Origin of the sequence: Aequorivita aurantiaca, from assembly GCF_030410135.1 — a bacterium.
GTDB classification, from domain to species: domain Bacteria; phylum Bacteroidota; class Bacteroidia; order Flavobacteriales; family Flavobacteriaceae; genus Aequorivita; species Aequorivita aurantiaca.
On the sequence record NZ_JAUGQQ010000003.1, the window covers coordinates 1 to 57,671 of the forward strand.

Sequence of the window (57,671 nt, forward strand, 5' to 3'; positions counted from 1 at the left end):
TCTCGGATTCTCACTTAGTTTAGTTTTCTAATGTTGACCACCATCTTTTCAAATGGCAATCTACGCTGTCAATTTCAATATCTCAATGAACTTTTCTTTATCAAAAATAAAGATTCAATTGCTGGTGGAACGGAGTTGAACCGTTGCTGTTATTTCCTTTTCACCGTTTTTAAGACCGCGCCTATCTCTCTAAGCGGGTGCAAATATACAACCTCTTTTTTAAATGAACCAAATTAAAATTGATATTTTTTTAAAGTTTTCTATCGATTATTTTTAACCGATTGATAATTACCGAATTATCCTTCAAAAAAAATTAAATTCAATGTCTTCACATTAAAAATAGTGATAAAGTAATATAATCTACCTTCACCAATTCGCCTATGATTCATATTTTACAAAGAACGGACTGCAAAAGTATAGCCTTTAAAAATTCTGTGCAAATGGTATTCATTTATTAACAGTTTTATTATTCCAATAATCCACTAAGTCCAGATAATCAATGGCAAATGCGGGTGGTTGTCGTTCAAGTATACCGTCTCGAAAAGACCTTTCGAGAATATCTTCAATTAAAAAGTCTTCATTTTCCTCAAATGGCCGGTATTCCTCCTTTAGGGAAATTTCGAATAGGTTGGCAGTAGTGTTGTACCAAAACGCTCTCCAGCCCGTACGCAATTCCTTTACCAGATCATAAGCTGTACGTCCGGTTTGCCTGTGGATGAGTTTTACCAATATCTGTCCTTCACTATGTGTCAATTTCTTCAGTTTATCTGAAAATTCCCCTTCAATATAATTTTGTACTAGTCGGGTATATTTTTTCCTATCACTTTTTTTTTCGATTGTCTTCAACCTATCGGTCATTGTAATGAGTCGCTCGGCAGCAAGTTTGGCATAGGGATATACTTTTCGTGTTTTTCGGCGAAGGATTAAATAGCGGCGCCTATCCTTCTCTGACATAAATTTTACTTTTTTCAGAAGATACACTTCTTCAAGGTTTATCATTTCACGGGCTATGGTATCTCCTTCAATTATATAGTACATAATCTCTGTGGAATCATTTTGTTTTTCCAGCGAGCTTGTATCTACCTGCGCATACAGTTTTATGTTACTGCACAAAAATAATAGACATATATATATAGGTATGTAAATTTTCATTTAAATAAATTATTTCGATCAGCTAGTTGCTATCTAAAAACGTTCCAAAAATAAGCAAATTGCCTTGTTGGTCTTTATAAGAAATGACTAATTTTGCCGAACCAAATTTTACAGAAATATTTATGACTACTTCCATACTGAATGAACAATCGCTTCAATTTCTTGAAAAATATTTAAACAACGCTTCTCCTACGGGCTATGAATGGGACGGTCAAAAATTATGGATGGAATATCTGAACCCGTATGTGCATAAATTCATCACCGATACTTACGGGACTGCCGTAGGTGTAATAAATCCCGACGCCAAATTTAAGGTGGTTATTGAGGGGCATGCCGATGAAATTTCTTGGTACGTCAATTATATCTGCGACAGCGGACTTTTATACGTGATCAGAAATGGCGGAAGTGACCATCAAATAGCACCTTCAAAAATCGTGGACATCCATACAAAAAACGGCATCATAAAAGGGGTTTTCGGGTGGCCAGCCATTCATACCCGCGACAAGGCTAAGGAGGAGGCGCCAAAACCTGAGAATATTTTTATAGATGTAGGCGCAAAAGATAAGGAAGAGGTTGAAAGAATGGGTATCCACGTGGGTTGTGTGATTACGTATCCGGATCAATTCCATATATTAAACAACGATAAATTCGTGTGTCGCGCACTGGATAATAGAATGGGCGGATTTATGATTGCAGAAGTTGCCAGATTGTTGCACCAAAACAATCAAATACTTCCATTTGGGCTTTACATAACCAATTCGGTACAGGAAGAAATAGGTTTGCGTGGCGCGGAAATGATTGCAGCTAGAATTAAGCCCAATATTGCAATTGTAACAGATGTAACCCACGACACCACCACCCCAATGATCGACAGAAAAAAGCAGGGGTTGGCGGAAATCGGTTGCGGTCCTGTCATTGCATATGCCCCAGCAGTGCAGCAGAAACTTAGGGATTTAATTGTTGATACGGCCGAAAAAAACCTGATTCCCTTTCAACGCGCTGCGCTTTCAAGAGCCACCGGAACAGACACCGATGCCTTTGCCTATAGCAATGGCGGCGTAGCAAGCGCCCTTATTTCCCTGCCTTTGCGATATATGCACACTACCGTTGAAATGGTTCACCGAAATGATGTTGAAAACGTTATAAAACTCATTTATGAAACGCTTTTAAATATTAAAGATGGAGACACCTTTAGTTATTTCGATTGAGTTGAAATATTTTTAAATAAAGAATAAAACAAGTTAATAAGCCGCTGCGAATGAACATTTTCAGCGGTTTATTTTTTTTATATTTACTGCAAAATCAACCAGCCCTTGCTCTTCAGCTCCTTTTCATTTGGAATGTTTCTTCCCATTACGCTGGTGCTATATTGGGCTATTGGATACAAAAGAATAAAAGCACAAAACGCTCTTTTGCTTGTTGCCAGCTATTTATTTTATGGACTTTGGGATTGGCGTTTTCTTTTTCTTATTGTCGCCAGCTCACTGGTTGATTATATTGCTGCGCTGGCGATTAAAGGTTCAGAAGAAAAAATCAAAAAGAAATTATATCTATACGGGAGTATTCTTTGGAATTTAGGGGTTCTTTTTCTCTTTAAATATTTTAATTTCTTTATCGATGAATTTTCGCTGCTTTTTAACTTGAAAGATGGCGAATATGCCTTCACTACTTTGAATATTATCCTGCCAGTAGGTCTCAGTTTCTATACTTTCCAAACTATGAGCTACACCATTGATGTTTATAAAAGTCGAATTCCTCCTACCCGAAACCTGTTGAACTTCCTATGCTTTGTAAGTTTTTTTCCGCAGCTGGTTGCGGGACCAATTGAAAAAGCGGCTGATTTATTGCCGCAATTCAACACCCGTCGGAAATTCAATGCACAAGAGGTTAAAGAAGGCTTACGCCAAATTTTATGGGGACTATTCAAAAAAATGGTCATTGCAGACAATGCGGCCAGAATTGTGAATATGGTTTATGCCAGCCACGAAGAATACGGCAGCTTCTCCCTTCTTTATGCATCGGTACTTTTCTTTTTCCAGATTTATGGCGATTTTTCAGGCTATTCCGATATTGCAATTGGAACGGCAAAACTTTTTGGGTTCAGACTGAACAAAAACTTCAACCTACCCTATTTGGCAAAAAGCGTCACCGATTTTTGGCAGCGTTGGCACATCACACTCACGCGATGGTTTACGGATTACGTTTACTTTCCGATTATCCAGAAAAACTTGCGCAGCGGGACACGTAGAAATATCGCCGTGTTTATTACAATGGGATTGATTGGGCTGTGGCATGGAGCGGATTGGACCTTCGTAGTGTTCGGTGCATTTCAAGGGTTTTTGATCATTCTGGAACGTACGCCCATTTCCCAGAACCGCAAATCCAGTTTATATCATCGCTCAAGAATTCCTTCGCTTTTGTTCCCTGTGTTCAGTTTTATTTTCATCACAATATCCTGCATTCTTTTCCGAAGCCAGAATATTGAGGAAGCTGGTATTATTTTGAAAAGGATATTTTTACTCATTCCAAGCTCAGAATGGAGCAGTTTGATATCAAAAACTTTTTTGGTTTGCGCTGCCATCTTGCTGTCAGTGGAAATTTCCACAAGAACCAAAAATTTTCCACTAACAAGGATTGACCTCTATATCAGTCGGCCCTTTCGCTGGGTTATTTATTATATTTTCATATTATTAATTTTTAGATATGCCGGTCCCACGGAGGATTTTATTTATTTCCAATTTTAGCGGGTCACAACTTCGCTTCTTAAAATATTGCCTGTTGTTTTTTACACCGGTGGTCGTTGCCTTTGTAATAATGGAATTGCTGGTTTTGAATTTGCCCATAAACTATAAATATTATGGCCAACAATTAAATTCGCATTCACAAGAAATTGAGTTAATGGGGTTGGGTTCCTCACAAATGAAATGTGCTTTCAATCCAGACTTTGCCGATGTTGATGCAATCAATCTGAGTTCCACCTCACAGCATCACAAAGAAGATTTTCACATTTTGAAAGGAACCCGAAAACGGCTTCCAAATTTAAAGTTCCTTCTGTTGGAGGTATCTTTTAATCATTTAGAACTTCCGCACCATCCCGATGATTATTGGAAAAATTCGGTCTATTTAAAATATTATGACGTTAATGCCTTCAACAGGTCCATCTGGTTTAAGGATCGATTACTTATTCTTTCAAACAACCGTTTTTATTCTCGAAAATTATTGGAACATTATTTCTTTAATTCTTCAACCGAAAAGTTCAATAGCTATGGTTTCGATACCAATAATTTCTATGGAACTTTTAAGGAATTGGATTATGACACATCCAAAATAAACACCAATAATTTCAGAATTATAAGCCGTGAAGACTTAAGCATTTTTAAGAAAAATACCGACTTTCTTTATGAAATGTTGGAATATGCAAAGGCCGAAAACATCAACGTAATTTTGTGCACGCTCCCTCTTTACAAAACTTATTTAAAAAAAAGGAACCCCTCCGTTGTTCGACGTCGTGACAGTGTGCTACAAATGGTACAAAAGCAATACAGCAATGTGATCCTGCTAAACCGGGAAACCGATACTATCCACTTTAATGAGAAGGATTTTCTGAACGAAAATCATTTGAATCCGAATGGGGCAAAAAAATTTACCGCTCTGTTAAACCAAAAAATCAATGGCTTCGACTAAGGATTTTTAAGGTTTTCAAAATAAATCTTTGCCTCTTTAATAACCTTGGGCGCAAGAATTATAGTAGCAGTCATCGTGGGAATTGCCATCAATGCGAAAAAAGTATCAATTAAATTTATCATTAAACTTAAGGAGGTGGTTGCTCCCACTAAAATACTGGCAATATATATAAAATTGTAGATGCCCTTATTTTTAGCCCCAAAAAGAAAGGACATACACTTGCCACCATAATAGGAATATGAAAATAATGAGGAAATACTGAAGATTGCAATGCAAGCAAGCAACCCAAATTTTCCGAAGTAGGGAATACTTTCTTCAAAAGCAGAAGCCGTCAAGCTAACGCCGTTGGCATTGCTGCTCTGCCACACACCAGTTACCAAAATTGCAAGAGCAGTGAGGGTGCAGATTATCAAAGTATCTATGGCCGGGCCCAACATAGCCACCAAACCTTCGCGAATTGGCTGATTGGTTTTTGCCGCGCCGTGGGCCATTGGTGCCGTACCAATACCTGCTTCATTAGAAAATGCGCCACGCCGGATGCCCAAAAGAATGATTCCCCCTACCACTCCGCCCAAAAAAGCATCACCTTTATAAAAATTTGCCGAAAATGCATCAATAAAAATTAGGGAAAAATATTTCGGTACCACATCAATATGCACAAAAAGTATTATCAGCACCAACAAAAAGTATAGTCCTACCATTGCCGGCACCATTTTGGAAGCAGTTTTGCTGATTCGGGATAGGCCTCCAAAAATGACGATTGCCGTAATTGTCGCTAAAATTAATCCTATAATCAAATCAGTCCGAAAGCCGCTGTATAGCCCTGCAGGTTTTAGAAGTATGTCATTAATGGCTTGCGTCAATTGGTTTACATTGAAAACTGGCAGAGCCCCAACCAGCCCAGCAATACTGAACATAATTGCCAATGGCATCCATTTTTTTCCCAAACCTTCAGTAATAAAATACATTGGGCCTCCTTGAATCTTTCCTTCACTATCCACTCCCCGATAAAGAATGGCGAGTGTAGCGGTGAAGAATTTAGTAGACATTCCAATAACTGCGCTCACCCACATCCAAAAAACAGCACCTGGTCCACCAATTGCGATAGCCACAGCCACACCCGCAATATTTCCCATTCCCACCGTGGCCGAAAGTGCAGTCGTCAATGCCTGAAAATGCGTTAGTTCGCCAGCATCATTTTCACTATCATACTTTCCTCGAAGTATGGCAATGGCGTGAGACAAATAGCGAAATGGCAAAAATTTGATTCGAATTAAAAGGTACAATCCGCCGCCAATCAATATAATCAAAAGAGGCAAGCCCCAAGCTATGGAAGCTATTTCGGAAATAAATTGATCAACGTTTTTCAAGACTGCGAATTAAATATTGTAACTAATGTAGCATTAAAATTTTTAAAATTAACTGGGAAATTGTTACTTGCAGCGCCAAATGAAAAAACAACTAACCTTTTTTCTCCTTTTTTCAACACTTATTGGTGTGGCCCAAACAGGGGACCATTGGAAGAAAAGTGCGTTATCCATCACTCCGGAAATACTTATGGGAAGGACCATGGAATCCAATGATGGCTTTCCCGAAACAAAGTTGCAGAAACAGGCCATTTTAAGTTTTGGCCGAAATCATCAAAATGACCCGCAGCAATGGGCGCAAAGATTGAAGAAACCAAAAACCGGACTTTCCATAGGAATTACCGATTTTGGAAATCTCGACAGTTTGGGATTGGCATTTACGGCGATGCCATTCATAGAATTTAGAGCTTTTGGCAATGATAGATGGAAAATTCATACGGGCATGGGCGCATCTTATTTCACAAAAAAATTCGATACCGAAACAAATCCCTCAAACCAAGCTGTAACAACTGACATCACCTGGGCTTTCCGACTCTATCTATTCTATCAATTTCTTTCCACCAAAAATATTGATTGGCGCACCGGCATTGGCTATTCGCACCATTCCAACGGCCATACCCGATTGTTGAACCAAGGATATAATTCCTTTTTGGTGAGTTTGTCAGCCGATATCAAAAATCCTTTAAAACGTTCCGAATTTATTCCTTCCGAAAATATTCCGCAATATAAAAAGACGGTTTATGATTATGTCGCAGTGCGTGCGGGTTTGGGACGAAATGTTTTTGCGCTGGCTTTCAACGATAAAAAAAATGTTTACACCATTGCTGGCGAATATGGCAAGGTTTACAATAATACTTTCAAGATTGGTGTGGGATTTTATTACCGGTTTTATCAGCATTATTATGATTATATAGAAGGAAATGAATCGCTCGTACAGCCCGGACGGGAGTTTGATTATTTTAGAAGTAATCCATGGTATTACGCCACCAATTTGGGTTTGAGCTTGCATGGGGAAGTATTCCTCAACCATGTGGGCATTGATCTTCAATTGGGGATTAATTTTCATAAACCGGCCTATAAAATGGAATGGCGCATTAATGAAGGCTGGGACAATACACCCCGTGATATTCCGACAACTTGGGTGTTGGGAGAACTCGATGGCAGCTATAAAAAGAAAAACCGAATCTCCTCGAGATTGGGACTAAAGTATTATTTTATTGGAATGGAGAAAGCGCCACAAAATAATTTTTATTTGGGCGCAAGCCTAAATGCCAATCTCGGCCAGGCCGATTTTTCGGAATTCAGTCTTGGTTATGTACATAGTTTCAATTTTAGGGAACGAAAATAAAAATCAATAATAGATTGAAGTTGAAAATTGAGAAATAATCATTCAACATTCGTGAAGTCTACAGCCTTGAAAAATATTTTTCAACGTTGTAAATAATACGTTGGTGAATATTTGAAACGTCAGCTTTTTGGAATTTTTCGCCGGTAATATTTTCATAAAGCTCGATATATCTTTCAGAAACCGATTCAATATAATTATCGCTCATAAACGGCACCTGCTGCCCTTCCAATCCCTGAAAGCCATTTTGGATGAGCCATTGACGAACAAATTCTTTGGAAAGTTGTTTTTGCGGTTCGTCATTTTTTTGGCGCTCCTCATAGCCTTCTGCATAAAAATATCGGGAAGAATCTGGCGTATGTATTTCGTCAATCAAAACAATTTTTCCCTCTTTCGTTTTTCCGAATTCATATTTCGTATCCACCAAAATTAAACCTCTTTTAGCTGCAATTTCGCTTCCACGTTTAAAAAGTTTGCGGGTGTAATCTTCCAATTGAAGATAATCTTCTTCCGAAACAATTCCTCTTCTCAAAATATCTTCGCGTGAAATATCTTCATCGTGAGCGCCCATTTCGGCTTTTGTTGCCGGCGTAATTATGGGCTGTGGAAATTTATCGTTTTCTTTCATTCCTTCCGGCATACCAACCCCACACAGCATTCTTTTCCCGGCTTTATATTCTCGGGCAGCGTGCCCGCTCATATAACCGCGTATTACCATTTCAACCTTAAAAGGTTCGCAGGCCTCACCAATTGCAACATTTGGATCGGGCGTTGCAATTAGCCAATTTGGCACCAAATCTTCTGTCTCCCGCATCATTTTTGTAGCAATCTGGTTAAGGATTTGGCCTTTATACGGAATTCCTTTTGGCATCACAACGTCAAACGCGCTAAGTCTGTCCGTTGCTACCATCAAAAGTTTGTTGTCTTCCAAAGTATAGACTTCGCGTACCTTCCCGTGGTAAACGCTTTTCTGTCCGGGAAAGTTGAAATCTGTTGCAATTATCGTATTACTCATTTTGATTTTCGATTTGCGATTTAAAAATAAAAAACTGCGACCGCCAATTGAATCGGCAAACTTTAATTAATCCACGTTTTCAATATTCTTATAAGCCGCAATTACTTCCTTCACCAATCGGTGGCGGATTACATCCTTATCGTCCAAATAGATCATCCCGACTCCTTTCACGTCCTTCAATACCAGCAAAGCTTCTTTTAGTCCTGAAATAACGCGACGTGGTAAATCTATTTGCCCCGGATCGCCCGTAATCATGAATTTTGCGTTTTTTCCCATACGGGTCAAAAACATTTTCATTTGGGCGTGTGTGGTGTTTTGTGCTTCATCCAAAATCACAAAAGCATTGTCCAATGTTCGTCCGCGCATAAATGCTAACGGCGCAATTTGAATTACCCCAGTTTCAATATGCGAAGCTAATTTTTCCGCAGGAATCATATCGCGAAGCGCATCGTACAACGGTTGCATGTAAGGGTCAAGTTTTTCTTTTAAATCGCCCGGAAGAAAGCCTAAATTTTCGCCGGCTTCTACCGCAGGTCTTGTTAATATAATACGTTTCACCTCTTTGTCCTTCAGCGCTTTAACCGCAAGCGCAACCCCGGTATATGTTTTGCCCGTACCCGCTGGCCCCACTGCAAAAACCATATCGTTTTTGCTCATCAATGCTACAAGTTTTCGTTGGTTTGCGGTCTGAGGCCGGACCGGTTTTCCACTCACTCCGTGTACGATCACATCGCCACTGCCAACGGGAGCTTCGTATTCTTCTTTATTTCTGCTTAAGAGCACCCGCTCAATAACATTTTCATCAAGCCTATTGTATTTGGCGTATTGCTCCAAAAGCATGGTGATGCGGCGGTCAAATTCTTCGAGCACGTCATCATCGCCGTAGGCTTTAATTTTATTGCCACGGGCAACGATTTTAAGTTTTGGAAAATATTTTTTTAGAAGGTCTATATTAGCATTTTCAAGGCCGAAGAATTCCCTTGGGCTAATTTCTGTAAGTTCAATTATAAGTTCGTTCAAAAGGCGTGCTTTTTATATTTGGAATATGCAAAAAATAGTTTTGCCTCTAACAAAAGTAACCTATTTTTGTGGTTAATCTTTTAAGAAAATATCAACAATCCATTTATGCCGATTATAACGCTTACTACCGACTTTGGAGAGAAAGATCACTTTGTTGGAGCAGTAAAAGGAGCTATTTTCACCGAAATGGAAGATGCCAAAGTTGTTGATATCTCGCACTCCATTTCGCCTTTTCACCTTCAGGAAGCAGCCTATATTATTCAAAATGCATATAAAAGTTTTCCCTTGGGGAGTATCCACATTATCGGGGTCGATTCCGAACTTAACCCTGAGAATAAACATATTGCGGTTTTTATGGATGGCCATTATTTTGTGTGTGCGGACAATGGAATAATTTCTATGTTGACTTCCGAAATTCGGCCCGAGAAAATTGTGGAAATAAATATCCATGATCGCATTATCAGTAATTTTCCCGTTTTGGATGTTTTTGTAAAAGTGGCCAGCCATATTGCTCGCGGTGGCACACTAGAGGTTATCGGCAAAACCATTACTGAAATAAAGGAACTTACCGGCATTCGTCCCGCTGTAAGCAATAGTATGGATCAAATTAATGGAACTATAATCTATATAGACAATTATGGCAACGTAATTAGTAATATAACTAAAAAATTATTTGAGGAAGTAGGGCGTGGCCGAAATTTTGTTATTAGTGCCCGCACCATTAACCTCAATAAAATCCATTCCCATTACAGTGACGCCATCAATTTTGACAATCCGCCGGGAAAACGGGAGGAGGACGGAAAAAAACTGGCGCTTTGGAATTCATCAAACTATTTGGAACTTGCAATTTATAAAAGTAGCTCCAAAACCGTGGGCAGTGCTTCCTCACTTTTTGGCTTGGATTACAGGGATGCGGTGATGGTTAATTTCATTTCTTAATGCTGTAATGGCCGTTATAACTTAAAAAATACGCCCATCTTAAGGGCAATTATAAAAATGGTACTATGTTTACACGAATCGTAAAAATGCAGTTTGAAGCGAAGAATACGCCGGTCTTTCTTAATAATTTTGAAGGTGTAAAAGAGGAGATACGCAATTTTCCGGGCTGTACATTTTTGGAACTTTACCGCGATAAAACCGATAAAACAATCTTTTTCACTTATAGCCGTTGGAATGCTGAATCAGATTTAGAAAATTATAGGAAAAGCGACCTTTTCAAAAATGTATGGAGCCAAACAAAAGCCTTGTTCAAGACAAGGGCCGAAGCATGGAGCGTTGATACTCTTCACAGTTTAAAATAACAGCACTGAATGATTACAATAATTAAAAGAGAAATAAATTCCTTTTTTTCCAGCACCATCGGTTATTTGGTAATTGCCGTTTTCTTGGTTCTCAATGGTTTGTTTCTTTGGGTTTTCAGCGGCAGTTTTAACATCTTGGATTCCGGTTTTGCAGACCTTGCCCCCTATTTTGAACTTGCGCCGTGGGTGCTTCTTTTTTTAATTCCTGCGGTTTGTATGCGTGCTTTTAGTGACGAAATGAAAATGGGCACGTTGGAACTTTTACTCACCAAACCAATTTCACTGAATAAGATTGTGCTCGGAAAATATTTTGGAGCTGTCATCCTTATCCTTATTGCAATGGTTCCCACGCTAATGTATGTTTTTACAATTTCACAATTGGGCAATCCATCCGGCAATTTTGATGTCGGCAGCACCATTGGTTCTTTTATTGGCTTACTTTTTTTAGTAATGTCCTATACTTCCATTGGAATATTTGCCTCCACTCTTTCCCAGAACCAAATTGTGGCTTTTATCATTGCGGTTTTTCTCTGTTTTTCGCTCTATTATGGCTTTGAGGGGTTTTCTTCCTCCGCTTTCAATATTTCTGAATTGGGAATGAAAGCGCATTTCGATAGTGTGGCGCGCGGGGTTTTAGACTCGAAGGATTTAATTTATTTCTTTAGCGTTGCAATATTTTTTATCGCGATTACGGTTTTAAAATTGAAATAATTATAAATGAAAGCCTCAATTAAAAAGAACATTATTACAATAGCCATTCTGGTTGTTGGCTTGGCTCTTTTCAATATTCTCGGCAATTATTTTTCCATACGGCTGGATCTAACCCAGGACAAGCGCTTCACCCTTTCAAAAGAAGCAAAGGAAATTATTGAACCGATTGATTCTCCCGTGATTGTCGATGTTTTTCTAAAAGGAAATTTTCCGGCTGAATTTAAAAGGCTTCAAAAGGAAACCGAGCAGCTTTTAGAGGAATTTTCGGCCTATAATTCCAATATCAAATATAAATTTATTAATCCGACTGCGAAGGAAAATGAAGCGTTTCAGGCTCAATTCGAAAAATTTGGATTGACCCCCGCACAAGTTTCTGTAATGGAAAACGGAAAGCAAAGCACTGAATATATCTATCCTTGGGCCCTGGCTCATCACGATGGCAAATCGGTGAAAATTGGATTGCTCAGAAACCAATTGGGCGCCACTTCCGAAGAAAGAGTCAACAGTTCGCTCCAAAATTTGCAATACGCCTTTGCCGACGGTTTCAAAAAATTGGCAACTGAAAAGACCAAAAAAGTTGCTGTTTTAAAAGGCAACGGCGAATTTGACGACCGGTATATTGCTGATTTCTTTTCAACTTTAAGGGAATATTATTTTATCGCCCCATTCACTTTGGATTCGGTGGCTGCAAATCCAGAAAAAACCTTAAAGGCCCTCAATGATTTTGATTTGATTGTAGCCGCCCAACCCACTGAAGCCTTTAGCGATGCAGAAAAATATGTGCTGGATCAGTTTGTTATGGCGGGTGGAAAATCGCTTTGGTTGATGGACGCAACCCAAATGCATTTGGACACCGTCAGCGGAAATACTTTTGCTTTTGGAAAGGATTTGAACTTAAATGATTTCTTTTTCAAATACGGAATTCGTATTAATCCTAATTTGGTAAAGGATGTGTATTCCGCTCCCATTGTTTTGGCCAGTGGCGATGAACGGGAAGCACAGTATAACCGATACCCGTGGTTTTTTAGTCCGTTGAGCAGTAGCGCGAATAACCATCCAATTGTTTCCAATATTGAAGCTGTTAAGTTTGAGTATGCCAGCGCGATGGATACGCTTCCCAATGGCATAGAAAAAACGGTTTTGCTTTCTACCTCGCCAATTTCAAAAATTGTTGGCCTGCCCTATCCAATTGATTTTGACGTGGAAATCCCAGATAACCTGCAAGTGGTGAACGAAGGCCCAAACCCAAATGAATATAATGGTGGGGAAATTCCCTTGGCCGTTTTGTTGGAAGGAAACTTTTCGTCAGTTTTCAAAAATCGGGTAAAACCGATAATTTGGGGAAACCATTTGGATGATGGGAAGCCTTCAAAAATGGTAGTTATAAGCGATGGCGACGTTATCAAAAACCAAATGCAAGGCAATCGTCCGCTAGAACTTGGGTTTGATAAAACCACAAATGCCTTCTATGGAAATAAGGAATTTCTGCTTAATACTGTTAATTACCTTCTCGACGATAGTGGACTTATAAACATTCGCACACGCCAAATTGCGGTGCCATTTTTGGATCAACAAAAAACTGCGGAACAAAGAACTCTTTGGCAAATGCTCAATATATTGTTACCCTTGGGATTACTACTGCTTTTTGCTATTCTTTTCGCCTTCTATCGCAAACGAAAATACACCCGTTGAATGTTGATAAGTTTGTTTTAACAAACCCATCAATTGAAATATATTTGTGGGTATGCTAAAAACAAGGCATTTACCATTATTCAGATAAAAATAAATATTCAATGAAATTCATCGTATCGAGTTCGTATTTATTAAAGCAACTACAAGTTTTGGGCGGCATTATCAACAACAACAACACCTTGCCCATTTTAGATAATTTTCTTTTCAGTTTAGATCAAAAATCATTAACGGTCTCCGCGTCAGATTTGGAAACCACCATTTCAAGCAAGCTGGAAGTGGAAAGCACAGAAACAGGAATGATTTGCGTTCCCGCCCGATTGTTGCTGGAAACCTTGAAAACATTCCCAGAACAGCCTTTAACGTTCACAGTTGAGGATAACCATACAATTGAAATCAGTTCAAATCACGGAAAGTATGCCTTGGCATATGCAAATGGGGAAGAATTTCCAAACGCCGTGGAGCTGAAGGATCCATCTTCAACGGTGGTTCAGGGTGACGTACTCGCCACGGCAATTAGCAAGACCATTTTTGCTTCAGGCAATGATGATTTGCGACCTGTGATGAGCGGGGTTTTCTTCCAGTTTTCATCAGATAATTTGGTGTTCGTGGCAACGGATGCGCACAAATTGGTAAAATATACCCGCGATGATATTAGTGCCTCCCAAACCGCGGAATTTATAATGCCGAAAAAACCACTGAACCTTTTAAAAAGTATCCTTGCAGGAAGCGAAGAAGATGTTATTATTGAATATAACGACAGTAACGCCAAGTTCATTTTTGAAAATACCGAGTTGATCTGTCGCTTGATCGATGGAAAATATCCAAATTATGAAGCCGTAATTCCAAAGGAAAATCCGAATAAATTGGTGATTGACAGAAACCAATTCCTAAATTCGGTACGAAGAGTTTCTATTTTCTCCAGCAAGACAACCCATCAAATTCGCTTGAAAATTGCAGGAGCCGAATTGAACATTTCTGCCGAGGATATTGATTACAGTAACAAGGCAGAGGAACGGTTAACCTGCGATTATCAGGGCGACGATATGCAGATTGGTTTCAATAGCCGTTTTTTGACCGAAATGTTGAACAACCTAACCAGCGACGAAGTTTCATTGGAAATGAGCCTTCCCAACAGAGCAGGCATTCTAACTCCAGTTGATGGCTTGGATGAAGGGGAAACAGTCACTATGCTTGTAATGCCGGTTATGTTGAACAACTAATCTTACCGCCTACTTTTTCAAAAAATTAAAAATCTATCATTTTTTATATCCGCCTCTTAAGGCGGATTTTTTTTGGAGAAATCTGATGATAACTCAATTTAGATATCCAGGTACCGAAACCGGTAGATTGATTTCTGGAAATTTCAACGTTATCGCCACTTCCGGCGCTGTTCCATCGATTACAATGAATGGCAGTTATAGCGACATTGCATACTAAAAAACCATTCAAAAATTAATAAATAGTAGGGGCTGCATTTTTATAGCCCTTAATTTTTTCCACTATCACAGTACACTATAGGTTTGCCAAAGAATCTTACCTTTGCAGCCAATGACACATCAAGACACAATAGTGGCCATGGCAACCCCTGCGGGGGCGGGAGCGATTGCCGTATTAAGGCTTTCGGGACCCGACGCAATATCAATAGCATCAACAATATTTTTTCCAGTTTCCGGAAAGAATATTTCCGAACAAAAAACCCATACCGTCCATTTGGGAACTATTAAGAATGATGAACGGATTATTGATGAAGTGCTTGCCACCATCTTTAAAAACCCCAACAGTTATACGGGGGAAGATGTTGTCGAAATATCCTGCCACGGGAGCATTTTCATACAACAGGAAATTCTGCAGCTATGCTTGCAGAAAGGTTGCAGGATGGCACAAGCTGGGGAATTCACTTTACGGGCATTTTTGAACGGAAAAATGGACTTAAGTCAAGCCGAAGCAGTGGCAGATCTTATAGCCAGTGACAGTGCTGCAAGCCATCAATTGGCAATCCAACAAATGCGAGGCGGATTTTCTTCCGAAATAAAACAGCTTCGGGAGGAACTCTTAAATTTTGCTTCTCTCATTGAACTGGAACTGGATTTTGCTGAGGAAGATGTAGAATTTGCGAACCGGGACGAATTCCAAAAACTGATTTCTAGAATTACCCAAGTGCTTAAGCGGCTGTTGGATTCATTCGCCACGGGCAATGTTTTAAAAAATGGAATTCCCGTAGCAATTGTGGGCGAACCAAACGTTGGAAAATCAACATTACTAAACGCATTATTGAATGAGGAAAGGGCCATTGTAAGTGATATTGCCGGCACCACCCGCGATAGCATTGAAGATGAAATAATAATAGGCGGTATTAGTTTTCGCTTTATCGATACTGCAGGCATTCGCGAAACTGATGATATAATCGAAGGTTTGGGAATTCAAAAGACCTTTCAGAAAATTGAACAGGCTCAAGTTGTTATTTATTTGTTCGATGCGCAGAAATTCGGATTACAGGATTCAAAATTCACGGTTGAGATTCAAACCATAAAAAATAAATATCCGTTAAAAAACCTTTTAATTGTTGCCAATAAAGTAGACCAACTTTCCAAAGAAGCACTGGAACAACTCAAACAAACCCTTAGCACCATAACCGGATCCTTTCATTTATCACTATCTGCAAAAACAGGGCAAGGGGTTGAAGAACTTCAAAACACACTACTCAATTTTGTTAATACTGGGGCGCTGCGCAATAATGAAACTATTGTGACCAATAGCCGCCATTATGATGCTATGCTTAAGGCATTGGATGAAATAACAAGAGTTCAGAAAGGCATGGACCAAGACTTGAGCGGAGACCTGTTGGCTATAGACATTCGGCAGGCGCTTCATTATTTTGGAGAAATAACGGGAGAGATCAGTAATGACGAACTTTTGGGAAATATTTTCGCCAATTTCTGTATTGGGAAGTAATTACATTTCCCTTGCTACCCTAAACACTTCTTTTTCTTACTATTAGACGGTTTTTCTTTCCTTTATTTGTTGCTAATTTTCCTTTTTATTGCTTATATTTGTTTCTAATCTGTTGCTAACAGCAACAAATCTGTTGCTAACAACAGATTTTTTAGACCGTGGCGAAATGATGTTACATACAGATACATTCTGATATCTCCAGTTATCTACAGTGACAGAAACAAGCCTAAAAAGATTATACAATGAGCAGCAACATCGAAATACGTAAAATTTGTCAAGATTGCGGAAATTCATTTATCGCCCGAACTACCGTCACAAAATTCTGTAGTCACAAATGCGCTTCGAGAAATTACAAAAAACGTAAGCGAGATGAAAAAATCCAGCAAGTGGCTCCAGTAAGTGTTCAACGAATGGAATTCAATCAAGAGCAATTAAAGGACAAGGACTTCTTAAGTATAGATGAAACCTGCAAATTATTAGGTACAAGCCGGATGACGATATATCGTCAGATTAAGAGCGGGAATATTAAAGCAGGGAAGATTGGTAGACGTACCATTATCAAGAGAACGGAAATCGATAAACTTTTTCAATAATGAAGGTAACACTAAGAAAACGCAATCAAGGTGGTAAAACCAGTTTATACTTGGATTATTACCACAAAGGGAAACGCAAAACGGAATACCTTAAGCTCTATCTTGACCCTACGGCCAAAACCAAAGAACAGAAAGAAGTCAATAAAAAAACACTCCAAGTGGCCGAAACCATTCGAGCGCAAAGGCAAATCGAAATTCAAAACGGTGTTTATGGCTTCCGCGATAATGAAAAATTAAAAGGAAGCTTCACCAATTATATTGAGCTACTTACTGAAAAAAGAAAAGACAGTACCGGCAATTACGGCAATTGGGACAGTATGTTAAAGCATTTAAAAGCTTACATTCCTTGGGATATTACCTTTGCCGAAGTAAACAGAGAATTTGTCCAGGGCTTTAAAGAGTTCCTGGATAAGGAAGTAAAAACGAAAGGCAACCAAAGTCTTTCCCAGAACTCCAAATACTCATATTTCAATAAACTTAGAGCGGCATTGAAACAAGCTGTTAAAGACGGCATCATTCCCACCAATCCGGCAGAAGGAATTGATGGTTTTAAGCAAGGCGAACCTCAGCGCGAATTCCTAACCCTTGAAGAACTTCAAGCTGCGGTTAAAGCGGAATGTGAAATTCCACAAATGAAAACAGCTTTCATATTTTCTTGCTTAACTGGATTACGCTGGTCAGACATAAATAAACTACTTTGGTCAGAAGTTCAACACTCCAATGAAATGGGTTATTACATACGTTTCAGACAAAAGAAAACCAAAGGAGCAGAAACACTTCCTATCTCCGCCCAAGCCTTCGGCTTGCTTGGAGAACGTCAAGATAAGGATGAAAGAGTATTCAAAGGGTTAAAATATTCAGCGTGGCATAATCTAAAATTACAGCAGTGGATGATGAAAGCCGGCATTTCCAAAACCATTACCTTTCATTGCGCTCGGCATACATACGCTACTTTACAACTTTCGGCAGGTACCGACATTTATACCGTATCAAAACTTCTTGGCCATAGGGAATTAAGAACCACTCAGATTTACGCCAAGGTCATAGATGCCAAGAAAAAGGAAGCCGCCAACAAAATACATCTCGACTTATGAAACGGGAACAAGACATTTTTAACGACATCCAGAATAAAGGGCTTCGTCCTTGGCTTGATATAAATAGTGTTGATGAGGTTTTTAGTCAAAAGTTTCACAGCCTAAAAGTTTACACCTCAAACCATCATCTTCAGTATCAACTAACCTTTGATAGACCAATTGACTATAAAACCAAATATTATCATCGATTAATCCTCAACACTCTTAAAATGGATTTCGATATAATTTTCAAAACCATTGACGAAGATAGGGATGAAAGTCTCATCCTTTATTGGTTGGATAATATTCTTAACAAACGATTAAAAACACAATTGAGGGACATTGGAACGCTCATAAAACAAAAGGATTTCGCACTCTCATACATCAATCCAAAAAACACGTCTTACCAAATAGATCAGCAACATAAAGCAGACACCTATATAATGCAGTTGCTCAAGCTCGCTTTGATGCAGTTGTATTTAGAAGTGCAGGAAGCTTTCAAAGATTGGGTCGCTGATGAATTAATTGTTGAAGATTTTTACACCCAGCTTCTACTGGAACCTATCCCGGAAAAGCTACCCATCCAAAAAATCCAAATTCTCGAAATTGAGCCGGAACCAGTCAAGAAGCGCAAACCCAAAAAAGAAGTCGAATCCCTCCCTTTCTATTCTTTCTCCTATAAACAATACCCTACTCATCAGGATAAATTAACAGATTTATGGGACAGCCTAAAACTCAACAATTTCATAAGTACAGATACTCCACTACCCACATTCAAAAAGATTTTTTCAGGAACTGAAATCAACAACCCTGTTAAATGGACAGGAAAAATAAGTGAGCTTTATTACTTCATTAAATTAATTTACACAGATTTCAAACTTGTTGAGGACTTGAAACAAGACCAATGGAAGGTTACTTGCAAATGCTTCGTTGATAAAGACGGAAATTCATATATTTTCAGGCAATTCCGCGGGCAGAAACGCCCAAGCCTCACAGGCCATAAAATAGATAAAGCCGTAAACCTACTCAAATAGCGTACTCTACACTTTACACCCCCTATTCTTTTTCAGTTTTTATTTAGCCCTTGTTTTTATCAAACAAGGGTTTTTGCCTTTGTTTGACCACTCTACACTCTACACTCTACACTACACCTTGTGCAAGCACCCTATAACAGCCTGTTTCCCGTCATACTTTAGCCCTGTATTCGGAAATCGAATATGACTTTTGGCCAAGAGTCTTTTACTAATTCTTAAATCCAAAATAAAATGGAAGAGATATTAAAAAGGCTTGAAATTATAGAAAAGCACGTATTAGACCAGAACATCATTCTGAAGAATGTACTCAACTTCAATGAAGCTTGTAAGTACTTGGAACTATCACAGTCGCATTTGTACAAACTTACAAGTGCCGGCAGCATTCCTCACTACAAACCCAACGGTAAAAAATTGTATTTCAACCGTGCCGAATTGGAAGAGTGGTTATTGCGTAACCGCAATACCACACAGGAGGAAATCGACAAGCAAGCAGCTAATTATCTAATCAAAAAAGGGAGGGTAAAGCTATGACAGAGATAATCGATTTACTCTTGGCACTCTCCCAAGAGATTAAGGACCTAAAAACACGTATCGACATTACCAGGGCAACGAGAGTAGAACGCCTAAAAGATACGTGGATTGACAATCAAGATGTAATGCAAATGCTACACATAAGTCAGCGCACCCTGCAAACGCTCCGGACAAATGGTACTATTCCCTTTAGCCGGATACGAGGCAAGTTTTATTACAAGGTAACCGACATTGAGAAGCTTTTGCAAGACCATTATTATAACCCAAATTTCAAATGCGATGGAAATAAGTAAAGAAGCAATTCTAAACAAAACGCATTATGGGTTAAAAATTTATGCCTACATCCTACGGCAGTATTATCCTGAATCAGTCCTTTCCCTAAAGGGAAGGGACTGCGGGATAACCCGAAACCCATTCAATGGCGGAAAGGACACATTACAAATAAATATTGTTGACAATGTTGCCCACCACTATGACACAGAACTAACCGATTTTAAAGGAGATATTTTTGAGTTTGCATCGTATCACTTTAAAACATTGAAAGAACAGGATTTATTGATAAAATTGAATGACGCACTGCATCTGCGTATTGGTCAAAAGAACAGTTTTTACAATAAGGAAGAACTCCAACCTGCGGTTGCGTTTCCCGAAATCGCAACACAGGCTTCGCCCGTGTTCAGCTATTTTCAAAAACCTGTAACCAATATAATCCCAAATCGGCAAGCCTCTTTGGTTGAGGTGTTCCACCTCATCAAAGGAGATGATTTTGCTTTGTGTACAAGTACACTTCGCAAAATTCAAGATGTCAAAAAAGCCCGAAAGTATAAGGCGTTTCATTTCGATTATGTAACCTTTTCCGGATTGTTCTCAAAACGAAATGATAAGGACCTTAAAAAGCATTCGGGACTTTTAACTATTGACTTTGACCACCTCAAAGATATTTCCAATTTAAGGGAAGCTTTGCTCAAAGATGAATACTTTGAAACCGAACTTCTTTTTACATCACCTTCCGGTGATGGCCTAAAGTGGGTTATCCCTATTGAATTAACCAAAGTCAAACACCAAGATTTCTTTAAAGCGGTCGCCAACTACATCCAGCATTCATACAGCTTGGAAGTGGACGCATCGGGCAAAGACATTTCAAGAGCCTGTTTTTTACCACACGACCCTAATGTTTTTATCAATCCAAAATATTTATAAGTTATGCAGAAAAAAACGTTTAATCCGTTGGATTGGATGGAAAACCCAACCCAACAACAGCAACTTACAGAACAGAACCTCCCACCAGTTACAGACAATAATTCAGACGTTGAAAAAATCATCAAAAACATTGAAGCAAATCAAATTGATATTGCCCCAAATTATAACGACTGGATTAACATAGGCTTCGCCTTCGCGGATGAATTTGGAGAAACTGGAAGAAACCTGTTCCACAGGGTCAGCCAATACTATTCCGGCTACAATTCAAAGGAATGCGACAAGCAATTTGACAATTGCCTAAGGTCAAAAGGTCAAGGCGTTTCCCTCAAAAGTTTCTTCTTTCTTGCCAAACAGGCGGGAGTTTCGATTGCTACGCAATCTCACAATCCCCGCCCTTTTTCGCTTGCTAATCGCAAGCAGAAAAATGGAGTTGAGCAAGAAAGTAGCCACCCTGAAGAACAGCCACGGGAAGTTATGCCAACCTTCCCAAAATCAATATATCCTGAACTTCCCGAATTCTTGCAACAGGTCGTTGCTATCGCAACTTCCGATGAAGAAAAAGATATTTTGCTCTTAGGTTCCCTGGTCGCCATCAGTGCCTGTTTACCAAAAGTCTATGGCATTTATGACGGTAAAAAAGTATTCTCCAATCTATTTCTTTTTGTTACAGCCCAAGCTTCAGCAGGTAAGGGCCGGATGGTGCATTGCCGCCAATTGGTAAATCCCATTCACAAGGAATTACGCGAAGAAGCCAAATTACATAAACAACATTACGAACTTGATTTAGCGGAATACAACGCCAAAAAAGGAAAAGAAGAAGGTGTAGAAAAGCCCGCAAGACCTCCTGAGAAAATGCTCTTCATTCCTGCAAACAATAGTTCTACGGGAGCCTATCAGCTTTTAGGCGACAGCGATGGCAAAGGATTGATTTTTGAAACCGAGGGCGATACCTTGGCACACGCTTTTAAAAGCGATTACGGAAATTACAGCGATGGTTTCCGAAAAGCGTTCCACCACGAAACCATTTCCTATTACCGCAGAACCGATCGCGAATTTGTCGACATTGAAAGCCCTTGTCTTTCCACCGTCCTCTCTGGAACGCCAAAACAAGTTTCGGCTTTAATCCCTAATGCCGAAAACGGCCTGTTCAGCCGTTTCATATTCTATTATATGAATGTTAACCCCGTTTGGAAAAACGTTTTTGCAAGTACAACAGACAATGGTCTGGATGATTACTTTGAAGATCTTGGCAACCAGTTCTATGAACTCTATAAGTTGCTTAAAAACAACGGTGAATTCCAATTTCATTTAACCATTGACCAACAAGACCAATTCAACAAGTTTTTTGAAGAAATACAAAGCAAATACATAAACCTTCAAGGCTTGGACTATATGGCAACCATCCGCAGGTTGGGACTTATCGCCTACCGCTTCTGTATGCTGTTTTCGGCTTTGCGCATTTTGGAGACAGGAGATATGACAAACAAACTCGTTTGTGAAGAAAGAGATTTTCAAGCTACGCTTAAAATCATTAAAGTCCTGGTAGTACATTCCGGTAAAGTTTTTAGTGAGTTGCCCGCAGAAGAACAAAAGCCTTCACGCAAAAACAGAAAAGAAAAATTCCTTCAAGCGTTGCCCAAAAACTTCAACAGACAGAAATATTTGGAGGTCGCCAAAACCCTAAAAATCCCTTCAAAAACAGCCGAAGGCTACATCACCAGTTTTATAAAATCCAACCTCATCCACCGTGAGCAACAGGATAATTATATCAATCTATCCATTGAGGAAACTGAGGAAGTTAAGGAAGTCAAGGAAGAATAATCCTTAGCTTCCTCAATATCCTTAAAATCCTTGCTTATTAACATTTCTTTTATTTCTTCTCTTTTTTATATTTTACTTTCCTATATTTGGCATTATCTGTCAAGTACAAAGATGCCACAATGAAGACATTTGCGAATAAATTAAAAAGTTTAAGATTAAAAAAAGAACTGTTGCTCAGGCAGGTTGCGGCCGCAATAGATGTGGACACCTCAATGGTCAGCAAGTTTGAAAACGGGGAACGCTTCCCAACAAGAGAACAAATTGAGAAGCTCGCTACTTTTTTTAGGGTACCGGAGAATGATTTCCTTGTGGAAGCTTTAAGTGACAAACTTAGATACGACTTTAGCGAAGAACCCTTGGCAATAGAAATACTCAAACGGACAATAAAAAAATTGAACTTAAAATCTATAAATGATTAAGCCCAACCTTTGCACCACAAATATGAAATTCTTTACTGTCAGAGCTGTCCGCAATAATAATGGATATAAGCCAGCTATATCAGAAAAAATAATTGTGTTAAGGCTAAATAAATATTTTAAGTGAATAAATTATCTACATATCACGCCAAATACTTCGCTTATGATTTAACAAGGCAATTACCTGCCAATGATATTGGTAAATTGACCGCATCCTTACAAGATGCTCAAGTAGATTTAAACCCTCATCAAGTAGAAGCAGCACTTTTTGCTTTTAAATCACCATTATCTAAAGGGGCTGTTTTGGCTGATGAAGTTGGCTTAGGAAAAACCATTGAAGCTGGCATCATTCTATCACAGCAATGGGCAGAAAAAAAAAGGAAACTCTTAATTATTGGTCCTTCCAACTTACGGAAACAATGGAGTCAAGAATTGACAGACAAATTTTACTTGCCTTCTGTTATTCTTGAAGCTAAATCTTTCAACAGTAAAATTAAAGAAGGTAATCTAAATCCTTTTGACCAAGAGGATATAATTATCATTTGCTCATTTCATTTTGCCAAAAACAAAGCACCTTACTTAAAACACATTAATTGGGATTTAGTCATTATTGATGAAGCCCACCGTTTACGTAACGTATATAAGCCATCAAATAAAATAGGTAACGCAATAAAAGACGCCTTAGACCACTGCAAAAAAGTGTTGTTAACCGCAACACCTTTGCAAAATTCTATTTTGGAGTTATACGGTTTAGTAAGTCTCATTGACCCATACATTTTTGGAGACTTAAAAAGTTTCAAAAGTCAGTTTAGCAGAAATATTGATGAAGAAAATTTTACAGATTTACGAAACCGTTTACAGCCCATTTGTAAGCGTACTTTAAGACGACAGGTTTTAGAATACATCAAATACACCGAGCGTAAACCTTTAGTTCAGGAGTATTTTCCAAATGAAGATGAAACAACGCTTTACAATTGGGTAACGGACTATCTACAACGACCAAAACTGTATGCTTTACCATTCAGTCAGAGGCAATTAATGACCTTAATACTTCGTAAACTTTTAGCATCATCTACTTATGCCATCTACGGTACTTTAGATGCTTTAGTCAAGCGTTTGGAAAACATCATTACCAACCACAATGCAATTGAGGAAGAAGATGAAATGACTATTGACTTTGAAACCTATTATGAAATTCAAGACGAATGGGAAAGCGAAGAAGAAGATGAAAGTGAAGTCGAAGATAATTTTGAGGAAATTGTTTATACAGAGGAAGAAATTGAAGAAGTTAAAAGTGAATTAGCCGACTTAGAAAAGTTTCGGGCTTTAGCTCAACGCATTAGAAAAAACTCAAAAGCAGAAAAATTATTCACTGCCTTAGAAAGAGGGTTTACAGCCTTAGAATCATTGGGTGCTAATCAAAAAGCTCTAATCTTTACAGAGTCCAGAAGAACACAAGATTTTATTTGCAACCTACTGGAAGCAAGAGGGTATGCAGATAAAGTAGTTAAGTTTAACGGAAGCAATGCAGATCAAAAATCGAAAGAGATTTATGCAGCTTATCTGAAAAAACACAAAGGCACAGATATTTTAACAGGCTCATTAACTGCAGATAAAAGAGCTGCCATAGTTGATTATTTCAAAGAGGAAGCAACTATAATGGTGGCAACCGAAGCAGCTGCCGAAGGTATCAACTTACAGTTTTGTTCTTTGGTTATCAATTTCGACCTGCCTTGGAATCCTCAACGTATTGAACAACGTATTGGAAGATGCCACCGTTACGGTCAAAAATATGATGTTGTAGTTATCAATTTCCTCAACAAAGCCAATGCGGCCGACCAACGTGTTTATGAACTCTTAGACCAAAAATTCCGCTTATTTGATGGCGTTTTTGGGGCTTCTGATGAAGTTTTAGGTAGCATTGGCAATGGTGTTGATTTTGAAAAAAGAATCGCTACAATCTATCAGCAATGCCGAACCACAGAAGAAATACAAACGGCTTTTGATGATTTACAACAAGAATTAAAGCCTGACATTTCCGAAAAAGTACAGGAAACCAGAAAAGTATTGATTGAAAACTTTGATGAAGAAGTAAGAGAGAAACTCAAAACCAATCTTTTTGAAAGTACCGAAAACCTTAACCGCTTTGAAGAACGATTATGGGATACCACAAAATTCTATCTAAACAGCTCAGCCCAGTTTGATGATGAAAACTATACGTTTACCTTAACGAAAAATCCATTCCCAAATGTATCTATTCATCAAGGTCCGTATATGATTTTGAAGCCTAAGCAAGGGCAACGTAAATCGGATATTGATGTGCCTGATGACACCAATATTTATCGTATAGGTCATAAGTTAGCCAAAGAAATTTTAGGTGCTTGCAAGCAACTCAATACAGCTCCCAAAGAATTAATCTTTGATTATTCTAACACCCCAACCAAAGTAACTGCACTTGAAAGCTACATTGGGCAATCGGGTTGGTTACAGGTAAGCCATTTAGAAATCAATTCTTTTGAGTTTGAAGATTTTTTAATCACGGCTTGCATTACGCATAATGGCAAAACCATTGATAAGGAAATAGCCCAACGCTTCTTTTCTATTCAAGCCACTGAAGGTCAAAACCTTTATGCACCAGAAGATATCAAAAAAACTTTAGAAGAAGTATTGTACAGCGAAACGCAAAGCGTTATTTCAGAAAATGCTAACCGTAACAAAGACTTTTTTGATACCGAAATAGATAAGCTCGACCAGTGGGCAGATGATATGAAATTAAGTTTGGAAAAAGAAATAAGAGATTTAGATGCTGAAATAAAACTCAAGAAATCGGAAGCTAAAAAAATGCTCAACCTGGAAGCTAAAGTAAAAGCCCAAAGAGCCATTAAGGATTTAGAAAAGAAACGAAGCGAAAAACGACAACACCTTTTTGAAGCTCAAGATACCATAGACGACCGCAAGGAAAACCTATTAGACGAGATTGAAAGGCGTTTAAAGCAAGAAGTGAACACCACCGAACTATTCACCATAAAATGGAAGATGAAATAATATGAGAGAACACATAAATATATATTGTGATGAAAGTTGCCATCTCCAAAACGATAAACAATCCGTTATGGTTTTGGGTGCTATTCATTGCCCAGCTTCAAAAAAGGATGAGATTTTTCTACGAATAGATGAATTAAAAAGAAAATACATTCTCATACCAAAGTATAATAAACACCCTAAGGAAAACAGAACCTATTATGAGATAAAATGGAATAAGGTTTCTAAAAGTCAAATAGATTTTTATCGGGATATAATTGATTACTTCTTTGATGATGATGATTTATCATTTCGTGTTTTAGTAGTACCCGATAAGTCTTTATTAGACTACGAAAAATATGGTCATACACACGATACTTTTTACTACAAAATGTATTTCAGTATGCTAAAAGCTATTTTACAGCCTGAATTTGCTCATAATATTTATATAGATATTAAAGATACACGAAGCAGGGAGAAAGTGCATAAATTGGAAAACGTACTCCGAAATGACAAATACGATTACAATAAAGAAATCATAAAAAAAGTACAGCAAGTTCGTTCTCACGAAGTAGAATTAGTCCAATTGGCAGACTTACTTATTGGTGCGGTTTCTTATGTGAGCAGAGGTTTGAATACAAGTGAGGCAAAAAATGAATTGATTGAATTGATAAGACATAGATCAAGGTATTCTTTATTAAAATCCACACTTATAAAAGAAAGGAAGTTTAATATTTTTATTTGGGAATCTTCTAAATACATCAGTACAATATGAGCGAAGTAGAAGAATTAATATTCCCAGACTTAGAATATTTTGAAGATTACAACGGTAATTTTCAAAATTACTTTCAAGCAGTTTATAAAATCTTTGAAAAGGACTTTATCAAAAAGAACACTCATTTTCAAGGAGTAAGGGTATCCGCACAGAAATTTCCTTTGGTAGATGGCATACATAGAACGTTTTATCATATCACTCACGAAGGAGAGGACGAACAAAACAGAGAACCAGACTTTAGACGAATGGAAAGAATACGTTTTCCAAAATTCTGTATTGAAAATTGCCCCCACGAGCATTTGTTAATTTGGAAAAATCAAAGAGGTAGAGATACACGAATACTAATTTTTAATGAATCAGAGGGATACCTAACAGTACTCACAGAACGTAAAGACTACCATTTATTTTGGACAGCTTATTACATTACATCAAACAGAAGAAAGAATAATTTAATTGAAGAATATGAAGCCTATAAAAAAGCCAAAACCGCTTAGGGTTGCCAAACGGTTTCTATACTCCTTTAACACTTACAGTCCTAAGACTTGGTTACTGAGCTGGTGCAAAGGTACAAATATTTTTGATATTTAGGGCATATTGGTTGGATAAAAAAGATAGAGACGAAATAGAAAACGAAAATATAAAATGATAAATCCTAAACTGTCTTACAGGATTCGCAGGATTTAAGGATGAATAAGATTTAAAACATAGTGAACCTTGTGAAACACTTTGTGAGCCTTGTGGTAAGAAATCTTAACCGCGAAGAACACAAAAAATACACGAAGCACACAAAGAAAATAGTATGGCAAAAAAGAATTTACAAAAACTCGAACTCACTTGGATAGGCAAAGGCGAAGAACCTAAGCTCGAACCTCGTATTCTCATAGAAAACCCAGAGTACAGCTATGGCGACCCCAATAGCCCCAATATGCTCATACACGGAGACAACCTCCTTGCTTTAAAAGCCCTCGAACAGGATTATGCAGGTAAAGTAAAGTGTATTTACATTGACCCACCTTATAATACTGGGAGTGCCTTTGAGTATTATGATGATGGCGTGGAGCACTCTATTTGGTTATCCCTAATGCGTGACAGGTTGAAGATTCTTTATAAGCTACTTAGTAATGACGGTTTTATTTTTGTGCAAATTGACAATAATGAAATGGCTTATCTAAAAGTTTTAATGGATGAGATTTTTGGAAGAAAAAATTTTGTTAATGATATAATTTGGAAACGAAGAGGTGGTGCAGCAAATCCGTTAAATAGACTGAATAACGTAACAGATTTTATTCTATGGTATTCAAAGACTCCCGAAAACCTTGTTGAGCCTATATACACCTTAGAAGATGACCATACTCAAAAATATATTAAGGAAAGGTTTAAAGGTAAACTTCCTGATGGTCGAGTATATATGCTTGCACCAATTGAAAGAAATGCAAAGCTTGGTATGAGAGAAACTCTTCGTTATGAATATAAAGGATACAAACCTAAATGGGGTTGGATGGTTTCAGAGGAGAATTTAAAAAAAATGGACAGTGAACAGAAAATTCATTGGAACACTAAAGGAAGACCAAACAGAAGAGTTTTTTTAGAAGAATATAAAGGGCAACCAGTTGGTAATTTATGGACAGATATAAAAGTAATAAATCCTATGTCCGCAGAAAGATTAGATTTTGATGGGCAAAAACCAGAAGCACTTCTTCAAAGAGTTTTTAAGTTAACTACCAATCCTGGGGATTTAGTTTTAGATAGTTTTTTGGGGTCAGGCTCAACAGCAGCAGCGGCACACAAAATGAAGTTGAAATACATAGGAATTGAATTAAGAGATCAAGTATATTCATTTACTATACCAAGATTACAGCGAATCATTAATGGTTCTGATCTAGGTGGTATAACCTCCACCGAAAACTGGAAAGGAGGTGGCGGTTTCAAGTTCTATACCCTTGCACCCAGTTTATTAAAGAAAGATAAGTTTGGTAATGAAATAATAAACCCAAGCTACAATGCCGATATGTTGGCCGCAGCTATGGCAAAACAAGAGGGTTTTAAATACCAGCCCGATGAAAACATTTACTGGAAACAGGGCCAAAGCAGCGAACAGGATTTTATTTTTACCACTACTCAGTTCCTAACGGTAGAAGCCTTAGACAGCATCAAAGACGAAATGAAACCAGACGAAACTTTGCTTATTTGTTGCAAGAGTTTTCAAAAAGAATGCAAAGGCAAGTTTGGCAACATTACCATCAAGAAAATTCCTTTAATGCTTTTGGGCAGATGCGAATATGGCAAAGAAGATTACAGCTTAAATATTATCAATATGCCTGTAGAAGATAAAAACGAAGATTCAGAGGATACTATTGAAGAAATCAGCGTACAAGCCATTAGAGATAAAAACAAATCAACCGACCAAACCTCATTATTTTAATTTATGAATTCAACCGCCAGAACTATAAAACAACGCTTATCACTACGTCAACCACTCCAAGATTCACTCGATATTGTGGCTCAACTTTGCCAAGATTTAGAGCTTAAAAAAGAAGTCGATTTAGAAGCAGAATTAGAAAAGGTAAAAGCTCATTTTCCTACTTGCACCGATTTTGAAAGAGACTTTGTTTCCCTTGCATTCTCTATTGCCACAGGTGTAGGTAAAACCCGTTTAATGGGTGCTATTGTAGCTTATTTATATTTGCAAAAAGGTGTCAAAAATTTTTTCATTTTAGCACCAAACTTGACCATCTATGATAAACTCATAGAAGACTTTGGCAATCCTGCCTATCACAAATATGTTTTTAATGGTATTTCGGAGTTTGTACACAACAGACCCGTAGTAATTACAGGCGATAATTATGCACAGCAAGGAGCTTTATTTTCAGATTCAGAAATTCGCATCAATATTTTCAATATTGCCAAGTTCAATTCAGATAACAGAGGCACAAAAAAAGGAGGTATAAGTTTAGCCCCAAAAATCAAAAGACTATCGGAGTATTTAGGGCAATCCTATTGGGAATATCTATCAGGTTTAGAAGATTTAGTCATTCTTATGGACGAAGCACACCGCTACCACGCAGATGCTTCTAAAAATGCCATCAATGAGCTAAAACCTATATTAGGTATAGAAATGACTGCCACACCATTTGATGAAAAAGGCAAGCAATTCCAAAACATTGTGTTTGAATATTCCTTAGCCCAAGCCTTATCAGATGGTAAATACGTAAAAAACCCGGCTATTGCCACTCGAAAGAATTTTCAAAAAGGTTCTTTGAGTGACCGTGAAGTTGAAATCATCAAATTGGAAGATGCCATTAGCATACACCAAGACACGAAAAACGAGTTGGAAATCTATTCCAGAAACAATGAAGTAAAATTGGTAAAGCCATTCATTTTGGTGGTTTGTAAAGACATTGCCCACGCTAAAGAAATATATGAACTCATCAATACAGATGCCTTTTATGATGGGCAATACAAAGGCAAAGTATTACAGATAGATTCATCAACTAAAAAGGAGGAAGATATTGAACAACAGTTTATTTCATTAGAAAGTACAGATAATGAAATAGAAATTGTAATCCACGTAAATATGCTCAAAGAGGGTTGGGACGTGACCAACCTATACACCATTGTGCCACTTCGTGCCGCCAATGCAGGTATATTAGTAGAACAAACCATTGGCAGAGGATTAAGATTACCCTATGAGGGCAAACGAACAGGCGTAGATAAAATTGATAAATTAACGGTAGTAGCTCACGAAAACTTCAATGCTGTTATTGAAGCAGCCCAAGACCCTAATTCGATATTGAACAAAATGAGTTTTGTAGAAATAGCCGAAGAAGATTTATCTACCAAAACCGTAGTAGTTACCTCTCAACCAGTAATGGAGCAAACCTTTGTAAAGGAACAGGAGAAAATCAACGTAATTGTCAATCCACAAGACAAACAAAAGGCACAAAACAACTTAGATGCTAAAAAAGCAATAATCAATGTACTTCCCGATTTTGGTAGTTTACCCGAAGTTAGAAGAGTAGAAGATTTAAGCAAAGAAGAAGTAAAACGTAAAGTCATTAGGCAGGTAGAGAAAAACCTATCCGAAGGTCAAGGTAATCTTTTTGCAGCTCAAATTATTGCGGAAGCTAATGAAGTGTATGATACAATGGTAACAGAATACAAAAAGAATATCATTGAAATACCACGTATGGACTTGGTGCAAGGCGAAACCAGAGCAGAGTTCAAACAATTTGATTTAGACATTACAGGATTCAATTTTCAAGCCTTAGAGCAAGAAATTATCCGAATGGGCTTAAAAGATAAGCAAGTAGAAACACTCAAAGCAAAATCAAGCGGTTCGTATGGCAATCCTATCAAACTCATCATTGCAGAATTAATTGATTACCCAGAAATTGATTATGATGAAAATGCAGACTTATTGTATCATTTAGCCACCCAAGCCTACGAAGCTATCAAAGCCAATATAAGCAACGAAGAAGAATTGCCTTCGGCAATCTTCCAATTCAAAGCAGCAATAGCGGAAAAGGTTTACAATCAAATGAAACAGCACTTTCATTTGCATTCAGCAGATTATGTTGCTCCACGAGTCTTTCCATTTATACGCATCGAGCAATGGAGCTTTTCATCATTGGTAAATGCAGGCTACAAAGACTATCGAGACATTGTAAGCCCTACCAATATGATTCCTAAATATGTATTCAGAGGTTTTGAAAAAGCCTGTCATTTTGAATACAAGTTTGACAGTAAAGCCGAACAAGATTTAGCCTTTGTATTAGAAAATGATGCATCAGTAATCAAGTGGTTAAGACCAGCACCCAACCAATTTAGAATTTATTGGGACAACACCTCAAAAAGGTATGAACCCGACTTTATTGTAGAGACAGAAAGCACAATTTATATGCTTGAAGTCAAGCGTTCCGACCAAACCGAAGAAGAAACCGTATTAGCCAAAAAAGTAGCAGCAGAACGCTTCTGTAGATACGCATCAGAATACACAGCAGCTAATGAAAGTAAAGAGTGGAAATATTTAATACTTCCGCACAATGAGGTAAGCAGAACCGTAAGTATGAACTATTTAACAACTAAATATCAAGGATAGAAAATCTTTTATTTGACAAACTCCTAAACATCCCCAATTTATGAACCGCTAAAAACACCCGAACCAATGGAAAATCTCTGTTTCAACATTCTAACATTCGAGCCTCCCCAGAACGACCTAACACTATATTTCAGTAATATAGAAGATGAAACTCTTAATAGAGTATATCACACCAAAGTCCCTGATGAAGTAATCGAAAGATTTGAGAAACAGGAGCATTACTACACCTCTTTTGACAAAGAGGCTCCACACTCTTTTCCTGTTACCAAACTTATCAGTCCAGCCTACGAAACAAGGAAAAATATAGACGGGGAAGATCGTTCATATATAGTTCAAAATTCAGCTTGGTCTATTTCTATTTTAAAACGATACTTTAACGCCAAAATACACGAATACTTTAAGAATAAAGAGTTTCTCGTAAAACCCAATTTCATCCACGATACAGAAATATGGATCCCAAGCCAAAAGTTTGATAGTACAGGTCAATTCGATCTCTACGACCGTTACTGTATAAAAGTGCAATTCAAAACAGTAACAAAGCAACTGGAGCTCTTAGTAACTTTCGAAGGCGTTTCTAAGGTTTATAAAGAATCAGTTGAGGTACTTCAAAACCTTGTTTCCCCTACCGCCTACAATTGGGTAATATTTGAAAATGAACTATATAGATTTGAAGAATTGCCAGATGCCGGAAAAAGAGCTTACGGCCAAGTGTTTCCAGTATGGAATTTCAGAACCCGAGACGCTTTGGGTGAAACAACAGGAGCGCCTGATAAGTCAAACAAATACATAAAATTTAAAAAGGGCATTGATTTATTTTACGCAGAACACCTTGACAACAAAAAATTTAGAGCAATCATCCCTATAACTTCTAATGGATTTATCCGTGTCCCCGAAATCAAAATTGGAAAAGTTAGAAGCAATAGCAATCAATTATTGTTCGGCAATAACAAAACCGGAATTGTTCCAATGAACGGTCTCAAAGACTATGGCCCTTATGGATTAAGCAATACCACGAAAATTCATTTCTTTTTTATTTTTCATAAACGTGACCAAAAAATTACGGAAAAAATAGATAGTTTTTTCCAAGGCAAAGAAAAAAGATTTAGTGGATTATACCAGTTCATTCGCACAACTTATCATACCGAACCTAATTTCAGTATAAGATTTAAGGACTTAGATAACCCGTGGCCAGAAATCTATGCCCAACTAACTGAAAAACATTTCGAACCGGATATTCGATACATCGCAATATACATCAGCCCGTACTCCAAAAATTCAGCGGACATATCCAGAAGAAGAATATATTACCAACTCAAAGAATTATTGCTTAAAAAAGGAATTTCATCCCAAGTAATAGATGCGGAAAAGGCAATGAATAACGCCAATTTGCATTATAGTTTACCAAACATAGCCATTGCTATTTTAGCAAAATTAAAAGGCATTCCTTGGCGTCTGGATAACACTCTTGAGAAAGAATTGGTGGTTGGTGTAGGAGCTTTTAAAAACTATGACTTCGATATTAAATATATAGGAAGTGCTTTTAGTTTTTTCAATAACGGGCAGTTTAATCGTTTCGAATGCTTCAGACAAGACCAAACCAAAGAATTGGCAGGTTCCATCAAAAGAGCGGTAAAGGAATACGCATCCAATAATCCCGATATAAAACGGTTGATAATTCACTTCTATAAAACAATGCGCAGGGATGAATTGGCACCTATTGAGGAAGGCCTAAGAGATTTAGAATTGGAAATCCCAGTTTTTATTGTATCCATCAACAAAACTGAATCCTCCGATATTGTCGCGTTTGATTTAAACTGGAAGGAATTAATGCCACTTAGTGGCACATTCATCAACATAGGTTTCAATAAATTCCTGTTGTTCAACAACACACGCTATAATAACGGTTCTTATAATTTCAGTGAAGGTTTTCCCTTTCCCATCAAGCTTAAAATTGAATGCACTCATCGAGAATTGGCAGAAGATATAAAAGTAGTACGAGAACTAATAGACCAGGTATATCAGTTCAGCAGATTGTATTGGAAATCAGTGCGCCAGCAAAACCTACCTGTTACCATAAAATACCCCGAAATGGTAGCAGAAATGCTCCCCCACTTTGACGGCAACGAAATCCCCGAATTTGGAAAAGACAACCTATGGTTTTTGTAGCCGGAGTAATCGCAAGTCTCTACCTTAACTTATTGTTTAGGGTTTCCTTTTGGTTGCGAGAAAAATATTAAAGTATTGCATTTGCATAAAGCCATCTGCGAATACTTGCAAATATTTATTTTTGGTTAAGTTTAAAACGGAGTTGAAATTTTTGGATGAAAGCAACTAAAGTTAATACACAAAAAAATATGGTACATTAAGAAAATGCAAACCGAAGAAGAAATCCTAAAAATAAAAAAAGTGAAAAACACCGCAGTTAGAACTGTGGTTTTAAGACATCTTTTAAGTCAAGAAAAAGCCCAATCTTTAAAAGATATCGAAAACGCATTGGTGTACACGGACAGAAGCTCGATTTTCAGGACACTAAAAACATTTGAGAAAAAAAAAGTCATCCACAGTATTGAAGATGGCTCCGGAATGACCAAATATGCAGTTTGTGCAGAAGGGTGCAATTGCGACCCAAAGGATTTGCACTATCATTTTTATTGCACAAACTGCGAAAAAACCTTTTGCCTTTTCGATGTGACCATTCCCAATATCCAACTTCCCAATAACTTCAAATTACAGCAAGCCAATTTGGTCGTCAAAGGCTTATGCGACAATTGTAACAAATAATCTTTGCAATCGGGTTGCACCAAAAACCAAATACATTTGCACTATTCTTACAACTAGAATTAGCAAATGAAGAAAGCACTTTTAACTACTTTATTTTTAATAACATCAATTTTATCCTTCGCACAAACAAGCGATATTTCGATTTCTGTGGGCAATGCGGAAACTAATGAACCATTAATGGGCGCTACCATATATCTTGAAGAATTGGAGAAAGGCGCGGTAACGGATTTTGACGGAATCGCCACATTCACAGAAATTCCCATTGGCAATCAAATTATAAAAATTTCATACATAGGCTTCAATACCATCGAAACCATTATTGAAATTGGCGCAAAAAAGGAGTTCTCTTTTAAACTCGAACCAGGAGGAAATGAGCTTGACGAAGTTGTCATACAATCCTCAAGAAGCACACGAACCGTAAGAAAAATTCCGACACGAATTGAATATATCGGTGCAGAAGAATTGGGCGAAAAAGCCGTAATGAACCCAACCAATATTTCTATGGTGCTTCGAGAAAGTACTGGAATTCAAATGCAACAAACTTCATTAAGTAGTGGAAATACAAATATTAGAATTCAAGGACTTGATGGCCGATACACCCAACTTTTAAGAGATGGGTTTCCTTTGTATGGTGGATTTTCAAGTGGATTGAGTATTCTACAAATCCCACCATTGGACCTGCAACAGTTCGAAATCATTAAAGGAAGTGCTTCTACGCTTTATGGCGGCGGGGCAATTGCGGGTTTAATAAATATGGTATCCAAAACACCGGATGAAGAACCGGCATTGGATATTATGCTTACCCAAACACAAGCGTTGGGAAGTACCGCAAACGTATTTTACAGCCAGCGAAATGAAAAATATGGCGTTTCGTTGTACGGTTCGGGGCATTACCAAAAAGCATACGACCCGGAAGACGATGGTTTCAGTAATATTCCAAAAACCACTTCGGTTTCATTCAACCCAAAATTCTATTATTATCCCTCAGAAAATACAACCTTTTGGATAGGCCTCAACGGAACGTATGACGACAGAATTGGTGGCGACATTACAAAAATTGAGAGTGGCGAAAATGGAATCCATCAATATACCGAAGAAAACGTTTCAAAAAGATTGAGCAGCCAAGCGGTCTATGAAACACAAATAGATTCGGTCAGTTCCCTGAACATCAAAAACAGCGTCTCGTTTTTTGATAGGAAACTAACGATTCCCGATTTCATTTTTGACGGAAAACAGACCAATACATTCACGGAATTAACCTATCAAAAGGCAGCTAATAGAACAGACTGGATTTTTGGTGCCAACCTCTATTCTTTTAATTTTGATGAAAATGACAAAGCACCGCTACAACGCGACCAAAGCGACCTTACCTATGGTGCGTTCATAAACAATATTTATGATTTTTCAGATAATTGGATTCTGGAAACAGGAATGCGAGCCGATTACAATACAGATTACGGTTTCTTTCCCCTTCCGCGAATTTCATTGCTCTATAAAAACGATAATGGATTTTCAAGTAGAATTGGCGGTGGCTTGGGCTATAATATTCCCGATATTTTCACCGAAGAGGCAGAATACGTCCACTTTGAGAATGTCCTCGCCATAGATAAATCTTCAATAAAGGCCGAACGTTCCTATGGTGTCAACTTTGATGTGAACTACCAAACGCAATTATTTGATGCAGTAGGTTTTTCAATCAACCAACTTTTTTATGTTTCGGCAATCAACAATGGGTTATTGTTAAATGCCACCGATAACGGATTCTTTCGGTTTGAAAATGCAACCGATGAAATTTTGAGCAAAGGTGCGGAAACCAACATCAAGTTTACATACAAAGATTTTCGGTGGTTCTTGAATTACGCACTTATTGACACTAAGTTGAACTATTTGCCCGGCAATCCACAAAAACCGTTAACGGCAAAACATAATGCGGGAAGTGTACTGATGTACGAAGCTGAAAAATGGCGAATTGGTTATGAAACCTTTTACACAGGAAAACAATTATTGTCCAACGGAACAGAAACAGCAGATTTTATAACAATGGGATTGCTTTTGATGCGAAATTTCAAATTTGGGAGTGCATTCGTAAACTTTGAAAACTTTACCGATAGAAGACAAAGCAGTTTTTCGCCATTAGTATTGCCACCACACGACAATCCGGGCTTTCCCGAAATATACGCACCAACCGATGGTTTTATTTTTAGCATAGGTGTCATTATAAAACCTTTTGGAAACGAAGATGACGACTAAAATGAACAAAACAACATTTGTAATTACCAAAATGGACTGCCCTTCGGAAGAAAACTTAATCCGAATGAAACTGGATGGGATTCAAGAAATCAAAAACCTCGATTTTGACATTCCCAACCGAAAATTAACAGTCTTCCACTGCGGGCAAAGTGACCAAATCGAAAAATCAATTCTCGAACTGAATTTAGGCGGGCAAAAATTAACCACTGAAGAAACCGACCAAACAGAATTTAAAGAAAATACAAGCCAAAAAAAACTTCTTTGGACAGTTCTTGCCATCAACTTTGCTTTCTTCGTAATCGAAATGGCAACTGGACTTATTTCCAAATCAATGGGCCTGGTTGCCGACAGCTTGGATATGCTTGCCGACTCCTTCGTTTATGGAATTAGCCTTTTTGCGGTTGGAGGAACCCTAATAAGAAAAAAACGGATTGCAAAACTTGCTGGATATTTTCAAATAACCCTTGCGGTTATAGGATTTATAGAAGTATTGAGACGATTCTTCGGCGCAGAAAAACTTCCCGATTTTACAACAATGATTATCGTCTCAATTCTCGCTTTAATCGCCAACGGGATTTGTCTTTACCTACTACAAAAATCGAAAAGTAAAGAAGAAGCGCATATGAAAGCCAGTATGATTTTCACCTCAAATGATGTAATTATCAATTTAGGAGTTATTACTGCCGGACTTTTAGTGAATTGGTTGAATTCATCAAAACCCGATTTAATAATAGGAACAATTGTTTTTGTGTTAGTTGTTCAAGGAGCATTTAGGATTTTGAAAGTGAGTAAATAAGAGTCATATCCATTTGCAGTTACGTGGCTAAATGCTCGGTTACCGTCGTATTTCCGCTTTCAGTTGAGTATTAAGAGAGCTAATGCGGTTTTGGAGCTATTTTGGCTGTTGAGGCATTACTCCGTTCAGAAATTCGGCTCTAATTTCCGCACCAATTTAAGCTAACCCCGTTTTTTTATAGCGGTATAAGGTGATTCCAATTTTTAAGGAACAAACCCCACCGCACAGCCATTTGCTTTCAGTCGGTTCTTTTCGCTCGTTCGTGCCTCACTCTCTACAATCACCCACTTCCAGCAACGCGCAGCAAGAGTAGCCCACCATTCATTTCCGTTGCACTACAATTCATTCAGGGCCACACTTGCTATTTCAACTCCTGAGTATCATTATAATTGCACAACCTTTGCACGTAATTATTTGTACATTTGTAGAAATTATGAAACTATTCTTTTCCATATCAATGTCAATTTTATTCTTTTTTCAGGGAATTAGCATAGATATGGACTTTTGTGGGCCAATTAAAGAAATTTCAAGTATTATTACCCATTATCAGGATCATAAAATTTATGGCGACTCTTTCCTTGAATATGTAATTGAAGATTACATTGACAATGATGCAAAAAATGAAGGGCATCATAATAACCCAGATAAGGAAAATACACCAGTTCATTCTCATAATCAATGTTGTCATCCTTTAGTATTATTTATTGCGAACAACAATTCGGCCCTAATCAATCGACTAAAGTTTGAAGATAAAGAGCCGTTCAATTTATATACAGTTAACTTCTATTCCAGATATCTGGAATCTCTCTTCCAACCCCCGCGAGTATAATTCAGTTTTTTTTAAGGATAGCTATATCCTAACGTGATGCTTCTCAAAGTAAGCATTGCTTTATAAATGCGTTGCACCCATTCGCACCGTAAATTTTCAACTGAATTAATACATATTTATGATTAATAAAATCATTTCATTTTCCATTAATAATAAATTTATTATTGGGCTATTTATAGTGGTGCTTATTGGCACAGGCATATACTCAATGGCCACTATAAATTTGGGTTCCGTGCCTGATATTACCAACAATCAAGTTCAAGTTATAACAACTGCCCCTAATTTGGGAACGGAGGATATTGAGCAATTTGTAACCTTTCCCGTAGAATTGGCAATGGCAAATCTTCCAGACGTTATCGAACTGCGTTCGATCTCTCGTTTTGGACTGTCCGTGGTAACCATTGTTTTTAAAGACGAAGCAGGAACCTATCTGCCACGACAATTGGTCCAAGAAAAATTAACCGCAGTTGCGGAAGAAATCCCTGAAGGTTTTGGCACGCCTTTTATGGCGCCCATTACCACGGGCTTGGGCGAAATATTGCAATATACCTTAAAGGTTAAAGAAGGGTACGAAGAAAAATATGACGCAACGGAGCTACGCACCATCCAAGATTGGATCGTAAAACGCCAAATGGCATTAGTTCCTGGAGTTGTAGAAGTAAATGCTTTTGGGGGTTATGTAAAGCAATATGAGGTTGCCATAAATCCAGGTAAGTTAAAAAGCTTTGGCATCACGATGAATCAGGTTTTTGAAGCCCTTGAAGTGAATAATGCCAATACGGGCGGTGCCTATATTGAAAAAAACCACCAAGCCAATTTTATCCGTGGCGAAGGCTTGGCACGAAGTATTGAAGATTTGGAGAACACGGTGGTAACCACTCAAAACGGAAGCCCTGTCTTGATTCGCGATGTTGCCGAAAAAGTGGGTTACGGAAGCCAAGTGCGCTACGGTGCATTTACCCAAGATGGTCATGAAACTGTTGGCGGACAGATTCTGATGCTAAAAGGCGAAAGCCCGGCTAAGGTAATAGAAAATGTCGAAACGCGTATAAAGGAAATACAAAAATCCTTGCCTGAAGGCGTATATATCGATACATTCTTAAGCCAAAGCGAACTGATTGAGAGAACCACAAGTACCGTTAAAACAAATCTAATTGAAGGGGCACTCATCGTAATATTCGTTTTGGTACTCCTTTTAGGTAGCTTCCGTGGCGGTTTGATAGCAGCTTCGATAATCCCCTTGTGTTTATTGTTCGCATTTATTTTGATGAAGCAATTTGGTATTTGGGCAAATTTAATGTCCTTGGGTGCAATTGATTTTGGAATTATTGTTGACGGCGCGGTAATTATAGTGGAGGGAACGGTTTTTCACATTCATCAACGGATGAAGAAATCCAATGCAATTATGGGACAATCCGAGATGGATGAAATAGCCTATGATTCTTCTAGTAAAATGATGAATTCTGCCTTTTTCGGTCAACTAATCGTTCTCATTGTTTTTACACCTATTTTGTTCTTGACAGGTGTGGAAGGAAAAATGTTCCGACCAATGGCGTTCACCTTTGGTTTTGCTGTTTTAGGAGCAATAATTCTTTGTCTTACCTACGTGCCAGTGATGTCGTCATTATTTTTAAAACCTGCCAAAAACCAGAATAGTTGGTTTGCTAAATTTGAAAATCGGATGGATAGGATAAGCGATAAAATTATGGGCCTTTTGAATCGCGTGTATCTGCCCATACTGAATTTTTCACTTCGTTTTAAAGCAGGGGTCGTAATAGGTGCGGTTGCCTTGCTATTGATTGCAGGATTTGTATTCAAAAATATGGGAGCTGAATTTATCCCGAAATTTGATGAGGGCGATATTGCGTTTCAAGCGTTAATAAAACCGGGCAGCAGTCTTACAGAGACCATCGAGGCTTCAAAGAAACTTGAAAATCTAATAAATGAATTTCCCGAAGTTAAAACTGTAGTTTCAAGAATCGGGGTAGCCGAAATCCCAACCGACCCAATGCCTATGGACATTGCCGATAGTTACATTATTCTTGAAAAAGATAAAAGCAAATGGACTTCCGCAGACAGTAAAGAAGAGCTTATAGAAAAAATACAGGAGAAAATTTCGGTGGTTCCCGGTGTCAACTTTGTATTTACCCAGCCGGTGGAACTTCGTTTTAATGAGTTGCTAACTGGAGTCCGTGAGGACGTGGCAATCAAATTGTACGGAGAAGATTTGGATGTGTTGGCAGATAAGGTACAGGAAATCGCAGCGGTAATACGTGAAGTGCCGGGTGCAGCAGACCTTAACGTAGAGGCTACAAGCGGTTTGCCACAAATGACAGTAGTGTATAACCGCGCAAAAATGGCGCAATACGGTGTAACCGTGGATAAATTGAATGATTATGTAAGTGCCGCCTTTGCAGGCGAAAGGGCAGGTGTGATTTTTGAAGGCGAAAAGCGTTTTGATGTGGTCATCAGGTTGGCAGAGGACTTTAGACAAGACATCAATAGTTTAAAAAATCTTTACATAGACCTGCCGAACGGTGCTCAAGTGCCTCTAAAGGAGGTTGCGGATATCAGTTATAAATCCGGGCCAATGCAAATTTCAAGAGACAACACTATGCGTCGTATATCTGTGGGTGTAAATGTTCGTGGACGCGATGTAAAATCGATGGTCGAGGAAATTCAGCAAAAACTGGAAACGGAAGTGGAACTGCCACCAGGTTATTACGTCACTTATGGAGGATCATTTGAAAACCTGCAACGTGCATCAGACCGATTGATGATAGTAGTGCCCATCGTTCTGCTAACAATATTTATCCTGCTTTATTTCGCTTTAAATTCATTTTCACAGGCTTTGATGATTTATATGGCAGTGCCTTTGGCGGCAATAGGCGGGGTTTTCATTTTGTTGATCCGTGGAATGCCTTTCAGTATTTCGGCAGGGGTCGGGTTTATCGTACTCTTTGGAGTAGCGGTTTTAAACGGTCTGATACTCATAAACAAATTCAATGAACTAAAAGAAAGTGGAATGACAGATTTAAAAAAACGTATATACGAAGCTACGCACGAACGTTTACGTCCCATTTTATTGACTGCCATTACCACAATTATGGGCTTTATCCCAATGGCGGTTTCCACCTCTGGTGGTGCAGAAGTACAGCGACCATTGGCAACAGTAGTCATTGGAGGAATGCTTACGGCAACATTTTTGACCTTGGTGGTTATTCCTATTCTTTACTATTGGCTGGAATCGAGAAAGGAACGAAACAATACAAAGGGGGATATAAGCTATGTCAACAGGTCAACAAACATTATAACGGTATTATTGATGGTTGGAGGTTTGATGGCTTCTGGAACTTCATTTGCCCAAGACAATAGTCAAGATGGTACAATTCCAAAGACCTTGACCATTGATGAGGCCATTGCTATGGCAAAACAGAATTATCCTACGCTCAAGGAAAGCCAGGCATTTATTGAACGGGAAAAGGCGATGAAAGGCACCAGTTTTGACCTTGGTAGTACGGAAGTATTCACTGGCAAGGAAGAATATGGCAATAACCTACCCGGAATACAAACAACCGTTGGTGTGCAACAGGGAAATATTGATTTGCTTTCCGGGTTTTCAAAATCGAAATTTTACAAAGAACGGATTGCCTTGGGAGAAAAGTTTTTTGTGGCAAGTGAACAACAGTTGGTGCGTAATGTGATGCAGGCGTATGACCAAATTAATTATTACAAGGCACAGTTGCGTTTTGCTGATCAATTGGACAGTGTTTATGCCAATTTTAAGACCGCTGCCCAACTTCGGTATGATACCGGAGAAACAGGCAAGTTGGAATTTATTGCAGCCTCTTCCGAATTTCAACAGATACAAGTATTAAAACAACAAGCTTTTGATGATATTGAAATCGCCAAACGTGCCTTAAAACAATATTTGGGAACCGATGAAAACATCGAGACGGTTGATGTCGTTTACGAGCCATTGGATTTTATGGCTACATTAGATTCAACTTCAGTGGCAAATAATCCAATGTTGCAATATGCCTTGCAAAATGCCGAAGTAAGCAAGGCAAACGTGGGTGTCGAAAAATCCCAATTTCTACCTAAATTTAGTTTATCGTATGGCAGACAGGTTGTAGATGAAGTGTCAGGCTTCAATACTTTTCAGGCAGGCATTAGCATTCCACTATGGTTTTTTCCGCAAAAGGCAAGAGTCAAGTCAGCTAAGGCAGACGCAATGATGGCAGAGTATCAATATTTGGAACAAAAAGAAGTTACGGAAAGCCGTGTTTCGCAATTGCTCCAATCCCTCGAAAAAACTAAGAAGACATTGCAATATTATAAAGAAGGCGCACTGCTATTGGCAGAAGAACAGATAGCCACGGCACAATTGGCATCCAAGGAAGGTGAAATTGATTACGTTAATTACATTACAATTCTAAACAGTGCCATCCGTATCAAACAAAACCATTTACAATACCTCAATCAGTATAACCAACAGTCTATTGAGGTACAATATCAATTGGGTAATCTATAATCATAAAAAGAGAAAAATGAAGAATATACTATTAGTAAGTACCGTATTATTTACACTTATGTTTATGAGTTGTAACGATGCCCCAAAATCTGAACTTGGCCACAACGAAACGGAAGTCGGGGAAGATGCGCACGGCGAAGGCCACGACGAGGAAGAAGGTGTTGTGGAACTCACAAAACCACAGGCCGAAACCATTGGTTTGGAAATGAAACCTCTGGAGGAACGAAATTTAGGAAACAATATTAAGGTAACAGGAACGCTGGAACTTTTCCCACAGGATAAGGCAAACATAAGCCCTTTTGTTGGTGGAAATGTGAGTTCCATAAAGGTAGTACCTGGAGATAATGTAAGTAAAGGACAGGTATTGGCATATATTGAGCATCCCGATATCATAGCAATGCAACAGGAATATCAGGAAAAAAATGACGAACTGGTCTTTTTGAAACAGGATTTTGAGCGCAAAAAGACCCTTTATGACAAAGGTGTTTCTTCTGGAAAGGAATTTCAGATGGCACAGTCAAGATTTCGTTCCACAACATCCAGTGTCAATGGGTTGCGTTCCCAATTGAAACTGTTGGGCATTAATCCCGACAAAGTGGCGGAAGGTCAAATATATTCCGCTGTTCCCATTACCACGCCAATAAGTGGATACGTGGCAGAAGTAAATATAAGTTTGGGCGATTATGTGGGCGCTCAATCCAAAATGTTCTCAATAAGCGATAACTCAAAAATTTATGTCAATTTTAAAGTATATGAAAAGGACATATACCAAATAAAGAAAGGGCAACAAATATATTTTTCCACGGCTTCCCACCCGGACAATTTGCTTAAAGCAACCGTTCGGTCTGTTGGTAAAACCTTTAACACCGACCCAAAGGCTTTGGAAGTCTTGGCGGATATTGAAAACAAGGATAAAAACCTATTGCCGGGTATGTATGTGGAAGGGCGCATAGTGCAGGGCGAGAAAAAGGGTTTCGCTATTCCTGAAGCTGCCATCATAAAAGAAGGCGAGCAATCCTTCATTTTCATTTTGGATGAAGATGAAGAAATGGAAGCGGGCAAAATGAAATTCAAAATGATACCCGTAACGGTTGGTATTACTGATTTAGGTTTTGTTGAAGTCAATCTTCCTGCCGAAGTTTCAAAGGATGCCAAAGTGGTCATAAACGGAGCTTATAACCTGTCTTCGGAAATGGTAAAAGGCGAACTGGAACACGGACATTAATTCAATAATAATCAAAGGTTTTGATTCCGAGTTTGTTATCGTCTTAATTAGTTAGTTAAAATTAAAAAACAGGCTCGGTTCAAAATTGATTAAAAATTTAAAAAGTTAATAATATGAAAGAAATAAAAGCATTTATAAAACCGAACCGAATCCAAAGAGTCATTGAAGCACTATCTGACAATGGATTTGAAAGTATCACGCTTTCACAAGCAGAAGGCACGGGCGCATTCAAGGCAAAAGGCGCAAGACCGTCGCTGGATTTTCACGTGACAGATAGTCCAGTGGTCAAGCTGGAACTGGTTTGTCAAAATGAGGAAGGAATAGCCGCAATTGAAACAATTCTAAGAAATGGAAAAACGGAAGAACCAGGGGATGGTATAATTTATATAGCTAATATAGAAGATGCCTATCACATTAAAACGGGGGAATCCTTAAAACGTTTCGACCTGTAAATCAATTTATAAACAAATGGAAAAAATAGTTCAATTTTTAGAAAGCAAAGGAATAAGGCCTACTGCAATGCGCCTTTTGACCTATAAGCGGTTGGCAGAGTTGAATGTGGCCATCAGCCTTGGCGATTTGGAAAAGGATTTTAAGGTCAGTGAAAGAAGTACCCTATTTAGAACTATGAAAACCTTAGAAAAAAAAGGTGTTGTGCATCAAATTGAGGATGGTACAGGAGTCATAAAATACGCTCTTTGCGAAGAAAATTGTGAGTGCGAGGTCGGCAACGACCTTCATTTACACTTTCGTTGCAACAATTGTAATGAAACGGTCTGTTTAACAGAGCATAAAATCCCTTATATCAGCTTACCCGATGGTTATATCACGGAGGATATCAACTTAGTAGTAAAAGGTATTTGTGAAAAATGCAGCGGCCATTCCAGAAATTAAAAGAACAGTATTATGGCTGAACTAAAAAAATCATTGGGAACCCTTCGCCTCACTTTTTACGGTGTAGGTACTATTGTGGGCGCAGGAATATACACGGTAATTGGTGCCGCAGCTGGTCAAGCTGGCACAGACCTTTGGTTGAGTTTTATTTTTGCGGCTATTGCGGCAAGTGTGTCGGCAATGTCTTATGCTGAATTATCCTCAACCTATCCGAATGCGGGTGCGGAATTTATTTTTGTACGCAAGGCGTTTCCTAAGATTGATATTCCGTCTTTTCTCACGGGCTGGACGATTGCGTTCCACAGTTCGGCCACCATTGCAGCGGTGCTACTGGCTTTTTCAGGCTATTTCAACACTTTTTTTAGTATTCCTTCCCTACTTGTCAGTTATGGTGTTTTGGTTATGCTCTCGTTGATAAGCATTACGGGCATCAAGAAATCATCTACCGCTAATATCATTATGGTTAGTATTCAGCTCTTGGGATTGTTCCTTCTTATAGCGTTCGGACTTTTGGAAACAGGCCCACCAAAAGCAGCATTTTTTAAAGTTGAATCCTTTTCCGGTACTTTGGCAGCAACGGCTACCTTGTTTTTTGTTTATACTGGCTTTGAACATATGGCGGCTTTGGGTTCAGAGGTAAAAAACCCTGGCAAGACAATTCCTCGTGCCTTTCTATTGACAATGGTTTTTACAACCGTCATCTATTTGCTCATATCTTTTACGGTACTCAACATTGCCGACCCGTCAGAACTGGCAAAAGTGGATTCGCCACTTTCACTTGCGGCATCCAACCTCAACAGTTGGTTGCCCGTTGCCTTGGCCGTAGCAGCACTTTTCGCCACTGCAAATGCGGCTTTTAGTGGTATAATTTCTATTAGCAGGTTGCTTTTTGGAATGGCAAGCGTAGGCGAACTACCAAAATTTATGACCAAAACCAATGCACAGAAAGTTCCGTGGGCAACTACCCTTGTAGTTATGGTAGCAGTTGCTGGATTTATATTGTTGGGAGATATCAAAATCGTAGCGGGAATGTCATCTTTGGGTGCATTGCTTGTTTTTGTTGCCGTGAACTTTGCACTTATCGTATTGCGTTTCAAAGCACCCAATAAAGAAAGACCATTCAAAGTTCCTTTATCCATTGGAAAAGTTCCAGTATTGCCCATATTGGCGATACTCATTAGTTTGTCCTTGGTAATTCAATATGATTGGGAAGTATATACAGCATTTGTGGGAGCTATTGCAGTAGGCATTATCTTGGATTATTTTTTGGACAAAAAGTCAAAAGATGAAATAGACCCTGAAAAAGAAAAGGAGCTTTTTAACCATTAATCTAATGTTATGGACTGGATGTTTGAAGATTTTAAAACCGAACTGGATAACCTAAATCCTTACGAAAATGGTAACGCGATCATTGAGTTTGACGATACTAAAACGAATGAAGGTGAAAATTGAGGAAGCAATTAATGCAACAAATTACAAGGTAACAAGAAAAAATAAAAATCAATGGAAGCTATATTAAAATCAGAAATTACCTGTCCAAACTGCGGACACAAAAAAGTAGAAGATATGCCAACAAATTCCTGTCAATTCTTTTATGAATGTGAGAAGTGTAAAACTGTTCTAAAACCAAAAGAAGGTGATTGTTGTGTGTATTGTTCTTATGGTTCTTTGCCCTGTCCTCCTATCCAGTTAACAAGAAAAGATGAATGCTGATGCAAATGCAATTCCTGTGCATAACCTTTTAAAGTATCTTTAAAGAAAATTTTAATAAAATGAAAGCAGCTACATCCCGGCCCTTAAGCCCAAAAGTTAATAAAGAAAAAACAGGCTGGAAAACCCACTGGGACCTTCTGCTTGCCTTGCTGATTTTGGTTATACTGTTAACATTGGAATATGGGTTTAACCTCGCCATACCCACTATACCTTTATTGGCAATTAACCTCATTGCTTATCTTCTCGCCGGAAGAAAAGTTTTAGATCTCGCTTGGCGAAAGTCAAAAAGAGGCGATTTCTTCAATGAATTTGTATTGATGAGTGTGGCAACAATCGGCGCATTCATCATTGGAGAATATGAAGAAGGTGTTGCCGTAATGGTATTTTACCAAATAGGCGAATGGTTTCAGGACTCGGCAGTTAAGCGCGCCAAAAGAAGCATTAAAGCCTTGCTTGATATAAGGCCTGATGAAGTTATCGTTCTAAGAAACGGAAAATCACAGGTTATACATCCTTCAGAAGTAGAAATAGGAGAAAAGATACAAGTGAAACCTGGTGAAAAGGTTGCCTTGGATGGTGATCTCATTTCTGAAAAAGCCTCTTTCAACACTGCGGCATTAACAGGGGAGAGCAAACCAGATACCAAATATAAAGGTGAACAGGTACTGGCCGGGATGATCAATCAAAACACACTTGCAGAAGTAAAGGTAACCGCCCTGTTTAGGGATAGTAAACTCAGCAAGATCTTGGAAATGGTACAGGATGCCACCGCACGTAAATCACAGACCCAACTCTTCATATCCCGTTTTGCCAAAGTATATACCCCAATCGTATTTTTCCTTGCACTGGCACTTTGTGTAACCCCAATATTTTTTGTGGATGATTATGTGTTTCGGGAATGGTTTTATCGTGCATTGGTATTCTTGGTGATCAGTTGTCCCTGTGCATTGGTTGTTTCCATACCTCTGGGCTACTTTGGAGGTATCGGCCTTGCTTCCCGAAATGGAATCCTGTTCAAAGGCGGAAACTATTTGGATGTTATGACCCAAGTAAAAACAGTGGTGATGGACAAAACAGGCACCTTGACCAAAGGGGTCTTTAAAGTTCAGCAAGTAGTATCCGAAGGAATTGAAAAAGAAGAACTGATCAAAGTAGCAGCAGCTTTGGAAAAGAACTCGACCCATCCCATAGCCATAGCTGTAACGGATTATGCCGATAATAAACACCAAGGCCTACAAACTTCAAACATTGAAGAAATAGCAGGACACGGCTTGAAAGGCATCGTTGGTAATAAGGAAGTATTGGCTGGAAACCTTAAACTTTTAAAGAAATATGACATAGCTTATCCTGCCGAAGTCGAACAGATTGTAGATACCATAGTGGTATTGTCCATTGATAATAAGTACGCCGGTTATATCACTATTGCCGATGAAATAAAGGAAGATGCATATCAGGCCATCAAGGAAATGCACCGTCTAAACATAAAAACCGTAATGTTATCTGGTGATAAACAAACAGTGGTAGATCAGGTGGCAAAAGTTTTGGGAATTGATGAAGCTTATGGTGGACTGCTTCCGGATGAAAAAGTGGAGAAAGTGGAGGCTCTTAAAAAAGAAGGAGTAAAATTGGCCTTTGTAGGCGATGGTGTTAACGATGCTCCGGTTATTGCCCTCGCCGATGTTGGTATTGCAATGGGCGGTCTCGGTAGTGATGCCACCATCGAAACAGCAGATGTAGTTATTCAAAACGACCAGCCGTCAAAGATCGTTGCAGCAATAAAGGCGGGTAAAATCACCAAAAACATTGTCTGGCAAAATATCATTCTCGCTATGACAGTCAAAATTATAGTACTTGCATTAGGTGCAGGCGGTGTTGCTACTTTATGGGAAGCCGTTATCGCAGATGTGGGTGTAGCTCTTTTGGCTATATTGAATGCTGTGAGAATACAACGGAAGGATTTATAACATCCGCATACTTATCTTGGCTTCAAAAAGATTGTTTTTCTCGAACGAAAAAAATGTTCCTTGCTCTAGCGGTTGTTGCTATGTTCGCTTCAAAAACTTAATAGACAACCCAGATGTCATTTATAAATTGCTCATTCCTCTACTGATATTTTTCATTGTGATATTTATTATTGGTCAAATCCTCAGGCAAATCCTTAACGTTTAGCTATTCAGACAGGGTAAGCCTGACATTAACTACTACGGCAAGAAATTCACCTATTTCATTAGCCATTGCCGTTTCTGCTTTTTCTTATGAACCATTAATTGCATTATCATTAATTATTGAACCATTGGTTGAACTTCCAGTTTGGTTTTGACATCACAAATCATATTGTATTATTGTGCTTAATATACTGACCCTAATTTCCTCACCACTAAAGCTAACCTTATTCCTTCTATAGCGGAATTAGATGATTCCAATTTAAGGAAAAAAACCCACCGCACAGCCATTTGCTTCCAGTCGGTTCTTTTCGTTCGTTCGTGCCTCACTCTCTACAATCACCCACTTCCAGCAACGCGCAGCAAGAGTACTCCTTCAATCGGTTCCGTTGCTCTCCACCTCAATCAGTCGCACCCTTGCTTTTTCCCACGCGCATCCAAACGCAGGTAAAGCGGTGTTCGTCAGTCGTTCCGCTTTGTTCCGCAAAAACATATCTGCAAGCCCATTTGGTCGCGCCACGTCATTGCGAACGCAGTGAAGCAATCTCTCGGTCATTAAACCCCAGGTATCTCAAAGGCTTGCATATACCATAAATAGCACCGCTGCGGCGACACGTCCTCGCCGGCGCTATTTATTTGTTTTGCTTCACACGCTGCTCTCCTTCCTCACCCGTGGCTACTCCATACCCCCAAACCCCAATAAGGTGTTCGCTATCGCTCACCACTTTTTTTTTGGGGGTCTGCCGCCACTTGTTAATTGTGCGAGCCTGCGGGTCGCTGCGGGCTGATCGGGCTGTCACGATTTTTGCAATCCCCAATTTGCCTACAGTCGCTTCATTTCGCTCACTCGTGCCTCCTTCACTCAACTCAGCCACTTTCGGCAACCCGCGCAAGAGTAGCTCATTCTCTTCACTACACGAGCCTACGTACCTCCATTACGCAATACAATTTTGATTCCTAAGATTCATCTTGGATAATATAAACTAAATGGAAATCCAATAATATTTATAGCGTTCAGGTATTGCTCCATTACGGCTCCGGCATCGTTTCGTTACGTTCAATCGCTACCCTTGCCTTTCCCAACGCTGAAGCAAAAAATCGCGCCAGCCCTGCCGTAAACGGTAGGCGTCTGCCGCCCTCATTCCTCGGGCTTATGCATCCACCACCCTTGCTCCGCTCGCAGGCGGCTCGCATTATAGTTCCAGCAATCCATTTCGTTGCCCTCCATTCCTTGCTTCCACTATAGCTCCGCTTTGGTTTACCTGCCTTATAAACTTCAATCGAATAAGAATAAACATCCACTTGATCATTTAAGAATGGTCATCTCATAATCATTCTTGACTCCAAATAATTTCAATCTCAAATGAACTTTCGATTTGAAAATAAAACTTTTCATTATTCCACTTGCTATGAAATTCCGTGTTCCGATTCATCCGATTAACAGAAATACAATAACCCCACTTTTAATTCCGAATCAAATCATCCTTACGTTAGAGAGAAGTAAAAACTCCAACATAAAGCAAAGGTACAGGCGTGCGGATGCGAGAGCTGCAAGGGTTCGCTTCGCCTGTTTTAAAAAAAAATCTCCACCCTCGCTTCTTGCTTGCATTCAAATTTTCACTGTTAATGATACTATGGTTTCCACCTGATTGTTACGCTCTTAACACACGGGTAGTATTTTTTTTAACAGCCCTTGCATCAGTCGCACCGATCCTGTGGCATAAGGCATTATGTTCAAGTTTTTATTTAGAGTCCGTTTAGGCAGCCGGTGGTTGTTGGCGGGCATACGCACCTCGGGCAGTCCGTTCTTCATTGGTGTGCATTACGTAGGCTTCAAGGAGTATACGTTGCGCATCCTTTGGCTAGAGTGCTGCCTCACAGAGCTCCCTTTTTAGGGGGCTCTTTTTTTTAGTCGTTCCCCTAAAAATTAATAAAAGAGGTCAGCAAAGATAGGCGGGTTGCCCCATTCTTCAGCCACCACGGGTTTTCAAGGTCAAGCCCTCCGGGTTTTGATGAAAATCTCCATCCGCCTCTGGCTGGATAGTATTTTCATTCAAAAACCTTGACAACCCCAGCAAACCCGCCTAAACGAAAGCTTTCTCTTTTCTTTTTTTTCGCTTCTGATTTTCTCTTCTGAAAAAAATTAATGCGAAGCAAAAAGAAGCCAATTCTAAAAAGCTTTTATATGAAAACGTTCCGAATCAAAACTCACAGACTACCCCTCACCTATTCCAAACCACATTTCTTTATACTCAATAAAGGATTAAACAGTGGAAAACCATTAAAGGAATCTTGTCCGAATTGCTTTGTCTGCACTACAACCGGCGAAATCCACAGAGATTTTATGTACTGGTTATGTTCCGGATTATGGAAATCAAAATCATTCCATTACTTTTTGAAAGGATCCGTGATTCCGTCTATAACCATTGGAGATGTGAAAACCCATCTTGAGAAAAGTGAATCTATCGCATCCAGAAATTTTGAAAGATTCAACCAATCCATCCAAGCCCTAAAATCTTTAGAACTCAATGAACAAAAACTAAAGCTGACTCTAAAACTGATTGATACCGCGAAAAAGGCCATCCTTCGACAACTGATGTATAAATCAGATGCATTTTAAACTCTTCATTTATAAGAAAATCCATTTCTGAAAGGCAAAACAAAGCAAGTAAAAGCAACACCCCCCGCTACCAGAGCTCCGCACATTAATTGAAGTAATTTAGTTGTATAAGGACAACGCCGTATGAAGTCCGTGCCAAGTCCGAACATTTGTTTAACCCATAAATACATATAAATTATGGCAATCATCAATCAAGGTATTCTCGGCGGTGTATCCGGAAAAATCGGGAATGTAATCGGTGGGACCTGGAAGGGCATCGATTACCTACGAATCAAACCTTCCAGCGTAGCGAACCCCAAAACTGAAGGGCAATTAGACCAACGGTCTAAGTTTGCTAAAGTGTTGTTTTTCCTCCAACCGATGGCAGATTTTCTGCGTGTTGGATTTAAGCAATACGCAATTAAGATGACGGAATTCAACGCCGCAATGTCTTACAATCTGTATAATGGAGTGGTTGGTGCTTATCCCAACTATAACATTGACTATCCAAACGCATTGGTAAGTCGCGGTAATTTGAAAGGTGTGGCCAATGGAACCGCTACATCTTCTGCTCCAGAAGAAATTGAAATATCTTGGGATGACAACTCCAGCAGTGGAAATGCTCTTGCCACCGATAAATCTTTAATTCTGGTCCTGAACCCGGACAAGAAAGAAAGTATTTACACCACAAGTGGTCCAGTAAGATCCTTAAGAACTGAAACATTGGTATTGCCGGCTGAATATTCCGGTGACGTTGTTGAGGTGTATTTAGGATTTGTTTCTGCAGATGGCACAAAAGTCTCCAATAGCACTCATTTAGGTTCTGTAACAGTTGCTTAAATGCGATTGGGGTTTTCTCCCCGAAACCGTCCTGAATAAGGGCGGTTTTTTTATCCTTTTGTGAAAAAGCTTGATTCCCTTTCCACCTATTTTTGTGCAACTTCCTATTTTGAATAATTGATGGGAGTTCAAAATTGATTATTGAATAGACTCAATCACACTACCACAAGTCAACATAGCATCTCCATAATAAGGATTTTTGATTTCTTTATCTGTGCTTATCCAGAAAGCCCCGTTGTTGTTATTGGCCATCGGACAATTTTGAATATAAAGTTGTTGGCCTGGCTCATCAATGTTCATAACCAAAGGCACCATATTTTGGTTTAAGATTACAAAATGACTGCGTTGGTTCTCTATGTCGTCATTCTCGGCAATGGCAGTCAGCATTTTCTCAATTTGCCCTAAATGCGATTTTTCCATCTTTCCCAATTCTGCTTCAGGAATTGAATTGATTTTTTGCAAAGTGGACTTTGCAAAAGCTGAAACGTTTTTTGCATCACTCTCCACAAATGCATTTTTCATCTGTAAATAGGGTTTAATACTTTCCATAAGAACATTTTGAACTTTGTTTGACAGTTCCATTTTCATTTCCTCCATTGAACCTTTATCCGTATTCGATTCACGTTGGTTCATCATCGATTTCTTGCCCTGTAATTGAGCGGCCGCATCTACGGTAAATGTGCCGTTGGTAACAACTTCATCTCCTTTTTCAAGACCCGAAACTATTGTGAAATTATCGCCGGTATGGCTGCCGAGGGTTACTTCCTGCATTTCAAAAATAGGTTCATTGGGATTAGTTTTTTTATAGACCAATGAGCGTTCGCCTGTCCACATCACGGCACTTGCAGGAACAGTGAGTGGTGATTCCATACCGTTGGACTTACCTTCTACCTTTCCTGTTACAAACATTCCGGGTTTAAAAATGCCTTTGTCATTTTGGAGGTTGGCACGAACCGTTACGGTCCTGGTCTGGGTATTTAAAACAGGTTGTATGAACGATACCGTTGCATCAAATTCCTTGTTGGGATAGGCATTGGTAGTAACCTTGATTTTTTGACCTTTTTTGAATTGGGAAATCTGACTCTCATAAGCATCAAATTCTGCCCATACCGTGTTTAGATTGTTTACTTTAACTATGGGCTGCCCCTGCTTAACGTAGTCGCCTTCGGATGCCAATTTTTCACTTACCGTGCCCGATACCGTAGCGTAGATAGGAAAGTTCTCACGTACTTTACCCGATTCCTCGATACTGTTGATTTGTGCTTCCGAGAGTTTCCACAGTTTCAGTTTGTTCCTTACCGCTTTGTATAGTGAGGGCTGTGATTCTTTGAGCGATGCGGCGGTAATAAGTTCCTGCTGTGCCGCTACAAGGTTGGGCGCATAAATAGTAGCCAATACTTGACCTTTCCTCACTTCCTGACCTTCATAATTAACGTTGAGCCGTTCAATCCTGCCGTCAAAGTAACTGGCTTGGACAGCGCTTTCTTCTTCGCTCGCTTTAATTTTTCCCGAGAGCGAAATCATATTATCCTTTTCAGCCGTTTCGGCTCCCACGATAGTGGTTTGAATATTGGCCAGTGCGATTGCGTTTTCGGTCATTTTAATTTCGTTCGCCGCCAGTCCGTCTGCGCCTGATTCTGCGGGAATTAAGTCCATTCCGCAAATGGGGCAGTCACCCGGTTCGGGCTGCATAATCTGTGGATGCATTGAGCAGGTCCACATTTGGGTTTCTTTTTTGGAGTTTTCTGAAACTCCAGAGGTGTTGGCATTAGAAGTTCCGTCATTCGAATTTCCAAAGAACACATAACCCAGGACAAGTCCTGCGGCTAAAATTGCGATATAAATAATGTATTTTTTCATTGTTATAATTTTGATTTTAAATCTTTTCCCTAACCCCAAAGTTTTTAAAATCTTTGGGGTATTTTACCGAGACCTCGTTGTGCTTGGGATTATTTTGTGTTATTTATTTATACAAACTATTTTAATCATTATTTTCCAATCGCTTGATATACTTTTTCATTTCAGCGATTTCCCTTTTTTGGGCTTCGATAATGTCATCGGCTAACTTTCTCACTTCCGGATCCTTGATATCAGCTCTTTTACTGGTTAGAATCGCAATGGAGTGATGCGGTATCATAGCCCTCATATATAAAACATCTCCAATGATGGGTGCCTGGGCCCTAACCAAGCCAAGCGCGCTTATAAACAATACCACACTGCCCACATAAATAGCAATATTTTTCTTTTTGTTTTTGTACATTTTGAGCATCAGGGACAGCATTATAACGGCCATCGCAGCAATGCCCAAACAGGTCATATAAAAGCGCGTAAGGCTGAAATAGACGTGGTCGATTTCATAAGTGTTCAAATACATTGTAATGTACATTGCGATAAATGACCCTCCCAGCATTAAGAAAAATCGCGTATAATTATCATTGTTTTTTTTGTCGTGGTTTATTTTGTCTTTCATAATATTAATTTTTCATACTTCCTTTAAGTAATTGTGCATTTCCTGCTGCGATAATCGTACTGATACTCATCAATGCGGCACCAAAGGCTGGACTGATCATAAGCCCCGGTATGAAGCCTGTTGCCAATGGAATGGCTATTATGTTATAACCCGTTGCCCAACCTAAATTTTGAACCATTTTACGATAGGTCGCTTTCCCAAACAATATCAGGTTAACGATATCTTTAGGATCACTGTCCATCAATACGATATCCGCAGTCTCGGCAGCCACATCCGTTCCCGAACCAATAGCTATGCCCACATCTGCTTGTGCCAAAGCAGGCGCATCATTTACGCCATCACCTACCATTGCAACAAATTCGCCTTTAGCTTGAAGTTTTTTTATCTGGTCAAGTTTTTGGTCTGGCAATACTTCTGCCATATAATCGTCGAGCCCGAGTTTCTCGGCCACGTCTTTGGCCACGATTTCATTATCGCCGGTGAGCAAGGATACTTTAATATTGTTTTCGTGAAGCGTTTTAATAGCGCCATAGGAACTTTCCCTGATTTCGTCCGCAAAGGTTATAAAGCCAATTAACTCGTCATCAATAATGGCAAAAACCTTGGTCTCAACGCCTTCATCTTTATCTTCGTCAACAGATTTTTTTAATTGCTCCAGCAATAAAAATCCACCTACCTGCACTTTTTTGCCATTTACGGTTCCACTAACCCCGATACCCGCATTGTACTTGAAGTCGGTTACCGGGGGAATATCAATTTTTTCTTCTTTTGCCTTCCGCATTAATCCTTTGGAAATATGATGTTCCGATGGACTTTCAGCTGCCGTGGCGTATTTTAAAAGCTCTCTTTCGTCATATTTTGAAGATAGGGAAACGATGCGTGTCACTTCGTGTGTGCCCTTGGTAAGTGTTCCTGTTTTATCAAATACAATGGTCGTTATTTTTCTGGATGCTTCAAAAGCGGTTCTATTTCGGATCAATAATCCATTTCTCGCGGAAATACTTGTTGATATCGCTGCAACCAATGGCACGGCCAATCCCAGGGCGTGAGGGCAGGAGATTACCATAATAGTTACCATTCGTTCCATTGCAAATGCCATCGTTTCGCCTAATGCCAACCACGTAAAGAAGGTTCCAAAACCCACTACCAAGGCAATTATAGTAAGCCATTTAGCAGCTACGTCTGCCAATCGTTGGGATTTCGATTTTTGTTTTTGGGCTTCCTGCACCATATTTATCACCTTGGATAAATAAGCATCTTCACCAATACCTTTAACCTGAACTTTTACAACTCCATTTCCATTTATGGCACCACCAATCACTTCATCATCGACTGTTTTCGTGACAGGTCGGCTCTCACCTGTGAGCATACTTTCATTCAGGTCACTTTCACCTTCGACGATAATCCCATCAGCGGGAACTTTTTCTCCAGGCTTGATTAAAATGATATCACCTTTGTTTAGCTCATTTATTTTTACTTTTCGGGTCTGGTTGCCATCAACCAGATTTGCTTCGTTGGGCATTAATTCCGCCAGGGCCTCTAAGGCTTTGCTTGCTCCTAAAATGGAACGCATTTCAAGCCAATGACCAACCAACATCACAACGATAAGCGTTGCCAGTTCCCAAAAGAAAGTTTGACCTTCGAAACCAAAAATGACTGCGGAACTATAGAAATAAGCTGCAGTAATCGCGATGGCAATGAGCGTCATCATTCCTATCGTTTTGGCTTTAATCTCGCTTACCAAACCCGATAAAAATGGCCAACCTCCATAGAAATATACTATGGAAGACAGGGCAAAAAGGACGATGTCGCTTCCCGTAAAAATCCATTCAACTCCCAGCAATTCTTGAATCATAGGCGATAATGCCAAAATAGGAATCGTCAAAATGAGTGAAATCCAGAATCTTCGCTTAAAATCTTCAATCATCATTCTGTGATGATCCGAATGATCCATTTCGGCGTGGGAATGGTCGTGGCCTGAACGGTTCATTTCCACCCTGTGCTCGGGACGTTTTTCGTGATTATGATGCTTGTGATGTTCCATTTTAAATAGGTTTAAGGTTGTTTAATATAAAATCTACTCGTTCCGATGGTGGCAATACAGGGACGTGTACTACGGGGAAGGGTAGCGATTCATATACTGCGGTTATGAGACTATGTATTTTGTTTTGGTCGTTTTCACTCTCCAATCTTGCGTAATCATTAATAAGGGGCAGTTTGTCCAGAATAAAAACCTTTTTGTAATTTACTTTACGCAATGCTTCTTTTAAAATTTTGTCAACAGTTAATTCCAAAAATCGATAGTACGCCAATGCATCGGGGATTGCCCTGTCCAAAAAAACCAAATCATTTGGGTCTATCGATGCCTCCTGTTCGATTTGCATATCCAAAACGCCAAGTTGAAACGCCCGTTTATTGCTTCGTAATTCTTCAACAGACTGTCCATCTACCCGCATTGTGTCAATGTAGTGCCTTGCGTGTTCTATGGTGGTTTTATACCCTCTTTCGGCAAGCATATTGATAGTGGTGGTTTTGCCGGTACTCGGGCCTCCAGTTATAACACACCAATTGGTTTCTATGGCTTGGTTATTCTTCATTTTATTTTAGTGGTTACATAGTTCGTTTGCTTCTTTTAAAATCCTTTTCCTTTTCGATGTTGATATTCCTAAATCATCTAACAACTTTGGATTATCACAAATCTCCTTACAAAGCACTATGTCATTGTTCAGGATCTTTTGCTTATCCTGTTTGCTCAATGAGGGTAATGCTGTAATTGG

The 57,671-nt window shown here is 38.9% G+C and carries 50 protein-coding genes (1 of these 50 running past the window's edge); 38 read left to right on the forward strand and 12 right to left on the reverse strand.

The genetic code is table 11. From position 1 onward, the window contains the following. Positions 1–447: 447 nt before the first annotated feature. Positions 448–1,152: a DUF4294 domain-containing protein gene (locus QRD02_RS05775; protein WP_290253980.1), complete on the reverse strand. Its 705-nt coding sequence runs from the start codon at positions 1,150–1,152 to the stop codon at positions 448–450. Positions 1,153–1,274: 122 nt separating this feature from the next. Here QRD02_RS05775 and QRD02_RS05780 point away from each other — a divergent pair, with 122 nt between their 5' ends. The 3 genes from QRD02_RS05780 to QRD02_RS05790 all read left to right on the forward strand — a co-directional run bounded on the left by QRD02_RS05780 (position 1,275) and on the right by QRD02_RS05790 (position 4,836). After that, positions 1,275–2,360: a M42 family metallopeptidase gene (locus QRD02_RS05780; protein WP_290253981.1), complete on the forward strand. Its 1,086-nt coding sequence runs from the start codon at positions 1,275–1,277 to the stop codon at positions 2,358–2,360. Between the two features lie 132 nt (positions 2,361–2,492). Beyond that, a complete protein-coding gene (locus QRD02_RS05785) occupies positions 2,493–3,896 on the forward strand; it encodes an MBOAT family O-acyltransferase (RefSeq protein WP_290253982.1) in 1,404 nt (467 codons plus the stop codon). A gap of 34 nt (positions 3,897–3,930) precedes the next feature. Continuing rightward, positions 3,931–4,836 (forward strand): hypothetical protein, encoded by a 906-nt coding sequence (locus tag QRD02_RS05790; RefSeq protein WP_290253983.1) that lies wholly within the window; start codon positions 3,931–3,933, stop codon positions 4,834–4,836. Here QRD02_RS05790 and QRD02_RS05795 read toward each other — a convergent pair. Then, a complete protein-coding gene (locus tag QRD02_RS05795; protein WP_290253984.1) occupies positions 4,833–6,206 on the reverse strand; it encodes an alanine/glycine:cation symporter family protein in 1,374 nt (457 codons plus the stop codon). The genes QRD02_RS05790 and QRD02_RS05795 overlap by 4 nt on opposite strands. Positions 6,207–6,285: 79 nt before the next feature. Here QRD02_RS05795 and QRD02_RS05800 point away from each other — a divergent pair, with 79 nt between their 5' ends. Beyond that, positions 6,286–7,551, forward strand: coding sequence for an acyloxyacyl hydrolase (locus QRD02_RS05800; RefSeq protein ID WP_290253985.1), 1,266 nt, complete (start codon positions 6,286–6,288; stop codon positions 7,549–7,551). Between the two features lie 58 nt (positions 7,552–7,609). Here the strand turns inward: QRD02_RS05800 and QRD02_RS05805 are convergent, their stop codons facing one another. Continuing rightward, a complete protein-coding gene (locus tag QRD02_RS05805) occupies positions 7,610–8,563 on the reverse strand; it encodes a phosphoribosylaminoimidazolesuccinocarboxamide synthase (protein WP_290253986.1) in 954 nt (317 codons plus the stop codon). Between the two features lie 66 nt (positions 8,564–8,629). Further along, positions 8,630–9,583, reverse strand: coding sequence for a PhoH family protein (locus QRD02_RS05810; protein ID WP_290253987.1), 954 nt, complete (start codon positions 9,581–9,583; stop codon positions 8,630–8,632). A gap of 105 nt (positions 9,584–9,688) precedes the next feature. Between QRD02_RS05810 and QRD02_RS05815 the strand changes: the two genes are divergently transcribed. The 32 genes from QRD02_RS05815 to QRD02_RS05970 all read left to right on the forward strand — a co-directional run bounded on the left by QRD02_RS05815 (position 9,689) and on the right by QRD02_RS05970 (position 48,787). After that, positions 9,689–10,522 (forward strand): SAM hydrolase/SAM-dependent halogenase family protein, encoded by an 834-nt coding sequence (locus tag QRD02_RS05815; protein WP_290253988.1) that lies wholly within the window; start codon positions 9,689–9,691, stop codon positions 10,520–10,522. Between the two features lie 65 nt (positions 10,523–10,587). Next, positions 10,588–10,884, forward strand: a complete 297-nt coding sequence (locus QRD02_RS05820) for a putative quinol monooxygenase (RefSeq protein WP_290253989.1) — start codon at positions 10,588–10,590, stop codon at positions 10,882–10,884. Positions 10,885–10,893: 9 nt separating this feature from the next. After that, positions 10,894–11,595, forward strand: a complete 702-nt coding sequence (gene gldF / locus QRD02_RS05825; protein WP_290253990.1) for a gliding motility-associated ABC transporter permease subunit GldF — start codon at positions 10,894–10,896, stop codon at positions 11,593–11,595. A 6-nt stretch (positions 11,596–11,601) separates the two neighbouring features. Then, positions 11,602–13,287: a gliding motility-associated ABC transporter substrate-binding protein GldG gene (gene gldG / locus QRD02_RS05830; protein ID WP_290253991.1), complete on the forward strand. Its 1,686-nt coding sequence runs from the start codon at positions 11,602–11,604 to the stop codon at positions 13,285–13,287. 101 nt (positions 13,288–13,388) lie between these two features. Then, positions 13,389–14,507, forward strand: coding sequence for a DNA polymerase III subunit beta (dnaN, locus tag QRD02_RS05835; RefSeq protein ID WP_290253992.1), 1,119 nt, complete (start codon positions 13,389–13,391; stop codon positions 14,505–14,507). A gap of 85 nt (positions 14,508–14,592) precedes the next feature. After that, positions 14,593–14,724 (forward strand): hypothetical protein, encoded by a 132-nt coding sequence (locus tag QRD02_RS05840; protein ID WP_290253993.1) that lies wholly within the window; start codon positions 14,593–14,595, stop codon positions 14,722–14,724. Positions 14,725–14,835: 111 nt separating this feature from the next. Further along, positions 14,836–16,239: a tRNA uridine-5-carboxymethylaminomethyl(34) synthesis GTPase MnmE gene (mnmE, locus tag QRD02_RS05845; protein ID WP_290253994.1), complete on the forward strand. Its 1,404-nt coding sequence runs from the start codon at positions 14,836–14,838 to the stop codon at positions 16,237–16,239. 242 nt (positions 16,240–16,481) lie between these two features. Then, the gene (locus QRD02_RS05850; protein WP_290253995.1) at positions 16,482–16,832 is read left to right on the forward strand and encodes a helix-turn-helix domain-containing protein; all 351 of its coding nucleotides are present in this window, start codon (positions 16,482–16,484) and stop codon (positions 16,830–16,832) included. After that, positions 16,832–17,926 carry a site-specific integrase gene (locus QRD02_RS05855; protein WP_290253996.1) on the forward strand — a complete coding sequence of 365 codons (1,095 nt, stop codon included), beginning with the start codon at positions 16,832–16,834 and terminating at the stop codon, positions 17,924–17,926. Before QRD02_RS05850 ends, QRD02_RS05855 begins: the two co-directional genes overlap by 1 nt. Further along, a complete protein-coding gene (locus QRD02_RS05860; protein WP_290253997.1) occupies positions 17,923–18,939 on the forward strand; it encodes a hypothetical protein in 1,017 nt (338 codons plus the stop codon). Before QRD02_RS05855 ends, QRD02_RS05860 begins: the two co-directional genes overlap by 4 nt. A gap of 231 nt (positions 18,940–19,170) precedes the next feature. Beyond that, positions 19,171–19,470: a helix-turn-helix domain-containing protein gene (locus tag QRD02_RS05865; RefSeq protein WP_290253998.1), complete on the forward strand. Its 300-nt coding sequence runs from the start codon at positions 19,171–19,173 to the stop codon at positions 19,468–19,470. After that, positions 19,467–19,763, forward strand: coding sequence for a helix-turn-helix domain-containing protein (locus QRD02_RS05870; protein WP_290253999.1), 297 nt, complete (start codon positions 19,467–19,469; stop codon positions 19,761–19,763). Before QRD02_RS05865 ends, QRD02_RS05870 begins: the two co-directional genes overlap by 4 nt. Then, a complete protein-coding gene (locus tag QRD02_RS05875) occupies positions 19,750–20,670 on the forward strand; it encodes a BT4734/BF3469 family protein (RefSeq protein ID WP_290254000.1) in 921 nt (306 codons plus the stop codon). Before QRD02_RS05870 ends, QRD02_RS05875 begins: the two co-directional genes overlap by 14 nt. A gap of 3 nt (positions 20,671–20,673) precedes the next feature. Then, positions 20,674–22,491, forward strand: coding sequence for a DUF3987 domain-containing protein (locus QRD02_RS05880; RefSeq protein WP_290254001.1), 1,818 nt, complete (start codon positions 20,674–20,676; stop codon positions 22,489–22,491). Between the two features lie 119 nt (positions 22,492–22,610). Continuing rightward, complete coding sequence (locus QRD02_RS05885; RefSeq protein WP_290254002.1) at positions 22,611–22,910, forward strand: helix-turn-helix domain-containing protein; 300 nt, start codon at positions 22,611–22,613, stop codon at positions 22,908–22,910. 120 nt (positions 22,911–23,030) lie between these two features. After that, a complete protein-coding gene (locus QRD02_RS05890; protein WP_290254003.1) occupies positions 23,031–25,952 on the forward strand; it encodes an SNF2-related protein in 2,922 nt (973 codons plus the stop codon). A 1-nt stretch (position 25,953) separates the two neighbouring features. Further along, the gene (locus QRD02_RS05895; protein ID WP_290254004.1) at positions 25,954–26,703 is read left to right on the forward strand and encodes a DUF3800 domain-containing protein; all 750 of its coding nucleotides are present in this window, start codon (positions 25,954–25,956) and stop codon (positions 26,701–26,703) included. After that, the gene (locus QRD02_RS05900) at positions 26,700–27,197 is read left to right on the forward strand and encodes a hypothetical protein (RefSeq protein WP_290254005.1); all 498 of its coding nucleotides are present in this window, start codon (positions 26,700–26,702) and stop codon (positions 27,195–27,197) included. Before QRD02_RS05895 ends, QRD02_RS05900 begins: the two co-directional genes overlap by 4 nt. A 305-nt stretch (positions 27,198–27,502) precedes the next feature. Then, positions 27,503–29,125, forward strand: coding sequence for a site-specific DNA-methyltransferase (locus tag QRD02_RS05905; RefSeq protein ID WP_290254006.1), 1,623 nt, complete (start codon positions 27,503–27,505; stop codon positions 29,123–29,125). A gap of 3 nt (positions 29,126–29,128) precedes the next feature. After that, positions 29,129–31,801 carry a DEAD/DEAH box helicase gene (locus tag QRD02_RS05910; protein ID WP_290254007.1) on the forward strand — a complete coding sequence of 891 codons (2,673 nt, stop codon included), beginning with the start codon at positions 29,129–29,131 and terminating at the stop codon, positions 31,799–31,801. Positions 31,802–31,867: 66 nt separating this feature from the next. Continuing rightward, positions 31,868–33,967: a Piwi domain-containing protein gene (locus QRD02_RS05915; protein WP_290254008.1), complete on the forward strand. Its 2,100-nt coding sequence runs from the start codon at positions 31,868–31,870 to the stop codon at positions 33,965–33,967. Between the two features lie 204 nt (positions 33,968–34,171). Further along, entirely contained in the window at positions 34,172–34,582 is a 411-nt protein-coding gene (locus QRD02_RS05920) for a Fur family transcriptional regulator (protein ID WP_290254009.1), read from the forward strand. A gap of 66 nt (positions 34,583–34,648) precedes the next feature. After that, entirely contained in the window at positions 34,649–36,832 is a 2,184-nt protein-coding gene (locus tag QRD02_RS05925; RefSeq protein ID WP_290254010.1) for a TonB-dependent receptor, read from the forward strand. Between the two features lies 1 nt (position 36,833). Further along, positions 36,834–37,628 (forward strand): cation efflux transmembrane domain-containing protein, encoded by a 795-nt coding sequence (locus QRD02_RS05930; protein ID WP_290254011.1) that lies wholly within the window; start codon positions 36,834–36,836, stop codon positions 37,626–37,628. Positions 37,629–38,061: 433 nt separating this feature from the next. Further along, complete coding sequence (locus tag QRD02_RS05935; protein WP_269353711.1) at positions 38,062–38,457, forward strand: hypothetical protein; 396 nt, start codon at positions 38,062–38,064, stop codon at positions 38,455–38,457. Positions 38,458–38,575: 118 nt separating this feature from the next. Then, positions 38,576–42,991 (forward strand): CusA/CzcA family heavy metal efflux RND transporter, encoded by a 4,416-nt coding sequence (locus QRD02_RS05940; RefSeq protein WP_290254012.1) that lies wholly within the window; start codon positions 38,576–38,578, stop codon positions 42,989–42,991. A gap of 16 nt (positions 42,992–43,007) precedes the next feature. Further along, entirely contained in the window at positions 43,008–44,216 is a 1,209-nt protein-coding gene (locus tag QRD02_RS05945; protein ID WP_290254013.1) for an efflux RND transporter periplasmic adaptor subunit, read from the forward strand. 113 nt (positions 44,217–44,329) lie between these two features. Beyond that, complete coding sequence (locus QRD02_RS05950) at positions 44,330–44,668, forward strand: P-II family nitrogen regulator (protein ID WP_290254014.1); 339 nt, start codon at positions 44,330–44,332, stop codon at positions 44,666–44,668. 16 nt (positions 44,669–44,684) lie between these two features. Then, on the forward strand, positions 44,685–45,110 hold the full coding sequence (locus QRD02_RS05955) for a Fur family transcriptional regulator (protein WP_290254016.1): 426 nt from the start codon (positions 44,685–44,687) through the stop codon (positions 45,108–45,110). 12 nt (positions 45,111–45,122) lie between these two features. Beyond that, a complete protein-coding gene (locus QRD02_RS05960) occupies positions 45,123–46,439 on the forward strand; it encodes an APC family permease (RefSeq protein WP_290254017.1) in 1,317 nt (438 codons plus the stop codon). 174 nt (positions 46,440–46,613) lie between these two features. Beyond that, on the forward strand, positions 46,614–46,823 hold the full coding sequence (locus QRD02_RS05965; RefSeq protein WP_073217619.1) for a GDCCVxC domain-containing (seleno)protein: 210 nt from the start codon (positions 46,614–46,616) through the stop codon (positions 46,821–46,823). Between the two features lie 59 nt (positions 46,824–46,882). Continuing rightward, a complete protein-coding gene (locus QRD02_RS05970) occupies positions 46,883–48,787 on the forward strand; it encodes a heavy metal translocating P-type ATPase (protein WP_269353707.1) in 1,905 nt (634 codons plus the stop codon). A 574-nt stretch (positions 48,788–49,361) separates the two neighbouring features. On the opposite strand, the gene QRD02_RS05975 is transcribed toward QRD02_RS05970, so the two are convergent. From QRD02_RS05975 to QRD02_RS05985, 3 genes are all read right to left on the reverse strand, one after another. Beyond that, positions 49,362–49,541: a hypothetical protein gene (locus QRD02_RS05975; protein WP_290254018.1), complete on the reverse strand. Its 180-nt coding sequence runs from the start codon at positions 49,539–49,541 to the stop codon at positions 49,362–49,364. A gap of 76 nt (positions 49,542–49,617) precedes the next feature. Further along, positions 49,618–49,860 carry a hypothetical protein gene (locus tag QRD02_RS05980; RefSeq protein WP_290254019.1) on the reverse strand — a complete coding sequence of 81 codons (243 nt, stop codon included), beginning with the start codon at positions 49,858–49,860 and terminating at the stop codon, positions 49,618–49,620. A 154-nt stretch (positions 49,861–50,014) separates the two neighbouring features. Continuing rightward, positions 50,015–50,287: a hypothetical protein gene (locus QRD02_RS05985; RefSeq protein WP_290254020.1), complete on the reverse strand. Its 273-nt coding sequence runs from the start codon at positions 50,285–50,287 to the stop codon at positions 50,015–50,017. An 883-nt stretch (positions 50,288–51,170) separates the two neighbouring features. On the opposite strand from QRD02_RS05985, the gene QRD02_RS05990 reads away from it, so the two are divergent. Together QRD02_RS05990 and QRD02_RS05995 are read left to right on the forward strand one after the other, a co-directional pair. Then, positions 51,171–51,605, forward strand: a complete 435-nt coding sequence (locus QRD02_RS05990) for a DUF6943 family protein (protein ID WP_237608736.1) — start codon at positions 51,171–51,173, stop codon at positions 51,603–51,605. 177 nt (positions 51,606–51,782) lie between these two features. Beyond that, the gene (locus QRD02_RS05995; protein ID WP_290254021.1) at positions 51,783–52,424 is read left to right on the forward strand and encodes a DUF6266 family protein; all 642 of its coding nucleotides are present in this window, start codon (positions 51,783–51,785) and stop codon (positions 52,422–52,424) included. Positions 52,425–52,562: 138 nt separating this feature from the next. On the opposite strand, the gene QRD02_RS06000 is transcribed toward QRD02_RS05995, so the two are convergent. The 5 genes from QRD02_RS06000 to QRD02_RS06020 all read right to left on the reverse strand — a co-directional run. Further along, positions 52,563–54,284: an efflux RND transporter periplasmic adaptor subunit gene (locus tag QRD02_RS06000; protein WP_290254022.1), complete on the reverse strand. Its 1,722-nt coding sequence runs from the start codon at positions 54,282–54,284 to the stop codon at positions 52,563–52,565. A 121-nt stretch (positions 54,285–54,405) separates the two neighbouring features. Further along, positions 54,406–54,894 carry a DUF305 domain-containing protein gene (locus QRD02_RS06005; protein ID WP_290254023.1) on the reverse strand — a complete coding sequence of 163 codons (489 nt, stop codon included), beginning with the start codon at positions 54,892–54,894 and terminating at the stop codon, positions 54,406–54,408. A gap of 4 nt (positions 54,895–54,898) precedes the next feature. Continuing rightward, positions 54,899–56,938: a heavy metal translocating P-type ATPase gene (locus QRD02_RS06010; RefSeq protein WP_290254024.1), complete on the reverse strand. Its 2,040-nt coding sequence runs from the start codon at positions 56,936–56,938 to the stop codon at positions 54,899–54,901. Position 56,939: 1 nt separating this feature from the next. Continuing rightward, a complete protein-coding gene (locus QRD02_RS06015; RefSeq protein WP_290254025.1) occupies positions 56,940–57,491 on the reverse strand; it encodes an AAA family ATPase in 552 nt (183 codons plus the stop codon). Between the two features lie 6 nt (positions 57,492–57,497). After that, positions 57,498–57,671: the 3' end of an ATP cone domain-containing protein gene (locus QRD02_RS06020; RefSeq protein WP_290254026.1), read on the reverse strand. Its footprint extends 666 nt past the window's final position; only the last 174 of its 840 coding nucleotides appear in the window; the start codon falls outside the window, past its right edge; the stop codon is at positions 57,498–57,500.

Bases quoted from the DNA above. Each gene is read 5' to 3' on its own strand.
- QRD02_RS05775 (WP_290253980.1), bottom strand. From the start codon at position 1,152: ATGAAAATTTACATACCTATATATATATGTCTATTATTTTTGTGCAGT.
- QRD02_RS05780 (WP_290253981.1), top strand. From the start codon at position 1,275: ATGACTACTTCCATACTGAATGAACAATCGCTTCAATTTCTTGAAAAA.
- QRD02_RS05785 (WP_290253982.1), top strand. From the start codon at position 2,493: ATGTTTCTTCCCATTACGCTGGTGCTATATTGGGCTATTGGATACAAA.
- QRD02_RS05800 (WP_290253985.1), top strand. From the start codon at position 6,286: ATGAAAAAACAACTAACCTTTTTTCTCCTTTTTTCAACACTTATTGGT.
- QRD02_RS05805 (WP_290253986.1), bottom strand. From the start codon at position 8,563: ATGAGTAATACGATAATTGCAACAGATTTCAACTTTCCCGGACAGAAA.
- QRD02_RS05815 (WP_290253988.1), top strand. From the start codon at position 9,689: ATGCCGATTATAACGCTTACTACCGACTTTGGAGAGAAAGATCACTTT.
- QRD02_RS05820 (WP_290253989.1), top strand. From the start codon at position 10,588: ATGTTTACACGAATCGTAAAAATGCAGTTTGAAGCGAAGAATACGCCG.
- gldF (WP_290253990.1), top strand. From the start codon at position 10,894: ATGATTACAATAATTAAAAGAGAAATAAATTCCTTTTTTTCCAGCACC.
- gldG (WP_290253991.1), top strand. From the start codon at position 11,602: ATGAAAGCCTCAATTAAAAAGAACATTATTACAATAGCCATTCTGGTT.
- dnaN (WP_290253992.1), top strand. From the start codon at position 13,389: ATGAAATTCATCGTATCGAGTTCGTATTTATTAAAGCAACTACAAGTT.
- QRD02_RS05840 (WP_290253993.1), top strand. From the start codon at position 14,593: ATGATAACTCAATTTAGATATCCAGGTACCGAAACCGGTAGATTGATT.
- mnmE (WP_290253994.1), top strand. From the start codon at position 14,836: ATGACACATCAAGACACAATAGTGGCCATGGCAACCCCTGCGGGGGCG.
- QRD02_RS05850 (WP_290253995.1), top strand. From the start codon at position 16,482: ATGAGCAGCAACATCGAAATACGTAAAATTTGTCAAGATTGCGGAAAT.
- QRD02_RS05855 (WP_290253996.1), top strand. From the start codon at position 16,832: ATGAAGGTAACACTAAGAAAACGCAATCAAGGTGGTAAAACCAGTTTA.
- QRD02_RS05860 (WP_290253997.1), top strand. From the start codon at position 17,923: ATGAAACGGGAACAAGACATTTTTAACGACATCCAGAATAAAGGGCTT.
- QRD02_RS05865 (WP_290253998.1), top strand. From the start codon at position 19,171: ATGGAAGAGATATTAAAAAGGCTTGAAATTATAGAAAAGCACGTATTA.
- QRD02_RS05870 (WP_290253999.1), top strand. From the start codon at position 19,467: ATGACAGAGATAATCGATTTACTCTTGGCACTCTCCCAAGAGATTAAG.
- QRD02_RS05875 (WP_290254000.1), top strand. From the start codon at position 19,750: ATGGAAATAAGTAAAGAAGCAATTCTAAACAAAACGCATTATGGGTTA.
- QRD02_RS05880 (WP_290254001.1), top strand. From the start codon at position 20,674: ATGCAGAAAAAAACGTTTAATCCGTTGGATTGGATGGAAAACCCAACC.
- QRD02_RS05885 (WP_290254002.1), top strand. From the start codon at position 22,611: ATGAAGACATTTGCGAATAAATTAAAAAGTTTAAGATTAAAAAAAGAA.
- QRD02_RS05895 (WP_290254004.1), top strand. From the start codon at position 25,954: ATGAGAGAACACATAAATATATATTGTGATGAAAGTTGCCATCTCCAA.
- QRD02_RS05900 (WP_290254005.1), top strand. From the start codon at position 26,700: ATGAGCGAAGTAGAAGAATTAATATTCCCAGACTTAGAATATTTTGAA.
- QRD02_RS05905 (WP_290254006.1), top strand. From the start codon at position 27,503: ATGGCAAAAAAGAATTTACAAAAACTCGAACTCACTTGGATAGGCAAA.
- QRD02_RS05910 (WP_290254007.1), top strand. From the start codon at position 29,129: ATGAATTCAACCGCCAGAACTATAAAACAACGCTTATCACTACGTCAA.
- QRD02_RS05915 (WP_290254008.1), top strand. From the start codon at position 31,868: ATGGAAAATCTCTGTTTCAACATTCTAACATTCGAGCCTCCCCAGAAC.
- QRD02_RS05920 (WP_290254009.1), top strand. From the start codon at position 34,172: ATGCAAACCGAAGAAGAAATCCTAAAAATAAAAAAAGTGAAAAACACC.
- QRD02_RS05925 (WP_290254010.1), top strand. From the start codon at position 34,649: ATGAAGAAAGCACTTTTAACTACTTTATTTTTAATAACATCAATTTTA.
- QRD02_RS05930 (WP_290254011.1), top strand. From the start codon at position 36,834: ATGAACAAAACAACATTTGTAATTACCAAAATGGACTGCCCTTCGGAA.
- QRD02_RS05935 (WP_269353711.1), top strand. From the start codon at position 38,062: ATGAAACTATTCTTTTCCATATCAATGTCAATTTTATTCTTTTTTCAG.
- QRD02_RS05940 (WP_290254012.1), top strand. From the start codon at position 38,576: ATGATTAATAAAATCATTTCATTTTCCATTAATAATAAATTTATTATT.
- QRD02_RS05945 (WP_290254013.1), top strand. From the start codon at position 43,008: ATGAAGAATATACTATTAGTAAGTACCGTATTATTTACACTTATGTTT.
- QRD02_RS05950 (WP_290254014.1), top strand. From the start codon at position 44,330: ATGAAAGAAATAAAAGCATTTATAAAACCGAACCGAATCCAAAGAGTC.
- QRD02_RS05955 (WP_290254016.1), top strand. From the start codon at position 44,685: ATGGAAAAAATAGTTCAATTTTTAGAAAGCAAAGGAATAAGGCCTACT.
- QRD02_RS05960 (WP_290254017.1), top strand. From the start codon at position 45,123: ATGGCTGAACTAAAAAAATCATTGGGAACCCTTCGCCTCACTTTTTAC.
- QRD02_RS05965 (WP_073217619.1), top strand. From the start codon at position 46,614: ATGGAAGCTATATTAAAATCAGAAATTACCTGTCCAAACTGCGGACAC.
- QRD02_RS05970 (WP_269353707.1), top strand. From the start codon at position 46,883: ATGAAAGCAGCTACATCCCGGCCCTTAAGCCCAAAAGTTAATAAAGAA.
- QRD02_RS05975 (WP_290254018.1), bottom strand. From the start codon at position 49,541: ATGACCGAGAGATTGCTTCACTGCGTTCGCAATGACGTGGCGCGACCA.
- QRD02_RS05990 (WP_237608736.1), top strand. From the start codon at position 51,171: ATGAAAACGTTCCGAATCAAAACTCACAGACTACCCCTCACCTATTCC.
- QRD02_RS05995 (WP_290254021.1), top strand. From the start codon at position 51,783: ATGGCAATCATCAATCAAGGTATTCTCGGCGGTGTATCCGGAAAAATC.
- QRD02_RS06000 (WP_290254022.1), bottom strand. From the start codon at position 54,284: ATGAAAAAATACATTATTTATATCGCAATTTTAGCCGCAGGACTTGTC.
- QRD02_RS06005 (WP_290254023.1), bottom strand. From the start codon at position 54,894: ATGAAAGACAAAATAAACCACGACAAAAAAAACAATGATAATTATACG.
- QRD02_RS06010 (WP_290254024.1), bottom strand. From the start codon at position 56,938: ATGGAACATCACAAGCATCATAATCACGAAAAACGTCCCGAGCACAGG.
- QRD02_RS06015 (WP_290254025.1), bottom strand. From the start codon at position 57,491: ATGAAGAATAACCAAGCCATAGAAACCAATTGGTGTGTTATAACTGGA.